Origin of the sequence: Arthrobacter sp. FW306-05-C (assembly GCF_021801725.1) — a bacterium.
Lineage (GTDB): Bacteria > Actinomycetota > Actinomycetes > Actinomycetales > Micrococcaceae > Arthrobacter.
This window is the reverse complement of record NZ_CP084556.1, coordinates 3,988,592-4,044,427: the sequence shown is the minus strand read 5'-3', so window position 1 is coordinate 4,044,427 and position 55,836 is coordinate 3,988,592. Positions and strand designations below refer to the sequence as shown.

General features: G+C 66.4%; 51 protein-coding genes, 1 tRNA gene, 1 pseudogene and 2 riboswitches (2 of these 55 only partly in view). Of the genes and pseudogenes, 26 read left to right on the top strand and 27 right to left on the bottom strand.

The features are described 5' to 3' along the window. Together LFT44_RS18810 and LFT44_RS18805 are read left to right on the top strand one after the other, a co-directional pair. Window positions 1-1,371, top strand: partial view of an amino acid permease gene (locus LFT44_RS18810; RefSeq protein ID WP_236799982.1) — the 3' portion only. Its footprint begins 93 nt before the window's first position; the window shows 1,371 of its 1,464 coding nt (coding positions 94-1,464); the start codon falls outside the window, past its left edge; its stop codon occupies window positions 1,369-1,371. Between the two features lie 286 nt (window positions 1,372-1,657). Continuing rightward, a complete protein-coding gene (locus LFT44_RS18805) occupies window positions 1,658-5,164 on the top strand; it encodes a bifunctional proline dehydrogenase/L-glutamate gamma-semialdehyde dehydrogenase (RefSeq protein WP_236799980.1) in 3,507 nt (1,168 codons plus the stop codon). A gap of 75 nt (window positions 5,165-5,239) precedes the next feature. Here the strand turns inward: LFT44_RS18805 and LFT44_RS18800 are convergent, their stop codons facing one another. Further along, window positions 5,240-5,554, bottom strand: a complete 315-nt coding sequence (locus LFT44_RS18800; RefSeq protein WP_236799977.1) for a hypothetical protein — start codon at window positions 5,552-5,554, stop codon at window positions 5,240-5,242. A gap of 164 nt (window positions 5,555-5,718) precedes the next feature. After that, the gene (locus LFT44_RS18795; RefSeq protein WP_236799974.1) at window positions 5,719-6,573 is read right to left on the bottom strand and encodes a LysR substrate-binding domain-containing protein; all 855 of its coding nucleotides are present in this window, start codon (window positions 6,571-6,573) and stop codon (window positions 5,719-5,721) included. Window positions 6,574-6,713: 140 nt separating this feature from the next. Between LFT44_RS18795 and LFT44_RS18790 the strand changes: the two genes are divergently transcribed. Beyond that, window positions 6,714-8,093: an MFS transporter gene (locus tag LFT44_RS18790; protein ID WP_236799973.1), complete on the top strand. Its 1,380-nt coding sequence runs from the start codon at window positions 6,714-6,716 to the stop codon at window positions 8,091-8,093. Window positions 8,094-8,198: 105 nt separating this feature from the next. Here LFT44_RS18790 and LFT44_RS18785 read toward each other — a convergent pair whose 3' ends face one another. Together LFT44_RS18785 and LFT44_RS18780 are read right to left on the bottom strand one after the other, a co-directional pair. Next, the gene (locus tag LFT44_RS18785) at window positions 8,199-8,339 is read right to left on the bottom strand and encodes a hypothetical protein (protein WP_236799972.1); all 141 of its coding nucleotides are present in this window, start codon (window positions 8,337-8,339) and stop codon (window positions 8,199-8,201) included. Between the two features lie 94 nt (window positions 8,340-8,433). Continuing rightward, window positions 8,434-8,504: transfer RNA gene (locus tag LFT44_RS18780), tRNA-Gly, on the bottom strand. A 264-nt stretch (window positions 8,505-8,768) separates the two neighbouring features. Here LFT44_RS18780 and LFT44_RS18775 point away from each other — a divergent pair. Then, window positions 8,769-9,230, top strand: coding sequence for an SRPBCC family protein (locus LFT44_RS18775; RefSeq protein ID WP_236799971.1), 462 nt, complete (start codon window positions 8,769-8,771; stop codon window positions 9,228-9,230). Window positions 9,231-9,290: 60 nt separating this feature from the next. On the opposite strand, the gene LFT44_RS18770 is transcribed toward LFT44_RS18775, so the two are convergent. Beyond that, window positions 9,291-11,021, bottom strand: a complete 1,731-nt coding sequence (locus LFT44_RS18770) for a CAP domain-containing protein (RefSeq protein ID WP_236799970.1) — start codon at window positions 11,019-11,021, stop codon at window positions 9,291-9,293. A gap of 142 nt (window positions 11,022-11,163) precedes the next feature. On the opposite strand from LFT44_RS18770, the gene dcd reads away from it, so the two are divergent. Next, a complete protein-coding gene (gene dcd, locus LFT44_RS18765) occupies window positions 11,164-11,739 on the top strand; it encodes a dCTP deaminase (protein ID WP_236799969.1) in 576 nt (191 codons plus the stop codon). Between the two features lie 55 nt (window positions 11,740-11,794). On the opposite strand, the gene LFT44_RS18760 is transcribed toward dcd, so the two are convergent. From LFT44_RS18760 to LFT44_RS18750, 3 genes are all read right to left on the bottom strand, one after another. Next, window positions 11,795-12,976: a cation:proton antiporter gene (locus tag LFT44_RS18760; protein ID WP_236799968.1), complete on the bottom strand. Its 1,182-nt coding sequence runs from the start codon at window positions 12,974-12,976 to the stop codon at window positions 11,795-11,797. 5 nt (window positions 12,977-12,981) lie between these two features. Beyond that, complete coding sequence (locus LFT44_RS18755) at window positions 12,982-13,464, bottom strand: cation:proton antiporter regulatory subunit (RefSeq protein WP_142132335.1); 483 nt, start codon at window positions 13,462-13,464, stop codon at window positions 12,982-12,984. Between the two features lie 65 nt (window positions 13,465-13,529). After that, on the bottom strand, window positions 13,530-14,933 hold the full coding sequence (locus tag LFT44_RS18750; RefSeq protein WP_236799967.1) for an MFS transporter: 1,404 nt from the start codon (window positions 14,931-14,933) through the stop codon (window positions 13,530-13,532). 196 nt (window positions 14,934-15,129) lie between these two features. Between LFT44_RS18750 and LFT44_RS18745 the strand changes: the two genes are divergently transcribed. From LFT44_RS18745 to mnhG, 6 genes are read left to right on the top strand one after another with little or no spacing between them, the layout of a single operon-like run. Then, a complete protein-coding gene (locus tag LFT44_RS18745) occupies window positions 15,130-18,204 on the top strand; it encodes a Na+/H+ antiporter subunit A (RefSeq protein WP_236799964.1) in 3,075 nt (1,024 codons plus the stop codon). After that, window positions 18,201-18,821: a Na(+)/H(+) antiporter subunit C gene (locus LFT44_RS18740; RefSeq protein ID WP_236799962.1), complete on the top strand. Its 621-nt coding sequence runs from the start codon at window positions 18,201-18,203 to the stop codon at window positions 18,819-18,821. The genes LFT44_RS18745 and LFT44_RS18740 overlap by 4 nt, the downstream gene beginning before the upstream one ends. After that, the gene (locus LFT44_RS18735) at window positions 18,818-20,437 is read left to right on the top strand and encodes a Na+/H+ antiporter subunit D (protein ID WP_236799959.1); all 1,620 of its coding nucleotides are present in this window, start codon (window positions 18,818-18,820) and stop codon (window positions 20,435-20,437) included. The genes LFT44_RS18740 and LFT44_RS18735 overlap by 4 nt, the downstream gene beginning before the upstream one ends. After that, window positions 20,434-20,979 carry a Na+/H+ antiporter subunit E gene (locus tag LFT44_RS18730; protein WP_236799957.1) on the top strand — a complete coding sequence of 182 codons (546 nt, stop codon included), beginning with the start codon at window positions 20,434-20,436 and terminating at the stop codon, window positions 20,977-20,979. The genes LFT44_RS18735 and LFT44_RS18730 overlap by 4 nt, the downstream gene beginning before the upstream one ends. Next, the gene (locus LFT44_RS18725; RefSeq protein WP_236799955.1) at window positions 20,976-21,254 is read left to right on the top strand and encodes a monovalent cation/H+ antiporter complex subunit F; all 279 of its coding nucleotides are present in this window, start codon (window positions 20,976-20,978) and stop codon (window positions 21,252-21,254) included. The genes LFT44_RS18730 and LFT44_RS18725 overlap by 4 nt, the downstream gene beginning before the upstream one ends. Beyond that, complete coding sequence (mnhG, locus tag LFT44_RS18720; RefSeq protein WP_236799952.1) at window positions 21,244-21,654, top strand: monovalent cation/H(+) antiporter subunit G; 411 nt, start codon at window positions 21,244-21,246, stop codon at window positions 21,652-21,654. Before LFT44_RS18725 ends, mnhG begins: the two co-directional genes overlap by 11 nt. Window positions 21,655-21,661: 7 nt before the next feature. Here mnhG and LFT44_RS18715 read toward each other — a convergent pair whose 3' ends face one another. The 4 genes from LFT44_RS18715 to LFT44_RS18700 form a co-directional block, all read right to left on the bottom strand. Then, window positions 21,662-21,925, bottom strand: coding sequence for a DUF4235 domain-containing protein (locus LFT44_RS18715; RefSeq protein WP_236799950.1), 264 nt, complete (start codon window positions 21,923-21,925; stop codon window positions 21,662-21,664). Window positions 21,926-22,042: 117 nt separating this feature from the next. Beyond that, on the bottom strand, window positions 22,043-22,321 hold the full coding sequence (locus tag LFT44_RS18710; RefSeq protein WP_236799948.1) for a CDGSH iron-sulfur domain-containing protein: 279 nt from the start codon (window positions 22,319-22,321) through the stop codon (window positions 22,043-22,045). Further along, the gene (locus LFT44_RS18705) at window positions 22,318-23,394 is read right to left on the bottom strand and encodes a glycosyltransferase (protein WP_236799947.1); all 1,077 of its coding nucleotides are present in this window, start codon (window positions 23,392-23,394) and stop codon (window positions 22,318-22,320) included. Before LFT44_RS18705 ends, LFT44_RS18710 begins: the two co-directional genes overlap by 4 nt. Window positions 23,395-23,444: 50 nt before the next feature. Next, a complete protein-coding gene (locus LFT44_RS18700) occupies window positions 23,445-24,500 on the bottom strand; it encodes an iron-containing redox enzyme family protein (protein WP_236799946.1) in 1,056 nt (351 codons plus the stop codon). A gap of 280 nt (window positions 24,501-24,780) precedes the next feature. Continuing rightward, window positions 24,781-24,921, top strand: a riboswitch (TPP riboswitch). 66 nt (window positions 24,922-24,987) lie between these two features. Here LFT44_RS18700 and LFT44_RS18695 point away from each other — a divergent pair. From LFT44_RS18695 to LFT44_RS18675, 5 genes are all read left to right on the top strand, one after another. After that, window positions 24,988-25,611, top strand: coding sequence for an ECF transporter S component (locus LFT44_RS18695; protein WP_236799945.1), 624 nt, complete (start codon window positions 24,988-24,990; stop codon window positions 25,609-25,611). After that, window positions 25,611-27,158 (top strand): ABC transporter ATP-binding protein, encoded by a 1,548-nt coding sequence (locus LFT44_RS18690; RefSeq protein WP_236799943.1) that lies wholly within the window; start codon window positions 25,611-25,613, stop codon window positions 27,156-27,158. The genes LFT44_RS18695 and LFT44_RS18690 overlap by 1 nt, the downstream gene beginning before the upstream one ends. Continuing rightward, window positions 27,155-27,955 carry an energy-coupling factor transporter transmembrane component T family protein gene (locus LFT44_RS18685; protein WP_236799941.1) on the top strand — a complete coding sequence of 267 codons (801 nt, stop codon included), beginning with the start codon at window positions 27,155-27,157 and terminating at the stop codon, window positions 27,953-27,955. The genes LFT44_RS18690 and LFT44_RS18685 overlap by 4 nt, the downstream gene beginning before the upstream one ends. A gap of 129 nt (window positions 27,956-28,084) precedes the next feature. Continuing rightward, a complete protein-coding gene (locus tag LFT44_RS18680) occupies window positions 28,085-29,608 on the top strand; it encodes a UDP-N-acetylglucosamine 1-carboxyvinyltransferase (protein ID WP_236799940.1) in 1,524 nt (507 codons plus the stop codon). A 68-nt stretch (window positions 29,609-29,676) separates the two neighbouring features. Then, window positions 29,677-30,903, top strand: coding sequence for a glutamate--cysteine ligase 2 (locus LFT44_RS18675; RefSeq protein ID WP_236799939.1), 1,227 nt, complete (start codon window positions 29,677-29,679; stop codon window positions 30,901-30,903). A 110-nt stretch (window positions 30,904-31,013) separates the two neighbouring features. Here the strand turns inward: LFT44_RS18675 and LFT44_RS18670 are convergent, their stop codons facing one another. From LFT44_RS18670 to LFT44_RS18660, 3 genes are read right to left on the bottom strand one after another with little or no spacing between them, the layout of a single operon-like run. Beyond that, window positions 31,014-32,222: an O-succinylhomoserine sulfhydrylase gene (locus LFT44_RS18670; RefSeq protein WP_236799938.1), complete on the bottom strand. Its 1,209-nt coding sequence runs from the start codon at window positions 32,220-32,222 to the stop codon at window positions 31,014-31,016. Further along, window positions 32,223-32,633: a rhodanese-like domain-containing protein gene (locus LFT44_RS18665; protein WP_236799937.1), complete on the bottom strand. Its 411-nt coding sequence runs from the start codon at window positions 32,631-32,633 to the stop codon at window positions 32,223-32,225. Beyond that, a complete protein-coding gene (locus LFT44_RS18660; protein WP_236799936.1) occupies window positions 32,630-32,905 on the bottom strand; it encodes a DUF1737 domain-containing protein in 276 nt (91 codons plus the stop codon). Before LFT44_RS18660 ends, LFT44_RS18665 begins: the two co-directional genes overlap by 4 nt. 13 nt (window positions 32,906-32,918) lie before the next feature. Then, window positions 32,919-33,034, bottom strand: a riboswitch (SAM riboswitch). A gap of 181 nt (window positions 33,035-33,215) precedes the next feature. Here LFT44_RS18660 and opgC point away from each other — a divergent pair. After that, window positions 33,216-35,674 (top strand): annotated as a pseudogene (opgC, locus tag LFT44_RS18655) (OpgC domain-containing protein). A 126-nt stretch (window positions 35,675-35,800) separates the two neighbouring features. Here the strand turns inward: opgC and LFT44_RS18650 are convergent. After that, window positions 35,801-36,055, bottom strand: coding sequence for a hypothetical protein (locus LFT44_RS18650; protein WP_236799935.1), 255 nt, complete (start codon window positions 36,053-36,055; stop codon window positions 35,801-35,803). 227 nt (window positions 36,056-36,282) lie between these two features. Here LFT44_RS18650 and LFT44_RS18645 point away from each other — a divergent pair, with 227 nt between their 5' ends. Further along, window positions 36,283-36,987 carry a TetR/AcrR family transcriptional regulator C-terminal domain-containing protein gene (locus LFT44_RS18645; protein ID WP_236799934.1) on the top strand — a complete coding sequence of 235 codons (705 nt, stop codon included), beginning with the start codon at window positions 36,283-36,285 and terminating at the stop codon, window positions 36,985-36,987. A 17-nt stretch (window positions 36,988-37,004) separates the two neighbouring features. Here the strand turns inward: LFT44_RS18645 and LFT44_RS18640 are convergent, their stop codons facing one another. After that, on the bottom strand, window positions 37,005-37,469 hold the full coding sequence (locus LFT44_RS18640; protein ID WP_236799933.1) for a pyridoxamine 5'-phosphate oxidase family protein: 465 nt from the start codon (window positions 37,467-37,469) through the stop codon (window positions 37,005-37,007). A gap of 60 nt (window positions 37,470-37,529) precedes the next feature. Then, window positions 37,530-38,459, bottom strand: coding sequence for an aminodeoxychorismate lyase (locus tag LFT44_RS18635; RefSeq protein ID WP_236799932.1), 930 nt, complete (start codon window positions 38,457-38,459; stop codon window positions 37,530-37,532). Between the two features lie 93 nt (window positions 38,460-38,552). Here LFT44_RS18635 and cls point away from each other — a divergent pair, with 93 nt between their 5' ends. Next, on the top strand, window positions 38,553-40,028 hold the full coding sequence (cls, locus tag LFT44_RS18630; protein ID WP_442863757.1) for a cardiolipin synthase: 1,476 nt from the start codon (window positions 38,553-38,555) through the stop codon (window positions 40,026-40,028). Window positions 40,029-40,046: 18 nt separating this feature from the next. Here the strand turns inward: cls and LFT44_RS18625 are convergent, their stop codons facing one another. The 7 genes from LFT44_RS18625 to LFT44_RS18595 form a co-directional block, all read right to left on the bottom strand. Continuing rightward, complete coding sequence (locus LFT44_RS18625) at window positions 40,047-41,321, bottom strand: multidrug effflux MFS transporter (protein WP_236799931.1); 1,275 nt, start codon at window positions 41,319-41,321, stop codon at window positions 40,047-40,049. A 162-nt stretch (window positions 41,322-41,483) separates the two neighbouring features. Beyond that, window positions 41,484-43,550, bottom strand: coding sequence for an aminodeoxychorismate synthase component I (gene pabB, locus LFT44_RS18620; RefSeq protein ID WP_236799930.1), 2,067 nt, complete (start codon window positions 43,548-43,550; stop codon window positions 41,484-41,486). 33 nt (window positions 43,551-43,583) lie between these two features. Beyond that, window positions 43,584-44,135, bottom strand: a complete 552-nt coding sequence (locus tag LFT44_RS18615; protein ID WP_236799929.1) for a DUF2231 domain-containing protein — start codon at window positions 44,133-44,135, stop codon at window positions 43,584-43,586. A 78-nt stretch (window positions 44,136-44,213) separates the two neighbouring features. Beyond that, window positions 44,214-44,747, bottom strand: coding sequence for a low molecular weight protein-tyrosine-phosphatase (locus LFT44_RS18610; RefSeq protein ID WP_236799928.1), 534 nt, complete (start codon window positions 44,745-44,747; stop codon window positions 44,214-44,216). A 135-nt stretch (window positions 44,748-44,882) separates the two neighbouring features. Then, on the bottom strand, window positions 44,883-45,506 hold the full coding sequence (locus LFT44_RS18605) for a LysE family transporter (RefSeq protein WP_236799927.1): 624 nt from the start codon (window positions 45,504-45,506) through the stop codon (window positions 44,883-44,885). Between the two features lie 46 nt (window positions 45,507-45,552). Continuing rightward, entirely contained in the window at window positions 45,553-46,371 is an 819-nt protein-coding gene (locus tag LFT44_RS18600) for a methyltransferase domain-containing protein (protein WP_236799926.1), read from the bottom strand. Window positions 46,372-46,400: 29 nt separating this feature from the next. Next, complete coding sequence (locus LFT44_RS18595) at window positions 46,401-46,901, bottom strand: MarR family winged helix-turn-helix transcriptional regulator (protein WP_236799925.1); 501 nt, start codon at window positions 46,899-46,901, stop codon at window positions 46,401-46,403. Between the two features lie 203 nt (window positions 46,902-47,104). Here LFT44_RS18595 and LFT44_RS18590 point away from each other — a divergent pair, with 203 nt between their 5' ends. From LFT44_RS18590 to LFT44_RS18560, 7 genes are all read left to right on the top strand, one after another. Next, on the top strand, window positions 47,105-49,306 hold the full coding sequence (locus LFT44_RS18590) for an MMPL family transporter (RefSeq protein ID WP_236799924.1): 2,202 nt from the start codon (window positions 47,105-47,107) through the stop codon (window positions 49,304-49,306). Between the two features lie 168 nt (window positions 49,307-49,474). Then, entirely contained in the window at window positions 49,475-49,915 is a 441-nt protein-coding gene (locus LFT44_RS18585) for a hypothetical protein (protein WP_236799923.1), read from the top strand. 233 nt (window positions 49,916-50,148) lie between these two features. Beyond that, window positions 50,149-52,026 (top strand): molecular chaperone DnaK, encoded by a 1,878-nt coding sequence (gene dnaK, locus LFT44_RS18580; RefSeq protein WP_236799922.1) that lies wholly within the window; start codon window positions 50,149-50,151, stop codon window positions 52,024-52,026. A 3-nt stretch (window positions 52,027-52,029) separates the two neighbouring features. Then, window positions 52,030-52,737 carry a nucleotide exchange factor GrpE gene (locus LFT44_RS18575; RefSeq protein ID WP_236799921.1) on the top strand — a complete coding sequence of 236 codons (708 nt, stop codon included), beginning with the start codon at window positions 52,030-52,032 and terminating at the stop codon, window positions 52,735-52,737. A gap of 95 nt (window positions 52,738-52,832) precedes the next feature. Further along, complete coding sequence (locus tag LFT44_RS18570; RefSeq protein WP_236799920.1) at window positions 52,833-53,804, top strand: DnaJ C-terminal domain-containing protein; 972 nt, start codon at window positions 52,833-52,835, stop codon at window positions 53,802-53,804. Between the two features lie 14 nt (window positions 53,805-53,818). Then, entirely contained in the window at window positions 53,819-54,244 is a 426-nt protein-coding gene (locus LFT44_RS18565; RefSeq protein ID WP_272910812.1) for a heat shock protein transcriptional repressor HspR, read from the top strand. A gap of 182 nt (window positions 54,245-54,426) precedes the next feature. Continuing rightward, window positions 54,427-54,813: a hypothetical protein gene (locus tag LFT44_RS18560; RefSeq protein WP_236802952.1), complete on the top strand. Its 387-nt coding sequence runs from the start codon at window positions 54,427-54,429 to the stop codon at window positions 54,811-54,813. Window positions 54,814-54,936: 123 nt separating this feature from the next. On the opposite strand, the gene LFT44_RS18555 is transcribed toward LFT44_RS18560, so the two are convergent. Together LFT44_RS18555 and hpaH are read right to left on the bottom strand one after the other, a co-directional pair. Then, complete coding sequence (locus tag LFT44_RS18555) at window positions 54,937-55,758, bottom strand: HpcH/HpaI aldolase family protein (protein ID WP_236799919.1); 822 nt, start codon at window positions 55,756-55,758, stop codon at window positions 54,937-54,939. Then, window positions 55,743-55,836: the final stretch of a 2-oxo-hept-4-ene-1,7-dioate hydratase gene (gene hpaH / locus LFT44_RS18550; RefSeq protein ID WP_236799918.1), read on the bottom strand. It continues 692 nt past the right edge of the window; only the last 94 of its 786 coding nucleotides appear in the window; the start codon falls outside the window, past its right edge; the stop codon is at window positions 55,743-55,745. The genes LFT44_RS18555 and hpaH overlap by 16 nt, the downstream gene beginning before the upstream one ends.

The window sequence follows — 55,836 nt, the reverse complement described above, 5'->3', positions numbered from 1 at the left end:
CTGGGGCTGTGGCAGCTCACTGCCATTGGCGTGGGCGGCATTATCGGCGTCGGCATCTTCTCCCTCGCGGGACTGGTCGCCGCCGGCAGTGAAGGAAACCCGGGAGTGGGGCCCGCGGTACTGATTTCCTTCCTGATTGCAGGCCTGGCCTCTGCGGCCGCGGCCCTGTCCTATGCGGAATTCGCGGGCATGATTCCCCGCGCCGGTTCCGCCTACACCTACGGCTATGTGGCGCTCGGCGAGGTGATCGGCTGGTTCATCGGCTGGGACCTGCTGCTGGAATACATCGCCATCGTTGCGGTAGTGGCCATCGGCATCTCCGGCTACCTTGACGCCTTCCTGGCCGGCATCGGCATCCACATGCCGGCATGGATGACGTCCACCGTGGACGAAGGCAAGGGCGGCATCGTCAACATTCCGGCCATCCTGGTCTGCCTCCTGGTCACCTGGATCCTGTCCCGCGGCACCAAGGCGTTCGGCCGGTTCGAACTCGTCGCAGTGGCCATCAAGGTGGTCCTGATCCTGTTCATCATCGGGCTCGGCGTGTTCTACATCGACACCAATAACTACAACCCGTTCATGCCCAGCGGCTTCGGCCCTGTGGTTGCGGGCTCGGCCACCGTCTTCTTTGCTGTGTTCGGGTACGACGCCATGAGCACCGCGGCCGAGGAAGCCAAGGATGGCAAGAAGCACATGCCCAAGGCCATTGTGCTCTCGCTCATCATCGCCATGCTGCTCTATGTGGCCGCCACCCTGGTCCTGACCGGCATGCAGAACTACAAGGACATCGACCCCAAGGCCGGCTTCGCTTCCGCCTTCACCTCCGTGGGCCTGCCGGTGATCGCCACCATCATCTCGGTGTTCGCCGTGCTCTCCATCCTCACCGTGATGCTCACCTTCCTCCTCGGTGTGACCCGCGTGTGGTTCTCCATGAGCCGCGACGGCCTGCTGCCCGGATGGTTCGCCAAGACCGACCGCCACGGCACTCCGCAGCGCGTCACCTGGATCGGCGGCATCGCCTCCGCGTTCCTCGCCGGCGTGTTCCCCATCAAGGAGGTGGCGGACCTGACCAACATCGGCATCCTGGCCGCGTTCGTCGTCGTCTGCCTGTCGGTGATCATCTTCCGCTACAAGCGCCCCGATGCCCCGCGCACGTTCCGCCTGCCGCTGATGCCCGTGATCCCGGCCTTCGGCGTCCTGGCTTCGGCCTTCCTGATGCTGCAGCTGCACTGGGAGACCTGGGTTCGGTTCGTGGTGTGGCTCATTATCGGCCTGGTCATCTACTTCAGCTACGGCCGCAAGCACTCGCTGATGAACCCCAACAGCCCCCGCCACCAGGAGCTCGCGGACCTGCACCGCCCGCTTTCCTGACTCCAGCCCCGGGCCCCGCTCGATTCTGGCGCCCGCTCACCGGCAGGCCTCCCACCCTTAGACCCCCTGTTGCTCTATCACTTACGGGTCCTAAACAGCCGTTTTAGCGACCAAAAGTGATAGAGCAACAGGGAAGGGTGGGAGGTCTGCCGTTGGCACTTAAGGGGTCTCTGAACCATTGGTTTTCCTAACCTGTATTGGTTGGAAAAGATCGCTTTATCTTATGTGACTCGAAGCTCATACTGGTGGAAAGACCCCTCCCACAGTAAGAAAGATCGGGAAAACCATGACCCACGTTGCAATGGAACCGGCAGTCGTCAAAGCGGCCACCCCGCAGACGGTCGACGTCGACGTCCCCCAGGCAAAGGCCCTCGCCGATGAGGCAGTCGCCCTGGTCCGCCACTGGCTCACCGAGGCCGCCAAGGTGCCGGTGGACCCCTCCGCCCAGCAGCTTGCCGGCGTCCTCAAGGATCCCAACGGCCTCGAATTCACCGTCGGCTTCGTGGACGGCGTGGTCCGTCCCGAGGACCTGAACGTCGCCGCCCGCAACCTCGCCGCACTCGCCCCCAAGGTTCCGGCCTTCCTGCCCTGGTACATGCGCAGCGCCGTGGCACTGGGCGGCACCATGGCCCCCGTGATGCCGCAGGTGGTCATTCCCATCGCCCGTAAAGTGCTTCGCGAGATGGTGGGACACCTGATCGTGGACGCCACCGACGCCAAGCTGGGCCCGGCAATCGCCAAGATCAAGAAGGAAGGCATCAAGCTCAACGTCAACCTCCTGGGCGAGGCTGTCCTGGGCGAGCACGAGGCCTCCCGCCGCCTCGAGGGCACGCACACGCTGCTGGCACGCCCCGACGTCGACTATGTCTCCATCAAGGTTTCCTCCACGGTGGCCCCGCACTCCGCCTGGGCCTTCGACGAAGCGGTGGAACACGTCGTCGAGAAGCTCACCCCGCTGTTCCAGCGCGCCAACTCCTTCGCGTCGGGTGGCCGCAAGGCCAAGTTCATCAACCTGGACATGGAGGAGTACAAGGACCTGGACATGACCATTGCGGTCTTCACCCGGATCCTGGACAAGCCCGAGTTCAAGAACCTCGAAGCCGGCATCGTGCTGCAGGCCTACCTCCCGGACGCGCTGTCCGCCATGATGCGCCTGCAGGACTGGGCCGCGGAGCGGCGAGCCAACGGCGGTGCCGGCATCAAGGTCCGCGTGGTGAAGGGCGCCAACCTGCCCATGGAACAGGTGGAAGCTTCCCTCCACGACTGGCCGCTGGCCACCTGGGGCAGCAAGCAGGACTCCGATACCAGCTACAAGCGGGTCATCAACTACGCGCTGCACCCGGACCGGATCAGGAACATCCGCATTGGCGTGGCGGGCCACAACCTGTTCGACATCGCCTTCGCCTGGCTGCTGGCCAAGCAGCGCGGCGTTGAGTCCGGCATTGAGTTCGAGATGCTGCTGGGCATGGCACAGGGCCAGGCCGAGGCCGTCAAGAAGGACGTCGGCTCCCTGCTCCTTTACACACCCGTGGTGCACCCGGCCGAGTTCGACGTCGCCATCGCCTACCTGATCCGCCGCCTGGAAGAGGGCGCCAGCCAGGAAAACTTCATGTCCGCGGTCTTCGAGCTCAGCGAAAACGAGGGCCTGTTCGAGCGCGAAAAGCAGCGTTTCCTCTCCTCGCTGGAGGCCCTGGACAACACGGTTCCACTGCCCAACCGCCGCCAGGACCGGAACCTTCCGCCGGGGCCGATGCCGCACGCCGGTTTCCGGAACACCCCCGACACCGATCCCGCGCTCCCTGCCAACCGCACCTGGGGCCGCGCCATCCTGGGCCGTGTCGCCTCCTCCACCCTGGGCGAGGCCTCCGTCAAGGCTGCCTTCATCAACGACGAGGAAACCCTCAACAGCGCCATCGACAATGCCCTTGAGAAGGGCAAGGCATGGGGCCGGCTCTCCGGCAACGAGCGCGCCGAGATCCTGCACCGTGCGGGCGAGATCCTGGAAGCCCGCCGCGCCGACCTGCTCGAGGTCATGGCCAGCGAAACCGGCAAGACCATCGACCAGGGCGATCCCGAGGTCAGCGAGGCCGTTGACTTTGCCCATTACTACGCCGAGTCCGCCCGCAAGCTGGACACGGTCGACGGCGCCACGTTCGTCCCAGCCAAGCTCACCGTTGTCACTCCGCCATGGAACTTCCCGGTCGCCATCCCCGCTGGGTCCACCCTTGCGGCACTCGCCGCCGGCTCCGCCGTCGTGATCAAACCTGCCAAGCAGGCCGCCCGCAGCGGCGCCGTCATGGTGGAAGCCCTGTGGGAGGCCGGCGTCCCCAAGGGCGCGCTGACCATGGTGCAGCTGGGGGAGCGGGAGCTCGGCACCCAGCTCATCAGCCACCCCGCCGTGGACCGCGTCATCCTGACCGGCGGCTACGAAACCGCAGAGCTGTTCCGCTCCTTCCGCAAGGACCTGCCCCTCCTGGCCGAGACCAGCGGCAAGAACGCCATCATCATCACCCCCAGCGCGGACCTGGACCTCGCCGCCAAGGACGTGGCCTACTCCGCGTTCGGCCACGCCGGCCAGAAGTGCTCCGCCGCCTCGCTGGTGATCCTGGTGGGCTCGGTGGCCAAGTCCAAGCGGTTCCACAACCAGCTCATCGACGCAGTCACCTCCCTCAAGGTGGGCTACCCGCAGGATCCCACCAGCCAGATGGGCCCGATCATCGAGCCGGCCAACGGCAAGCTCCTCAACGCCCTCACCACCCTGGGCGAGGGCGAAAACTGGGCCGTTGAGCCGAAGAAGCTGGACGAAACCGGACGGCTCTGGAGCCCGGGCGTGCGCTACGGCGTCAAGCGCGGTTCCTACTTCCACCTCACCGAATTCTTCGGCCCCGTCCTTGGCGTGATGACCGCTGAGACGCTGGAAGAGGCCATCGCCATCCAAAACCAGATCGAGTACGGCCTCACTGCCGGACTGCACTCGCTCAACACCGAGGAGCTTGGCATCTGGCTGGAGACCATCCAGGCAGGCAACCTGTACGTGAACCGGGGCATCACCGGCGCCATCGTGCAGCGCCAGCCCTTCGGCGGCTGGAAGAAGTCGGCCGTTGGCGCCGGCACCAAGGCGGGCGGCCCCAACTACCTGGCCGGGCTTGGCGACTGGGTGCCTGCCACCAGCGCAGCCACCGCGGATGTCAGCCACGCCGGTGTCCGCCGCATCATGAACGCGGCCGGACCCGCCCTGCAGCCTGCAGAGCTTGAGTCTGTCCAGCGGGCACTGGCCTCCGACGCCGAGGCCTGGGCCGACGAGTTCGGCACCGCCAAGGACGTCTCCGGCTTGAGCGCGGAACGCAACATCTTCCGCTACAGCAGCCTTCCGGTCACCATCCGCCTCTCCGAAGGTGAGCCGCTGGCCCACCTCGTCCGGACCGTGGCAGCCGGGGTGCTGGCGGGGTCGGCACTCACTGTGTCCACCGCCGTCGAACTTCCCGCCCAGCTGCGCTCCGTGCTCACCGCACAGGATATCGACGTGACAGTGGAGTCCGACGCCGGCTGGCTGGCTTCCGCGGGTCACCTCGCCGCAGCCGGCAAGCTGTCCGGGGCCCGCATCCGCCTCATCGGTGGCGACGCGTCCGCGCTGGCCGAAGCGACCGGCGGGCGGCCCGACCTGGCAATCTACGCCCACGCCGTTACTGAAGCTGGTCGCGTCGAACTGCTGCCGTTCCTGCACGAGCAGGCTGTCAGCATCACCGCCCACCGCTTCGGTACCCCGAACCACCTGTCCGACGCTCTGATCTAGGCCACTGCCTCCTCAGGGACACACGAAAGCCCGGCAGCCACGGAAAGTGGCTGCCGGGCTTTCGTTTTGCGGTTACTAGCCCAGGTACCAGCCGGGCGGTGCCCAGGTGGCCGGGACGCTGTGGGCCGAGAAGTCCTCGCAGCGTGTGCAGGTGTAGGCCACTTCGCCAAGGGTGGCTACACTTCCGTCACGCCGGTAGGTGGGCGGAATGTACGACTCAAGGTAAACGAATTCGTCGGTACGGCATTTGTCGCAGGTGGGTTTTCCTACGTAACCGGAGTCGAGAGAGGCGTGTCCGGTTCCGAGGGTGTTCTGGCGCGTGGACGGCCGCGGTGCAGAGTACGGGCGTGCGTGTGCAGAACCGAGATGGATGTTCCTGGCTGTCGTCATTGGCTGCCTGTCCCAAGCGTTTTCCCATGCAGGGGACGCGCTTGATTTAGTGAACTGGCCTGCTGCTTGACCTTGAAAAATCAGCATAGGCTATGCCAGTTCCCCTATCAATGGACACGAACCCCCTAACTCCCCCAAATACTGGAAATCATGCCGGAAGAGAGTTAAGTTTGCCGGTTAATGGTCCGGCCGACGATCGACTGGGTGAGGGCGTCGATCACCTCGGCGTTTGCCAGCGGATTGCGGATCAGGGTAAAGTCCACATCGCCCACGGCGGGAAGGTCGAAGCGACGGGTGATGATCTTCAGGTCTTCAGGCACCAGCGAGGTCGGCATCACGGCCACGCCGATCCCGGCCCGGACCGCTGCCAGCACGCCGCTGATCTGCCGGGTGGTGCAGGTGATCCGCCAGGTCCTGCCGTGCGCTTCGAGTGCATCGATGGCGAGTTTCCGGCTGAGGCTGGGGGCGGGGTAGGCGATCAGGGGTACGGGGGTGCCCGGCTCCATCACGGTCTGCTCCAGGCCCACCCAGGAGAAGGAATCGTGCTGGACCACGGTGCCATCCTTTGCCCCTGCCACCCATTTCACGAAGACCAGGTCCAGCTGGCCGGCGTTGAGCTTGCGGTACAGCTGGTCGCTTTGCCCCACCGTCAGCTCCAGGTTGATCTGGGGGTAAATCTGCCGGAACTCGCGCAGGATGCGCGGCAGCCCGGTGATGGCGAGATCGTCCGCGGTGCCGAACCGCAGCCGGCCCCGCATCGCCGAACCTGAAAAGTAGCGGGCTGCGGCGTCGTGGGCGGACAGAATGTTCCGGGCGAATCCGGCCATGGCGTCCCCGTTGTCCGTCAGCCGGACATCGCGGGTATCGCGCGTGATCAGGCTGCGCTTGGCCGCCGCCTCAAGCTTGCGGATGTGCTGGCTGATGGTCGGCTGGGCCAGCCCGAGGCGCTCGGCGGCTTTGGTGAAGCTGAGCGTATCGGCGACGGCCAGGAAAGAGCGCAACTGGGCTGGTTCGAACATGTGGACTCCGGTGACTCTTTAGCTGCGATCTTATTGCGTATTGCAATACGAGTTATAGGGACCATACGCCTCCATAATCTGCTCCGCCAGCCTAGCGTTAAGGGCATCCCAGACCGCCCGCAATATTTGAGGACATCCCTGTGGCACCCCCTCCGCCTTCGTCGGCCTCCATCTCCCAACCAGTCATCGACGCGGCGGGCTCAGCGCCGCCCAACAACCAGACCCAGCCGATTCCGGTCGTCGCGGAGCGGCTCCCGTGGAAGCACACCTTCATCTCGCTGAAGGTGCCCAACTTCCGGATCTTTGCGGCCGGCCACTTCATCGCGGTCATCGCCATCTGGATGCAGCGGATCGCCCAGGACTGGTTGGTGCTCCAGCTCTCCGGCTCCGTGACAGCCGTTGGCATCACCGTGGCTCTGCAGTTCCTGCCCTCCCTGCTGCTGGGGCCCTGGGGTGGCATGATCGCCGACCGGTTCGCCAAGCGAAAGATCCTCATCTTGTGCCAGAGCGTGGCCGCTGTCCTTGCCGCAACGCTTGCCACCCTTGCCCTCAGCGGCGTCATCATGGTGTGGCACGTCTACGGCATTGCCCTGGTCCTGGGCCTGGTGACAGTCCTCGACCAGCCGGCGCGCCAAGTGTTCGTCAACGAACTCGTAGGCCCCACCTATCTGCGGAACGCCATCAGCGTCAACTCCACCACCTTCCAGCTGGGCGGCCTGATCGGCCCGGCCATCGCGGGCCTGCTGCTGACGGCGGTGGGCGCCGGCTGGGCTTTTGCGGCCAACGCCCTGGCCTGCTGCTCGACGGTGGTGATGCTCCTGGTCCTGCGGAAGGACCAGCTGTTCGTCAGTGCACCCATGCCCAAGAGCAAGGGAATGCTGCGGGAGGGGCTCCGCTATGCCCTGAGCAAGCCCACTATCTACTGGCCATGGCTGATGGCCGGATTTGTTTCGGTCTTCGCCATGAGCCTGCCCGTAATTCTCGCCGCCTTCGCGGACCACGTCTTCCAGGTGGGCGCCGGTGGTTACGGTGTGCTCAATGCCCTGGTGGCACTTGGTGCCCTGTCCGGCGCCGTGGCGTCCACCCGCCGTCGTCAACTGCGCCTTCGGTCCGTGGTGTTCTGCGCCGGCATGTACGGCCTGATGCTCTGCCTTGCCGCGCTTGCGCCGTCCATGGTGTCCTTCGGGGCGGTGATGGTGCTGTCCGGATTCTGGTGCCTCATGTTCCTGACCGGCTGCAACCAGCTGGTGCAGGTCAGTTCCAACCTGGGCATCCGCGGCCGCGTGATGAGCCTGTACATCATGGTGCAGATCGGGGGTCAGGCGCTGGGCGGCCCCATGCTGGGCTCGATCGCTGAACATGCCAACCCGCATGTTGCCCTGCTGGTCTCCGGCGGCGTGCCCGCGCTGGCGGCCATCACCGTCGCCGCGATCCTGGCGCGGAAGGGTGGCCTGGCCGTCCGGATGGACATAAAGGCCCGGCGCCCTTTGAGAATCGTCAGCAGGCACGCGGGAACCTAGCAGACGGGCCCGGTAGGGCCGGTCGCCTGCCTGCAGCGAACACAAGACCCCGCCATCAGCCGCGATGACGGGGTCTTGTGCTGGCCCAGCGGGATGTTCGCTGGGTTACTTCTTCTTCGCCGCTTTGGTGGGAGTGATGTCCAAGGAGCCGGCAGGGGCAGCTGCGGCCCTCTTGTCTGCGCGCTTTTCCTTGATGGACTTGCCGGACTTTTTTGATGCCGTTTGACGCGGGGACTTATCAGCCATGATTGCTCCTGTAGCGGAGCCGAAAGGCTCCTTGCTACCGACGGTACACCCTGGCACCTAATGGAACTGTGGAGGGCCGCCGTGCGGGCACGAGAGCGGCTGACGGGAATCGAACCCGCGTATCAAGCTTGGGAAGCTAGCGCTCTACCATTGAGCTACAGCCGCAGCGCCCTCGCTCGAGCGGGGCAGAACTTAGCTTAGCGCAGATCTGCAGGCTCCCCGCCAACCCGGCCAGCAGCGCCTCCGTGTCCTTCAAGGCAAGACCTGCAACCCGCCGCAAGCCCGGGCGTCATCCAGTAACTCTTCAATAACGTCCGCGGTGCCTGCTAGGTCCGGCCGAGGGGCGCTGGCTAACCTGATCCGGGTAGCGGCCGCATTTGGGGGAGGCAGCTATTGCGGCAGCCGACGTCAACCACAGGAATTTTTTACATGGCAATCGCAGAGCACGAGGTCCTCATAGAACGCGACGCCATGCCCGTGTACCAATACCTCCTTGACGCGACCAATCTTCCCGCCTGGCGCAGTGACGTCCGGAGCGTGAAGCTCGTTCGGGGGCCCGCCGATGCCAACGGCGCGCTGTACCGCAAAATGGTGGCCGGCCGCTCCGGCCTGAGCATCCCGGCGGAACTGGAGATCACCAACCTGCGGCCAGGGGCAGAAATTGAATTCCACATCGTCTCCGGTCCCGCAACCCGCTGGGGCGGCTACTACCTCAGCAGCGAGGACGCCGGGACCCGCGTGCGGTTCGCCATGGAAGCAAAACGCGGCGGCCGCTTCGGCTTCCTCAGCAGGTTCACGTTCCTGGACGGGATGCTGCAGCGCCGCGTCAGCTCCGACGTGGCCCAGCTGGACCGGCTGAAGCACGTGCTGGAACTGCAGCCCGCACTCTGACGCTGCAATGCCGGGTGCTGGTGCCGGGGTTCGGCTACCGGTGCCGGCAGACAGCCTGGCCTACTGCGCCAACCGCTGCCCGCTCCAGGGGCCGGTTATGTTCGACGGCGACGCGAGGCTTCCAGAGCTAAGGTCCCAGTACTGCACGGTGTCATTGGCCCGCCGGAGGGCCACGCCCGTGGAGTTCAGCCCGGTGACATTCCGCAGCGCCCGGATTCCCGTGACGTCCGTCCACCCCGTTGCGACGGTGGGCCTGGCCTCCGCGCGGACCGCGGTGGTGCCCCACCCGCGGTAGAGCTGTACGGTGCCGTCGGTCTTCAGCGCGAGGACGTCCTGGAAACCGTCGGCGTCGTAGTCCACCATGGAGAGCCGGGAGGCGTAGATGCCAGTGGCAATGGTGACCCGGTCCGCGATGTCGCCGGTTCCCCTATTCGCATACATGAACAGGTTGCCGGCGCCGTCCAGCGCCAGGATCTGGGGCATGCGGTTGTTGGCGCACCAGCCACCCACGGCCAAGGTCAGGGTGTTCCAGCCACCCGTACCGAGGGTGATGGGCGCCTGGAAGCCACCGGTGGCGATGCCCCTGTACAGGGTCAGGTTGCCGCCGGTCCACTGGGTCAGGACGTCATAGGCGCCGTCCCGGTCCCAGTCGGTGACAAAGACTTCCTTGGCTCCGCCAAAGCCGGAGCCGATGACCTTGGCCGCGGCGTAGGTGCGGGGGCCGGTGGACGCCCGGTTCAGCAGTTGGCCGGCGGAGTCGACGGAAACGAGGTCCGCCGGGCCGGTGATCGCCGCTGCGGCGAGATTGAGGGTGGGCGGCATGTGCTTGACGGGTGCGTCGCACAGGCTTGGCGGCGGGGGCGGGAAAGCTCCACCCGACCCGGCGCCACCCGGGGAATCGAGGGTTCCCGCCGGCAGTGTGGTGTATCCGAAGAAGTTCACCACACCCCAAATCTGGTACGTGGAGTTCGTATAGGAGATCCCGGCGCCCATCACGTTGAAGCGCGGGTCGAGAAGCATGGCATTGTGGCCCGGTGAACCCTTCCACCACTCCACAAGCTGGGCGGCGTCCCGGTCGGTGCGGATGGCGATGACTTCACCGGCTCCGTTGTTGGGGTTCAGGGCGCGGGGATCAGTCCAGAAACTCGCGCGGTGTTCGATTACCTCACGCGTGGCGATGTTGTCCGACCATTCCTGCGACAACCCGGCCACAGTGGGGTGGTACTTGACTTTGTTAAGGCCGTTGGCCACCCGGTACTCGTTGATCTTGGTGAACACGGTGAGGATGGCGGACGCGTTGCTGTCCGGTACCAGTGCCTCGGTGGAAAGGGGGGCGGAGGAATCGGGAGCCGCGAGCTGCGTTGTGGACGGTGAGGACAGTTCCTGGTCCGGTGCCCACAGCGGAGGGATGGAAGCCGTTTGGGGTGTGGCCGGGGAAGCGGAAGTGGGTGGCGGAGACGCCGAAGTTTCCGTGGAGGGCGCAACCCCGGCATCGGACGGAGGGGCGAGGTCGGGTGCGGACGTGGCCGTTGGGGGAGCGGGTGCAGGCTCCGGTGCGGGGGCTGCCCCGGTCAGGGGCGAAGCGACGCGGATATCGGGGTCTACGGCAGGGGTGAGTTTCCCTGCCGTGTCAGCCTGCATGGAGGTTCCGCTGCCGCGGACCAGCGGAGCCTGCAGTGTGATGCTCGCTGTGCCCGAGGCCTGGCCGAATGGCAGCGGCTCGGGGGGTGCGGCAGCAGACGAAGAGACCAGCGCCAATGCACAGAGCACGCCAATAAAAGACGGTGCCACTAATTTATTCACAACATCCCCAGCTCTGTTACGCCATTCGGGAGACCATTCCGGCGGCTTTCATTCGCAACATTAGCCCCACCAGGCCACAGCAACAACGGGAAAGTGTGGCTGTGGATAACCGATACGGTAATTTGGGACGGTGCTGATCTCTGACCGCGACATTCGAGCCGAAATTGATTCCCAGCGGATCGTGCTGGAACCGTACGATCCGGCGATGGTCCAGCCGTCGTCCGTGGATGTCCGGATCGACAAGTTCTTCCGGTTGTTCGACAACCACAAGTACGCGCACATTGATCCGGCGCAGGAGCAGCCCGAGCTGACCCGGCTGGTGGAAGTGGAGCAGGACGAGGCCTTTATCCTGCACCCGGGGGAGTTCGTCCTGGGTTCCACCTATGAGACCGTGACGCTGCCCGACGACATTGCGGCCCGCCTGGAAGGCAAGTCATCGCTGGGCCGGCTTGGCCTGTTGACCCACTCCACTGCCGGCTTCATCGACCCTGGCTTTTCCGGCCACGTCACCCTTGAGCTGTCCAACATGGCAACACTGCCCATCAAGCTGTGGCCGGGGATGAAGATCGGCCAGCTCTGCTTCTTCCGGCTGACTTCGGCGGCGGAGTACCCGTACGGCCAGGGGGAGTACGGTAACCGGTACCAGGGCCAGCGTGGCCCCACCGCCAGCCGCAGCTACCTGAACTTCCACCGCACCAGCATCTAGAGCACCAGCAGGCAGCCGCGCGCCTAAGCTCCTGCGCTCCCAATGCTTTGAGGGGCTAGGTCTGCGGGGCGACCGCCCGCGGCCGGATGAACGGCTTGGCCAGCGGCTCCACGTAGCGCGCGGCCAGCGGACCCAGCACCGCCATCAGCAGCACGTAGGCGGTGGCCAGCGCCGCGAGCTCATGCGGAACCGCTCCCGAGGCAACGGCAAGGCCCGCGATCACGATGGAGAATTCGCCGCGCGCCACCAGTGCGGCGCCCGCCCGGAAGCGGCCCGGCCGGGCGATTCCGGCCTGCTTGGCGGCCCAGATTCCCGTGATCATCTTGGTGCCCGCCGTGGCCACCGCCAGGACCAGGGCCCAGCCCAGGACCGGCGGAATGGAGGCGGGGTCCGTGTTGAGCCCGAACGCCACAAAGAAGATAGCGGCAAACAGGTCCCGCAGCGGCTCAAGGATGCGGGTGGCATTGTGCGCGGTGGAGCCTGAGATGGCGATGCCCAGCATGAACGCGCCCACTGCCGCAGAGACCTGCATGGCGGATGCGGCGCCCGCCACCAGCAGGGCGGCCCCGAGGACGTTGAGCAGGAAGACCTCGGAGTTCTCGCTGTGCACGGCCTTGGACACGTGGTGCCCGTGCCGCAGCGCCACCATCAGGACCACGGTGACCACCGCCAGGGCAATCCCCACCGTGGTCAGCCCGCCCAGGAAACTCACCCCGGCCAGGGTGGCCGTGAGGATGGGCAGGTAGACGGCCATGGCCAGGTCCTCGAACACCAGGATGGACAGCACCACGGGTGTTTCGCGGTTACCAAGCCGGCCCAGGTCCGTAATGACCTTGGCGGCGATGCCCGAGGAGGAGATGTAGGTGACCCCGCCCATGACCATGGCACCCACGCCGCCCCAGCCCAGTAGCAGCGCGAGCCCGGCGCCGGGCAGGAAGTTCAGGACAAGGTCCAGGATGCCGGCCTGCCAGGAACGGCGCAGCCCGGTAAAAAGTTCGGCAGCCGTATATTCCAGCCCGAGCATAAGCAGCAGGAGGATGACGCCGATTTCGCCGGAAAGATGGGCAAATTCGTGCATGCCTTCGAGCTTGACGACGCCGCCGGCACCGAAGGCCAGACCGCCCAGCAGGTAAAAGGGGATGGGCGACATCCCGATCCGTCCGGCCAGCCTGGCCAGGAGGCCGAGGCAGAACACAACGGCCCCCAGTTCAACGAGGGTCTGGGCCAACGGGTCCATGGGAACTAGCCGTGGCGCAGGATATGGGCCGCTGAGTCGAGGCCTTCCTGGGTGCCCACTGCCACCAGCAGGTCGCCGGGGTGGAGGACGACGTCGGGCCCGGGCGATGGCAGCACCTCACCCTCGCGCATGATGGCCACGATGGAGACGCCGCTCCGGGTGCGGATGGACGCCTTGCCCATGGGCTGATTCTGGAACGGGGAGTCGGCGGCGATGGAGAACTGCCGGGTGACGATGCCCGGGACGTCCTTGTGCTCCTCCGCGAGCTTCATTGCCAGGTGCGTGCCGCCCAGGAGGTTGCCAAGGGTGGCTGCTTCATCGCTGGTGAGCGGAATCGAAGCCTGGCAGGTATCGGGGTCGTCCCAGGTGGAAACGATGAGTTCCGTCTGGCCTTCCCGCCGCTCCACCACACCGATGCGGCGTCCGGAGGCGGTCATGAAATCCTTCCGGAGGCCCAGGCCCGGAAGGTTCGTTTCGTCCACGTTCATGGGTCCAGCCTAGTCCGCCTTCCACCACTTGGCGGAGTCCCGGACCAGGCCCCCATCGCGGTGTTTCAGCCGGCGGGAACGACGGCGACGGGAGCCTTTGCCGGTGGCTTCACCGGCAGCAGCACCAGGAGTCCTGCCAGGAGGACCACCATGATGCCCAGGATGCCCCACCGTTGTGCCTGGCCGGCAGGCACCAGCGGGGTTGCCAGGGTGATGCAGAGGGTGAACAGGGCGGGTGCAAGGAAGCTGACGGCCCGGCCGGTGGTGGCATACAGCCCGAAGAGTTCGCCGGACTCCCCGTGCGGTGCGAGCCTGGCCAGGTAGGCGCGCGACGATGACTGGGCCGGCCCGACGAACAGGCAGAGGAACAGGCCGAACACCCAGAACGTGGTGCTGCCCGCCCATTGCATGCCGAAGAAGGAATAGTTGCCGATACCCAGGACCAGGATGGCAGTCCCGGCCACAAGCAGTCCCACCAGGGAGCCGGTGATGACGGCTTTGGGGCCCACCTTGTCGTCAAGGAACCCGCCGAGCATCGCGCCGATGGCCGCCACTACGTTCCCGAAGATCGCGAAGAAGATCACCTGGGAAAGGGCAAAGCCAAACGTGCCGGCCGCGATGATCCCGCCGAACGTGAAGACCGCGGCCAGGCCGTCACGGAATACGGCGCTGGCTAAGAGGAAGTAGATGGTGTGGGGGCTGGTGGCGTAGATGGCCTTGATCCGCCGGAACAACAGGCCGTAGCTGGCAAGGAAACCCAGGCGGGCGGCCTGGGGTGACCGGGGTAGTTCAGGGACGGCGAACAGGACAGGAAGGGCGAAGACGAAGAACCACAGGGCTGAGAAGACGGCCACCAGCCGGATGTTGAGGCTGTCCTGCGTGGACGCGCCGAACCAGTCAAAAGCCGGCTGGACAAAGAGTTGCAGGACGATCAGGAGGGCCACGATCCCGCCCAGGTAGCCGGCGCCCCAGCCGAATCCACTGACCTTTCCGATGTTCTGCGGCGTGGAAACCTGGGCCAGCATGGCGTTGTAGTTGACGCCGGCGAATTCGAAGAACACGTTGCCCAGGGCGATCAGGCAGGCCCCGAGGAGCAGGAACTCCGGACGCGGGAACACGAAAAAGCACAGGGCCGTGAGGATGGCGACGGCGGCCGAGTTCACTCCCAGCCACAGCTTGCGCCGGCCGCCCGCGTCGGAGCGCTGGCCCGTCACGGGTGCCAGCAGCGCGATGGCGAATCCGCCCACGGCCAGTGCGGCGCCCAGCACGGCCGATGCGCTGTCCTCGCCCCCAAAGGCGTTGGACGTCAGGTAAACGGTGAAGACGAAGGTAGTCATCACTGCGTTGAAGGCCGCCGAGCCCCAGTCCCAGGAGGCCCAGGCCAGGATGCGCCCCTTGCTGGAGGACGGGGTTCCGGCTTCGAGTTCCGAGGCCGGCTGCATTGCCCCCGGCGCGCTGGCGCTGTTCATACGATGAATCGTATCCGCCCGTGGCGAACACTCCGGGGAGCTCCGGCCCGTGCTGCCGGGGATTCTGCCCGGGTGGGGAGCCATTGAACGGGAAGGCTGGCAGGCACGCCTTGATAAACTAAACCCTCCCGGACCTAACTTTTTGCCGCCTGCTCCAACTTTTGACAATCGAATCCCTGACGTTGCGGAGAATACAGTGATCACAGTCCTTGCCGTGCACTTTTCGGTGGCTGTCCTCGCGCCCTTCCTCTTCAGGGTTTGGGGCCGGAACGCCTTTTACGCGCTGGCTGCAGTTCCCGCGGTTTCCTTCGGCTGGCTGATGCTCCAGCACGGCCCGATCTATTCCGGCGCCGGAGCCATCACCGAAACGTTCGACTGGATCCCCAGCCTCCATCTGGAACTGGCCTTCCGCATGGACGCGCTGGCCTGGGTGATGTCCCTCCTGGTGCTGGGCGTCGGCTCCCTGGTGCTGGTCTACTGTGCGCGGTACTTCAAGAGGAAGGACCAGGACCTGGGTGCGTTCGGTGCCCAGTTGTTGGCCTTCGCCGGTGCCATGTTCGGACTGGTCACAGCGGATGACCTCCTGCTGCTGTTCATCTTCTGGGAACTGACCACCATCCTGTCCTACCTGCTGATCGGCTTCGCCCGGACCCGGCTTGCCGCCCGGCGCTCCGCCCTCCAGGCATTGATGGTCACCACCGCCGGCGGCCTGGCCATGCTGGTGGGCCTCATCATGCTCGGCTACACCGCCGGGACCTACCGCATCTCCGGCATCCTGGAGCAGGCCGCGTCGCTCGCAACCGGAACGTCGGCCGCCATGGTGAGCGCCGCCGTCGTCCTCATCCTGGTGGGTGCCATCACCAAGTCCGCCCTGGTCCCGTTCCACTTCTGGCTGCCCGGCGCCATGGCCGCGCCCACTCCCGTCAGCGCCTACCTGCACGCCGCGGCGATGGTCAAGGCCGGCATCTACCTGGTGGCACGGCTCGCGCCCGGCTTCTCCGAGACCGCGTACTGGCAGCCCGTAGTCCTGGGGCTGGGCCTGGCCACCATGCTGGTGGGTGGCTACCGGGCGCTGCGGCAGACCGACATCAAACTGATCCTTGCCTACGGCACCGTCAGCCAGCTGGGCTTCCTCACCATGGTGGTGGGCTTGGGAACCCCCGATGCCGCGCTCGCGGGCCTGGCCATGCTGCTGGCCCACGGCCTGTTCAAGGCCACGCTCTTCCTGGTGGTGGGCATCATCGACCACCAGTCCGGAACCCGTGATGTTCGCAAGCTGTCCGGTGTCTTCCGCTCCTCACGCGCCCTGGGCATCGTGGCCGGAATCGGGGCCGCGTCCATGGCGGGCATTCCACTGCTGGGCGGCTTCATGGCCAAGGAATCGGTGCTGGAAGCGTTCGTACACCACGCCCTGGAGCCGCACTCCGGTCCCTGGGGCCTGGTGGTCCTGGTGGGGCTGGTGCTGGGTTCCATCCTCACCTTTGCGTACAGCGCCCGCTTCATGTGGGGTGCTTTTGCGGTCAAGCGCGGCGTGGAGCCCACCCCGTTCAAGGCGATCACGCCCTCCTTCCTTGCCGCCCCTGCCATCCTCAGCCTCCTCACCATCGCCTATGGGCTCTGGCCGGTTCCGGTGGACGACTGGATCCAGCCGTACGCTGCGCTCTTCGCTTCCACAGCGCCCGACGCCGGCACTCCGGCCCAGCAGGCAGGGCACCTGGCGCTATGGCATGGCCTCACCCCGGCGCTTGGGCTGACAGCCCTCACCTTTGTGCTGGGTGCCGCCATGTACGTTGGCCGCAACGCGGTGGCCCGCGCCCAGTCCCTGGTCCCGGCGTGGGTGGACGGCGACCGCGCCTACCAGTTGACCATCGGGGCCCTGGATGACGTGGCGGTCTGGATCACCGGCCGCACTCAGCGCGGTTCGCTGTACTTCTACCTTGCCGTGATCCTCAGCGTGGCATTCGTCCTGCCGCTCGTGGCCATCCTGCTGGGCGGCAGCGCCATGCCGCAGAACATCTACCTGGTGGATCCCAACTCCCCGCTGCAGCTCGTAGCGGGCGTAGGGATCGTGATCGGCGCGCTCGCCGCCGTCAAGGCCAACAAACGCTTCCTTGCAGTCCTGATGGTGTCGGTGACCGGGTACGGCATCGCGCTGGTGTTTGCGCTGCAGGGTGCCCCGGACCTGGCCCTGACCCAGATGCTGGTGGAGACCATCATCCTGGTGGCCTTCGTCCTGGCCATGCGCAGCCTGCCGCCCGAATTGCGGGACCGTACCGGCGGCAGGTACCGGGTGGTGCGTGTCATCATCGGCTTGGGGTTCGGCGTGACCATGGTGTTCGCCGCCATCTTCGCCATGGGTGCCCGCACGGCCATTCCCATCTCGCTGCAGTTCCCGCAGCTTGCGTACGAGGGCGGCGGCGGGCTGAACGTGGTCAACGTGACCCTGGTGGACATCCGTGCCTGGGACACGTTCGGTGAAATCAGCGTGCTGGCGCTCGCCGCCACCGGGGTGGCCAGCCTGATCTTCGTGCGGGGGCGCGGTGACCGGCTGCAGTCCTCGGCCTCCGTTGCCGAGGGCACGGTGGGACGCTACCGCGGCGTGGACCCCGGCTCCCGTGACGCGGCAGCCCTGGCCATCAGCCGGAAGTTCGCGGCCTCGGCCAGCGACGCCTGGATCGTGGCCGGCAGGACACTGGCACCGGAACGCCGTTCCATCATCTTCGAGGTAATCACCCGGCTGATCTTCCACTCCATGATCATCTTCTCGCTGTACCTGCTGCTGGCAGGCCACAACCTGCCCGGCGGCGGCTTTGCCGGCGGCCTCACGGCAGGGCTTGCCCTGACCATCCGCTACCTGGCGGGCGGGCGCTTCGAACTCCGGGAAGCGGCGCCGATCAGTGCCGGCGGCCTGCTGGGGTCCGGGCTGGCCCTGGCTGCAATCTCAGGCGTGATGCCCCTGCTGCTGGGCGGCCAGGTGTTCCAGTCCGCCATTATCGAGGTGTGGCTGCCCGTGTTCGGGGACATCAAGTTCGTCACTTCAACCATCTTCGATATCGGCGTGTACATCGTGGTGGTGGGCCTGGTGCTGGATGTGCTGCGCAGCCTCGGGGCCGAAATCGATGAGCACATGGAGGAGCGGTCCGCGGAGGGCGGCCACGAACCGGACCACGACCGGCACGGGCAGGAACCCGAACGCCTCGATGGCCCGGAGCAGCAGGAACAGGAACCGGACGGGATTCCTGCCGAGACCACCGCGAAGGGCCACGCATGAGCGTCAACCTGACCCTGCTGATCGTGATGGGCGCCCTGTACGCCTGCGGCATCTACCTGATCCTGGAACGCAGCCTCACCCGGGTGCTGCTGGGGCTGATGCTCCTGGCCAACGCCACCAACCTGCTGATCCTGGCCACCGGCGGATACGCTGGCCTGGCTCCGCTGTTTGCCAAGGACACGGCCGCCCAGGACTACAACGACCCGTTGCCGCAGGCCTTGATCCTGACCTCGATCGTGATTTCCTTCGCCGTCACGGCGTTCATGCTGGGCATCATCTACCGCACCTGGGTCCTGGCCCGCCAGGACGAGATCCAGGATGACCTGGAGGACCGCCGCGTGGCGGCAACCCCCAGCTTCGACGCCGAGGACGACGCCGAAATCCCCGCGGAAACCTCCGAGTTCCCGCTCACCATGCTCGGGTCCGACGGCCGGGACGTCTCCAACCACGGAACGCCCGGTGCCGGCTCCGAAAGGGGTGTGGGAAGCCAGGAAACGGACCAGCCCGTGGCCACGCTGGTGGCCGGGGGCCGGGAGATGCCCGCAGAACACGCTGCCGCGGAGGAAAAGCCCGGCTCGCTCAACGTTGACCCCAACCCGGAAGGAGGCGGCAAGTGAACATTGCAAGCCTGGCCCCGCTCGCCGTCGTACTTCCCATCCTGGGCGCCGCCCTCACCTTCCTGCTGATCCGGCACTCCCGGGCCCAGCGTGGGGTGAGCATCGGCCTGCTCTCGCTGACCCTGCTCCTCGAATGCCTCCTGCTGGCGTCCGCCTGGAGCGGCGGCACCACGGCGGTGACCATTGGCGGCTGGGTGCCGCCGTTCGGCATCGTCATGGTGGTGGACCAGTTCTCATCGCTGATGCTGGTGGTGTCCTCCGCCGTGAGCCTGGCCGTGCTGATCTACGCCACCGGACAGGGCATGGCCGACGGCGACGAGGACGCCCCGGTCTCGATCTTCCACCCCACCTACCTGATCCTGGTGGCCGGGGTGTCCAACGCCTTCCTGTCCGGGGACCTCTTCAACCTGTACGTCGGCTTCGAGATCCTGCTGACCGCAAGCTACGTGCTGATGACCCTGGGCGGCACCGGGCCGCGCATCAGGGCAGGCGTCACCTACGTGGTGGTCTCCGTGGTGTCCTCCGTGCTGTTCCTGATCGCGATCGCCATGGTTTACGGGGCCACCGGAACGGTCAACATGGCGGACCTGGCCATCAAGCTCGGCGAACTGGACCAGGGCACCAAGACCCTCCTGCACGTGATGCTGCTGGTGGCGTTTGGCATCAAGGCCGCCGTCTTCCCCCTGTCCTTCTGGCTCCCGGACTCCTACCCCACGGCCCCGGCACCCGTCACCGCGGTGTTCGCCGGCCTGCTCACCAAAGTGGGCGTGTACGCGATGGTCCGCACCGAGACCCTGCTGTTCCCCGGCGACACCCTGAACACGCCGCTCATGGTGGCGGCGCTGCTGACCATGGTGGTGGGCATTCTGGGTGCGCTGGCCCAGAGCGACATCAAACGTCTGCTCTCGTTCACCCTGGTCAGCCACATCGGCTACATGGTGTTCGGGCTGGCCATGTCCTCGGCCGTGGGGCTGGCGGCTGCCGTCTTCTATGTGGCGCACCACATCACCATCCAGACCAGCCTGTTCCTGGTGACCGGGCTCATCGAACGCCGGGGCGGCAGCTCCTCCGTGGACCGGCTGGGCGGCCTGGCCAAGTTGTCGCCCATGCTGGCCCTGCTGTTCTTCATCCCCGGCATGAACCTGGCCGGCATTCCGCCGTTCTCCGGGTTCCTCGGCAAGGTGGGGCTGATGCAGGCAGGCATTGAGCTGGGCACGCCGCTGGCCTACGCCCTGGTGATCGGCGGGGTGGTGACCAGCCTCCTGACGCTGCTGGCCATCGCCAGGGTCTGGAACCGTGCCTTCTGGCGCCGTCCGACCGACGCCGAACATCCGGACCCGGTGCTGCTTGCCACCCCTGGGACGAGGGCTTCCGGGCCCGGAGCCAAGGCCAACAGCACCGTGACCCTCCTGCCGCGCACCATGGTGGGCTCGACGGCGGGCCTGGTGGCGCTTGGCGTTGCCCTCTCCGTGTTCGCGGGGCCGCTGTTCGGGCTGTCGGACCGGGCGGCCCGCGACATGCTTGAGCGCACCCCGTACATCCATGCGGTCCTGGGGGAGGGCACCGCTGTACCGGGAGCCGCTGCAGGGACCTCCACCGGGGGAGGAACACGATGAGCCGCCAACGCATCTCCCTGCGCCAGGAACTGCCGCTCCTGGTCTGGCTGGTGATTGTCTGGGGCGCCCTCTGGCAGGATTTCAGCCCTGGCAACCTCCTGTTCGGTGCCCTGCTGGCCGTAGGGGTGGCCCGGCTCTTCTACCTTCCGCCGGTGGAGCTCAGCGGCCGCTTCAATATCCTTCATGCCGTGCCCTTTGCCCTGGTGTTCCTGTGGAAGGTGGTGGTGGCCAGCGCGCAGGTCCTCTACCTCGCCACGGTCCGCGGCCCCAAGGTGACCAACGCCGTCGTCGCCGTACGGCTGCGCAGCCACCAGGACCTGATCGTCACCGCCACCGGGCATGTCATTTCCCTGATCCCGGGGTCGCTGGTGGTTGAGGTGGACCGCTCGACATCCACCCTCTACCTGCACGCACTCAACATCACCTCCCCGGAAGACGTGGAGGGCCTGCGGAACGAAGTCCGGTCCATTGAGGCCGGCCTGATCCGCATCATGGGCAGCCGGGAAGAACTTGAAGCCGTCCGAATGGAGGCCGCCGCATGATGCCCGTTGTCCTGGCTGTTACAGCCGTCATCTTCTCGCTGGCCGCCGCCGGAGCGATCATCAGGATTGCCCGCGGGCCGTCGCTGCTGGACCGGGTTCTCGCCACCGACGTCCTGCTGGCCATCCTGAGCGGGGCGCTGTGCATCGACATGGCCGTGAACCGGCACCTGAACAACCTGATGCTGGTGGTGGCCATCTCCATTATTGGCTTCATCGGATCTGTGACCGTGGCACGCTTCGTAGCAGACCGGAGGGTGAAACCCGATGAATCCTGACTTCTCCGGCCCCGACGCCTGGATCGACCTGGTTTCGGCCATATTCATGGTGGTGGGGGCACTCATGTCCCTGGGCGCGGCCATCGGCCTGCTCCGCTTTCCGGACCTGCTGAGCCGCATGCACGCGGCCACCAAGCCCCAGGTGCTGGGCTTGTTCCTCCTGCTCGCCGCCATTGGGCTGCAGATACGGACATGGTGGGTGTGGCCGGTGCTGGTGGTGGCCTGGATCTTCCAACTTCTGACGGTGCCGGTGTCCGCGCACATGGTGGGCCGCGCAGGCTACCGCACCAAGCACCTGCACCGGGAACTGCTCACCGCCGATGAGCTGGAGGCCGTGGTGCAAAAAGCCGCCGCCGAGGCTGCCCGGAAGGACAGCCCCGACGACGGCCGGCAGCGGTAAGGAAGAGCTAGACGATGTCCTGGCTCTTGGCGAACCGGGTGATGGCACGCTGCGTGCCGCGGTTGGCCAGGACCTGGATGATGGCGCTCACCGATGCCGAGATCAGCGCGAAGGTCAACGCCGAACGCAGGCTGGTGGGGACGTCCTCGTGCTTGCCGGTGGGCGGCTTCTGTCCCGTGGTCTTTTCCCAGATGGTGTTGACCAGCTTGGTGCCGGCCAGGCCTGCACCCAGGCTCACCCCGGTCCCGAGCAGCTTGATGAAAAGGTTCATTCCTATTACTCCTTGCGGGCGGAAAACGGACTGTCCCCAGCCTAGCCGCACACCCGCCAACCACCCGGCAAGAGTCGGAGCAAGGGCGTGGCAGGCAGGCGGAGCTTGCTGGACTGGCTAAGCAGCCGGGGGCTCTGTGCGGAACTTGATCAGCTTGTGCGTGCCGTCGCAGTACGGCTTGATGGCGGAGGCCCCGCACCGGCACAGGGCCACCGTCTTCCGGTCCCGCGGTACGGCACCGCCGGACGGGGTGACGAGCTCAAACTCACCGCGGACAATCAGGGGCCCGTCCGGGCAGACCACGATGGAGCTCGCGGCCGGGTCCTGCTCCGCATTTGCCCGCTCCACATTCACCTGTTCCAGGTCGGCTCCTGTTCCATGCTGTTCACGATTCATGCCTGCACCGCATCCATCCTTGTTGTTCCTGGTGTGCCCGGGACGCGTTTGTCCGGGACCCCTCTGCCCGGGACGCCCTGCAGCCTGCCCCCGTGGCGCCGCCGGAGCTCCGCCTCGGAGTGCGCCGCCGTCCTGATCCTGCTGCCCGCGTAGGGAACGCCGCCCCTCGACCTGAACCCGAGGGCCAGCCACACGCAGGTGGCCCGCTCAAGTGCCCACAGCGGAGCGAACCAGGCTGCCGAGGCGGGGAAGACGGCGGTACCGTTGTGCCGCCGTCGTCCAATCTCTGCAGCGGTGGTGATCGCCACGGCGAGCCCGCACAGGGTGGTTGCCCGCCCTTTGCCCGGAAGGAACAGCGCGGCTGCGGCTGCCGGGAACAGGGCAAGCTCGGCGGCCAGCCGCCGAGGCTGGGCGAAGCCGTCGTACGCCTGGCGCACCCGCTGGCGCAGGAAATGCCGCACGGTGGGCGGCCTGCGGGCCACGAACAGGTCCGCAAGTGTCCGCTCGCTCCCGCCTGCGGCCTTGATGGTCCTAATGAGTTCGAGGTTTTCGAACAGGACGCCGGCATAGCCGCCGGTGGCCAGCAGCGCGTCGCGGCGCACCCCCAGCGTTCCCGGGTAGTCGGCCGACCAAGCGCGGTTGAGCAGGGTCCGGGCCGTGTCCCAGCGGGCGTGCCATGGGAGGGGGGTGAAGTAGTTCTGCGGGCGTACCACGTGAGCGGATTCCAGGTGATGGACGACGGCGGCGAGGGCCTCGCGCGTATAGCGGACGTCGTCGTCCGCTACGACAAGGAACGGCGCACCCGGGGTGCGCACGCCGGTCATGACGCCTGCCACCTTGCCGTTACTGGCCTGCCCGTGAAGGGCAATGCTGTCCGGCGGGGTGTCCGGCCGGATGTGGCGGACCGCTGCGGGAAACGTGGCACGGTGCCGGTCGAAGAGGTCGGGGTCTGAGCCGTCCACCACGGTGACCGGGATCCAGCCCACCAGTTGGCGGAGGTAACCGGCCAACTCTGCCAGGCCCGAGTCCTCCGTCCAGCGCAGGGGAAGGATGTACTCCGCATCGGGGACCAAACGGGGACGCCCTTCCCTTGCCCCGGGAGTGACTGTCGCGGGCGCGGCTGTCACGCTGCCGCCGGCACGGCCGCCCGGAGCGATGTCTGCCCGGCTTCCCAGGACGACATCAGGTGCGCGGTAAGGCGGGTGTCGATGGCCATGACCGCCGTCGCCCCGAACAGGACATCGGCAAGCAGTTGCGGTTCGGCTTCCACCAGGCCGCCGGCGAGGTCCCGTCCCGCAATCTGTTCGTGCACGGCGTCGGCCTCCACGTGCTCGTCAAAGTAGTGCGTGATGTCAGGGCCGAAGCCGTGCCGGCGGAATCCGTTGCCGTAGAAGCGGTTGGGCTGCGAGGAGGTCATTTCGTAGATGGCGAGGTGCCCGGTGATGGCACCGCGGAGCCGGCGGTTCAGGCCGCAGAGCGACATGAGGTTGACGGAAGCCAGGGAGATTGCCGGGACCGTGTCCACGTAGGCGCCGTAGCTGTCATCCAGGCCCAGGCCTCGCATGGTCCGGGCGAACAGCGCGCTGTGCATCCGCTCAGGCCGGCCGCCGCCGTATTCGTCCGCCTGGATTTCCACCAGGGCCGCCTTCGGCCTGCCGCTGAGCCGCGGAATGGCCCAGGTGTGCGGGTCGGCTTCCTTCAGCTGGTACATGGATTTGTGGACCAGGAACTCCTTGAGCTGGTCCAGGGTGGCTTTCCGGGCCACGTAGCGGGACAGGCTGGGGCCGGTGTCCGTGGCGGCCAGGCCGAAGAGGACGTCGGCAACGGCGTCACTGGTCATGGCAATTCCGTCGGGCAGTTCGAAGTTTCCTGCCGCCTCCTTGGCGGCAGCGCGCAGTGCCGCTTCGAAGGGTTCCTCGATCAGCCGCCGGACCCTGATCAGCGCAGGCTCCCACTCCCAGCTGTCTGAAACGCCGTCCAGTCCGGAGTAATGGAGTTCGTAAAGGCAGAATAGTGCGAGTTGGATGTCCTCGTCGGCAATGATGTCGCCGGTTCCGGCCAGCTGCCGCACCATCAGGGAGTACAGCCCATCCAGGCCTGGCCCCGCGGCGTCCGGAGCCTGCGCCAGGACTTTGAACAGTGCGCTGCTGACGGGGCCTCTGGTTTCCGGGATTCTCATGGTGCTCCTTGGTCTGCCGCGCTGCTGACGGGAACGAACGCGGGGCCGACCATGGTGAGTCCCATGTGCCCGTACTCCTCGAAACCCGGGAGACAACATAGTAAGCATGATTACTAATAAAAGCTAAGCGCGCTTATTTCCATGCCTCGCGCCACCACGCACGGCCGGTCACATCCTGTCCGGTTGGCGCCCGCAGCCCTCAATCCAGCGCCGTTCGGTGTAAACTGGACCACGCCCGGATGGGCAAATCAAAAGCCTTACCCAAACCAAAAAGCAACACTAAAAACGACAGGGGAGCGCCGCCGTCGGGCATCCTGGCTAAAGCCGGGCACCGCAGGTGGGCGCTGAGAGTGCGGACAGCCGCAGACCCTCGAACCTGATCCGGTTAGTACCGGCGCAAGGGAGTCGAGTTCTCAAAGTGTCGCGGCTGCACGGCAACGGGCCGTCAGCCGGTCCACTTTCCCCTCCTGTTTCCCAGGAGGATCACATGAGCACTGCAGCAATCAAGAAGACCACCAGCAGGTCCTGGCGCGTCGTGGACATCGTGGTGGCCGCGCTGGTGGCCATCGCCGGCGGCGTCATCTTCTGGGCATGGGACCAAGGCGCGGCAGCACTGTCCGCCCCCATGAACGCGGCCTACCCGCCGCTCACCGGTCTGCTGGCCGGCGGATGGATGATTCCGGGCGTGCTGGGCATGCTCATCATCCGCAAGCCGGGCGCGGCGCTGTTCTGCGAGACCGTGGCCGCCACCGGAGAGCTGCTTATGGGCTCGCAGTACGGCGCCTCGGTCCTGTTCTCGGGGTTAATCCAGGGCCTGGGTGCGGAGATCATCTTCATCATCTTCGCCTACCGCAAGTTCAACCTGCCCGTCTCCCTGCTGGCAGGCGCCGCGGCCGGCTTCTTCTGCGGCCTGAATGACTCGTTCGCGCCGTGGGGCTGGAACATCGCCTACTCAGGTGCGGACAAGTTCGCCTACATCGTCCTCGCCACGATATCCGGCGCCGTCCTGGCCGGAGGCCTGTCCTGGCTCGCCACCCGCGGCCTGGCCCGCACCGGCGTATTGAGCTCCTTCGCGTCCCGCAGGGCTGCCACGGAGCCAGTCTTCTCCTGATGGCACCCTCCCAGGGCGCAGCCGGCGCCGTCCGCCCCGCGGCGGTCACTGCCCGCGGCTGGGGCTGGCGGCATGCCGGCAGGGCCAGGCCCGCCGTCCATGCCCTTGACCTGGACATCAGCCCCGGCGAGCGGGTGCTGCTGCTGGGCCCCTCGGGCGCCGGAAAGTCGACGCTCCTGCATGCGCTGGCCGGCGTACTGGGAGACATTGACGACGACGGCGAGGCGGGCGACGCCGACGAGTCGGGTTCGCTGCTGGTTGACGGCGCTGTGCCCCGCTCCCAGCGCGGCCGCGCCGGCCTGATGCAGCAGGACCCGGAGACGCAGGTGGTCCTGTCGCGGGTGGGGGACGATGTCGCGTTCGGAGCCGAGAACCTTGCCGTGCCGCGTGACGCCATCTGGGCGCGCGTGCACGAGGCGCTTGCCGACGTCGGACTGTCCCACCTCCCGCTGGACCACCCGACGTCGGCCCTGTCCGGCGGGCAAAAGCAGCGCCTGGCGCTGGCGGGGATCCTGGCCATGCGCCCGGGGCTGATCCTGCTGGATGAGCCCACCGCCAACCTGGACCCGGACGGGGTGCTGGAAGTCCGCGACGCCGTGGCGCGCTGCCTGGACAAGACCGGGGCCACCCTGGTGGTGGTGGAGCACCGGGTGTCGGTGTGGAAGGACCTGGTGGACCGGATCGTGGTCCTGCAGCCGGGCTCCGCCTCCGAGCCCGCCGTGCTGTTGGACGGGCCGCCGGACCGGGTACTCAGTGAGGCGCGCACCATGCTCGCCGCGGCGGGGGTGTGGGTTCCAGGCTACGTCCCGGCCACCCGTGCCCGGGCTGCGGTGCAGGCGCCGGGAACGGGGAATCTCCTGCTGGCGGCCGAACAGCTGGGTGTTTCCCGCGAACGACCCCGTCGCAAGGGCTTCCGGAAGATCCCGCCCGTCCCCGTCCAGGAAGGCGTGGCCGCGCAGGTCCGCGCCGGGCAAGCCCTGGCCATCACCGGTCCCAACGGCGCCGGCAAGTCGACCTTCGCGCTGACCCTTGCCGGCCTCCTGGAACCGGTCTCCGGGAAAGTCTCCGCCACCCTGGACCTCAGCCGGGGTGCGGGCATCGACCCGTTCCGGTGGAAGGCCGAGCAATTGATTTCCCGCGTAGGGACGGTGTTCCAGGAGCCTGAGCACCAGTTCGTGACCGGCAAAGTGCTGGATGAGCTGCGCTTTGGCCCCCGGCACCTGGGCCATGGCGAGGACCGGGTTGACGAGCTGCTGGAGCGGCTGCGGCTCACCCAGCTGGTGGATGCGAACCCGTACACGCTCTCCGGCGGTGAAAAGCGGCGGCTGTCCGTGGCCACCGTCCTTGCCGCCAGCCCCCGGGTCCTGGTCCTTGACGAGCCCACCTTCGGGCAGGATGCCAACACCTGGGCCGAGTTGGCCTCGTTCCTGTCCGAGCTGCTTGATGCCGGAACGGCGGTGGTTTCGGTGACCCATGATGCCGAATTCACCGAGGCGCTGGGCGGCGAGGAGCTGCGGATGGTGGCTGCGGAAACGGTGGCGCCATGAGGCAGCAACTCACCCTCAGCGGCAACCGGGCCGTGCTCACCCGCGCCAACCCGCTCAGCAAATTCGCGGCGGTCCTGCTCATCACCGCCGTCCTTGCCCTGTCCATCGACTGGGTCTCGGCATCCGTGGCGTTGGTCTTCGAGCTTCTGCTCTTTCCCCTGGCCGGGCTCACCCTGTCCCTGCTGTGGCAGCGGGGCTGGCCGCTGATCCTCGCGGCCGCCATAGGCGGTTGGAGCACGTCCATCCTGGCGCCGGACAGCGGCAGGATCCTGCTCGACGCCGGCATCTGGACCATGAGCGAAGGTTCCCTTCAGCTGGGGATCGGCTTCCTCCTGCGCGGCTTTGCCATCGCCCTTCCGGCGGTGCTCCTGATGAGCTGCACCGATCCCACGGACCTCGCCGATGCGCTGGCGCAGAAAGCGCGCCTGCCGCACCGGTTTGTCCTGGGAACCCTCGCCGCAATGCGGCTGGTGGGGCTCATGGCCGAGGAATGGCAGACCATCGGCATGGCGCGGCGTGCCCGCGGCGTGGGTTCACGCGGCAGCCTGGGCCAGCGGGTGAAGGCCACGCTGGGGCAAAGCTTCGGGCTCCTGGTGCAGGCCATTCGGCGCGCGTCGAGGCTGGCCGTCACCATGGAAGCGCGGGGCTTTGGCGGTGCCACGCGGACCTGGGCGCGGGAATCAACCTTCAGCGTGCTGGATCTCGGAGTAGTGGCCGGCGGCGTCGTGGTGGCTGGGCTTGCCCTTTTTGCGGCTGTTACCGCCGGTACCTGGAACATGGTGTGGTTGGGAAGCTAAGTCCCGGGCCCGAGTGTTACCTAGGCTTCCCTATCGCACGTGATGGGTACAGCCTTTCCGTATCCCCCAAACGGGCTCTTGGGTAGGTGCTGGGCAGGCTGGATAACTCATTTATGATATATTCGGCGTATGACGCAAGAGACCGCTGAACACGTTGCCGCCATGCTCAGGGACGCCCGGAGCGAGAAGGGGTGGACCCAGGGCCAGTTGGCTGCCGAACTAGGCACCAGCCAGAGCGCCGTGGCCCGGATGGAACAGGGCAAGCAGAACCTGAGCCTGAAAATGATCCAGCGCCTGGAAAACATCTTCGACCGCAGCATCGTCAACGTGGGCAAGCCGCAGATGACCCACCTGCGGGTAGAGGGCGGCCGCACCCTTTCCGGTGCAGTGGACGTGAACAGCAGCAAGAACGCCGGCGTCGCCCTGCTCTGCGCCAGCCTGATCAACCGCGGCACCACCGTGCTCCGCCGGCTGGCCCGCATCGAGGAAGTTAACCGCATTGTCGAGGTGCTCACCAGCATCGGCGTGGAATGCACCTGGCTTAACGACACGGACCTGCGCCTCCGCCGTCCCGCCGTCCTGGACCTCGAAGCGATGGACGTGGACGCGGCACGCAGGACCCGCAGCGTCATCATGCTGCTCGGCCCCATGCTGGATGAATCGCGGGAGTACCGGCTGCCCTACGCCGGCGGCTGCGACCTTGGCACCCGCACGGTGGAGCCCCACATGCAGGCACTGCGCGAGTTCGGCCTCTCGGTGGAAGCCACGGCCGGTTTCTACACCGTCCAGGCACCTCCTGCCGACACCCGCGACCGTTCCTTCGTCCTCACCGAGCGCGGCGACACCGTCACCGAGAATGCGATCATGGCGGCGGCGCACCGGCCGGGAACAACCGTGATCCGCAATGCCAGCCCCAACTACATGGTCCAGGACCTCTGCTTCTACCTACAGATGCTGGGCGTCACCATTGAGGGCGTGGGCACCACCACCCTGAAGATCACCGGCCAGCCCGAGATCGACGCCGAGATCGAATACTTCCCCTCCGAAGACCCCATCGAAGCCATGAGCCTCATCACGGCCGGCATCGTCACCAACTCGGAGGTCACGGTGCGCCGCGTTCCCATTGAGTTCATGGAAATCGAGCTGGCCACCCTGGGCCAAATGGGCCAGAAGCTTGAGATTTCGGGCGAGTACATGGCCCGCAACGGCCGCACCCGCTTGGTGGACGTCACCACCAAACCCTCCGAGCTGCGCGCCCCCGAGGACAAGATCCACCCCATGCCCTTCCCCGGGCTGAACATCGACAACCTGCCGTTCTTCGCCGTCATCGCCGCGAACGCCCATGGCCAGACCATGATCCACGACTGGGTCTACGAAAACCGGGCGATCTACCTCACCGAGCTGAACCGGCTCGGCGCCCAGGTACAGCTCCTGGACCCGCACCGGATCTACGTCAACGGGCCCACCAAGTGGCGTGCCGCCGAGGTTGGCTGCCCGCCAGCACTCCGCCCGGCGGCCTGCCTGCTGCTGGCGATGCTGGCAGCACGCGGCGTGTCCGAACTGCGGAACATCTACGTGATCGAGCGCGGATACGAAGACCTGGCGGAGCGTTTGAACACTATCGGTGCCAAGGTGGAGTACTTCCAGGACTAGGCATTCACGGTTTGTCATGAACCGCGTGTGACAGTTCCAATATCCCTGCGTTGCCGCAAAATGTTCGTATGCGTACGTTCGGCGTAGAGGAAGAACTCCTGATCGTTGATCCGGAGTCCGGGGAACCGCTTGCGCTGGCTGACGCCCTCCTTGCCGGCCACCGCGTTGCGGCGGACGATCTTCCCGTGGAACCGGACACGCATCACGCCGGGAACCACGGGGATTACGACGACGAGATGGGCCTGAGTGCCGAGCTGAAGCTTGAGCAGATCGAGACCCAGACCCGGCCATGCGTGGATTACGGCAGCCTCCTGGAACAGATCCGCGCCGGCCGTGCCCTGGCGGACCAGGCGGCCCGGAAACACGGTGCCAGGGTGGCGGCCCTTGCCACCTCGCCGGTGGCATCCCCCAGCCATACCACCCCGGATCCGCGCTACGCCAGGATGCTGGAACGCTTCGGCCTCACTGCACAGGAGCAGCTGACCTGCGGCTTCCACGTCCACACCTACATCGCATCGCCGGAGGAAGGCGTGGCGGTCCTGGACCGCATCCGGGACAAGCTGGCGGTCCTGACGGCGCTGAGCGCCAATTCACCCTTCTGGAACGGGGTGCCCACCGGGTTCGAAAGCTACCGGACCCAGGCCTGGAACCGGTGGCCGACGGCAGGGCCGGCAGGCATCTACGGCACCTACCCCGCCTACCGGAGGGTGGTGACGCGGCTGCTGGATACCGGGGTCATGTTGGACGAGGGGATGCTGTACTTTGATGCCCGCCTGTCCCGCAACCACCCCACCGTTGAGGTGAGGGTGGCGGATGTATGCCTGCGGGCCGAGGACGCAGCCCTTATTGCCGTGCTGGTCCGGGCGCTGGTGGAATCTGCCAGCAGGGAGTGGCGGGACGACGTTGATCCCACACCCGTTCCCACAGTTCTTTTGCGAATGGCCTCCTGGCAGGCCAGCAGCGAGGGGCTTAGCGGCGAGCTCCTGGATTTTGGCAACTTCCGTCCCGCCCCCGCCGCGGATGTGGCCCGTGCCCTGGTGGATTACCTGGCCCCCGTCCTGCAGGAGCAAGGCGAGCTGGCGTTGGCCCGGCAGGGTGTGGAGGAGATCATCGCCCGCGGAACAGGGGCCGCCGAACAACGCCGCGCCCGGGACAAAGCCCTTGCCGGTCCGCCGCCTGAGGACATGGGGTTTGGCGCCGTGGTGCGCCAGGGCGTGCAGGTGACCATGCGCGGAGCGCTGGATCTCGGAGACGTGGAGGACACACCGGAACTGCTGCGGGTCCGCCAGGCCTGACCCGCCGCGGCGCGGAGTTTCCTCTTCGACGCCGTGCTTCCTTCCCGCGGCCCACATTCGGGCCGCGCCAGGGAATATGCGCCGCGGGAACACCGCAGCGCGTCGAAAACTTAGATCTGCTTGAGCGCCTGCTCCAGGTCGCGGATGAGGTCGTCCGCATCCTCCAGTCCCACGGAGAGGCGGACCACGCCGTCGCTCAGGCCAATGGCCGCTCGTCCTTCCGGGCCCATGGCGCGGTGCGTGGTGGTGGCGGGATGCGTGATCAGTGACTTGGAATCGCCCAGGTTGTTGGAGATGTCGATGATCCGCAGCCCGTCCAGCAGGGCGAAGGCGGCTTCCTTGCCGGAGCGTCCGCCCGACGGGGCAAGCTCCAGGGTCAGGACGGTGCCGCCTGCGCTCATCTGCTTCGCCGCCAGCCCGTACTGCGGGTGCGATTTCAGCAGCGGATACTTCACCCAGCTCACGGCCGGCTGCTCCTCCAGCCACTCGGCAAGCCGGAGGGCCGTGGCGGAGGAGTGGTTGACGCGCAGCCCCATGGTTTCCAGGCCCTTGGTCAGGACCCAGGCGTTGAACGGGGACAGGGCGGGGCCGGTGTGGCGCATCAGCTGCTTTACGGGGCCGTCAATGAACTCCTTGGTGCCCAGGATGGCGCCGCCCATCACCCGGCCCTGGCCATCGATGTGCTTGGTGCCGGAGTAGACGATGACGTCCGCGCCCAGGTCACCGCAGCGCTGCAGCAGGGGAGTGGCAAAGACGTTGTCCGCCACCACGGTGGCCCCGGCCGCGTGCGCCAGGTCGCTGACCGCGGCGATGTCCACGATTTCCTGCATGGGATTGGATGGGGATTCGAAGAAGACAGCCGTGGTGGGCTTGGAGAGCGCTTCGCGCCACTGGTCCAGGTCCGGGCCGTCCACGAACACGGTCTCCACGCCCCACCGGGGCAGGATCTCGTTCAGGACCACGAAGCAGGAACCGAACAGCGAGCGGGCGGCCACTACACGGTCGCCGGCTGCCAGCAGGGCGCCCAGGGCGGTGAACACCGCGGACATGCCCGACGCCGTCGCGAAGCACGCTTCGGTGCCTTCGAGCAGCCGGAGCCGTTCCTGGAACGTGGCCACGGACGGGTTGCCGTAGCGGGAGTAGACAAAGCGCTCGTCTTCGCCGGTGAAGGCGCGTTCAGCAGCGGCTGCGGATTCGTAGACGAAGCCGGAGTTGAGGAAGATGGCCTCGGACGTTTCCTGGAAGTTGCTGCGGTCCAGCCCGCCGCGGACGGCCTGGGTGTCGGGGTTCCAGCTGGGGGCGTCGTGGTTGAAGCTCACTTAGTTCTTTCCGAGGTTGGTGGGCAGGCCGCGGTTTTTCCAGCCATTGACGGTCCGCTCGCCGAAGCGGTCGGGATCGCCCTCGAAGCCCTCGAGGACGCTGTAGGCGGTGAAACCCGCCTGGGTGGCGGCGGTGGCAGCGGCGACGGAGCGCTTGCCGGAGCGGCACAGGAACACCAGTTCCGTGCCCGGGTCCTCCGGCGCCTGGTCCGTCAGATCCTTGATGAAGTCTGGGTTGGGGATGCCGCCGGGGAAGGTCCACTGGATGAAGAGTGGGTCGTTGTCCGTGGCCTTGGTGTCCGGGATGCCGATGTGGGCCCATTCGCCCTCGGTACGGACGTCCACCAGGACGGCGCCCTGCTCCAGCTTGGCCCAGGCTTCCTGCGGCGTCAGGTCTCCGGCGTAGCTCATGCGTGGCCCTCGCCATCAAACTCGCCGTCGAACTCGCCCTCAAGCTCGTCAACGGCCGTTGCAACGGCGGCGTTTGCCGAGGCGATCGCGGCCGGAAGGACGATGGCCTGCGCCACGATGACGGTGGTGCCATTGAAGGTTGCTGCGGGGCTGCCGTGCAGCACGTAACCGTCCGCGAGTGCAGCGGAGATCCGCTCGCAGAACTCACGGTTGTCCGCGCCGGTAATCAGGCGGTAGGACAGTCTTTCCTCAGAGGCGGGTGCGTCGGACACGACGGATCTCCTTCTTTCACGCTTGCAGCTCGAATCGGTCGATATGCCGAGTATTCACCTGAGGCACCCCGCCGCGAAAGGGAGGGTTGCCGACCGGCCAGTCAGGGCTTCACACCGGTACTCATTACTCCCCAAAAACGTAACACCTGCGCTCCCAGGCCGCACCGCCGCCGTCGTCATGTTCCGTAATTCACCGGACGGCCAGGCGATACGCACGGGCCGGCCGCCGGATAAAGTTCTTACCGGGGGCACCACCCCGTCGCCTAAGCAACGGGCAGCAGAGCAAAGAGTACCGGGGGTCCTTGTCAGCATGCGGGCAATCACATCGCATCACCGCGCCACCAGCCACGTAAACCGTCCGCGCTCTGTGGCTGCCTTTCTAGCGGCCATCGTCATCGCCTTCCTGGCCGTGCTGGCGCCGGCAGGTCCGGCGCAGGCTGCACCCGACAGCGGCAAGCCGTGGCTGGGTGCGGTGCTCGAGTGGGGCGAGGATACCGCTGCAGGCTTCAGTGACCGGCTGGGCGCCACCCCTGCTGTCTTCGGCCACGACATCACCCTTCCGTTCCGTGATTCCGAACGGAACGACGTCGACGGCTTCCTGCAGCAGGCCGCAGCCAAAGGTGCCCACGCCCTGCTTACGGTCAAGCCCTCGGTGCCGCTGGACCAGCTCGGCACTGCAGAAGCCGAAGCCTTTGCGCAGCAGGTGCACACTCTCACATCCGGGTTCAAGAGCCAGCTGCTGATCCGGTTCGCCCCTGACATGAACACAAGCTGGGTGGGTTGGGGCCAGCAGTCCGCCGAGTACCGCCAGGCTTTCCAGGAGGTGTCCAGGGCATTCAAGAAGTACGACGGCGGCCGGGCCACCATGGTGTGGGCGCCTTACCTGGGCAAGGACTACCCTTTGACCGGAGCCGGAATGCGCCGCAGCCAGGAAGCGAGGGGTTCGCGCTCCTGGACACCAACGGGGACGGCACCTGGAACGGAAGCGACAACGCCTACGCACCGTACTACCCGGGCGACGACGCCGTGGACTGGGTGGGCCTGGCCGCCTACCACGACGACACCGCAGGCGGGGCCGCCGTCAACACCTTGCCGCGGGCCGGCGAGCTTGAGGAGATGCTGACAGCCTCCGGAAGCGAAAACTTCTACGCCACCTACTCGGAGGGGCGCAGGAAGCCTTTCCTCCTCCAGACCGCGGCGTTCTACAGCCCTTCAACCGGCGGCGCGCCCGAAGCCGGCATCAAAACCGGCTGGTGGGACCAGGTGGCGGGAACTGCCACCTCCCTGGAGTTCGCACGCACGGCTGCCGTCGTATGGGACGAACGCACCAGCACCAGGGACACCGGCGTGGCGAGCATCAGCTGGCTGCTCACCGGAAACCCGGACATTGCCAAGGCTGCGGTGGACAGGCTGAAGGCCTCCCCGATGGTGACCGGCCCTGTCACCGATCAGGCACCCACCGGCACTTATGTCCGCGCCAACACCCTGTCCGGGCCTGCTGCCTGGACTGTTGCCGCCGCCATGGTCATCCTCCTGGTGGCCCTGTGGCAGGTTCCGCGCAGGATCAATGCAGCCACAGCCTGGAGCTACCAGGATCCTTCCACCAGGGACTCGCGCGTTGACCTGCTGCGCGGAATGGCCATCGTCTTCGTGGTGGTCAACCACCTGGGCATGGCCTCGCTTTTCCAGTTGCTCACGCAGGAAGCCGTGGGCTTCGTGTCAGGCGCAGAGCTGTTCGTCCTCTTCTCCGGACTGGTGGTGGGCATGGTGTACGGGCCCAAGGCCAAGGAGGACTTCGGCCGGGTTGTGGACCTCACGTCACGCCGCGCAGGCAAGCTCTACCTGACGGCGCTCGCCGTGCTGATCGGGGTCTTCCTGCTGTCCCTGCTCCCGTTCTTCCACGCCGAGGCGCTCACAACCTTCGTGGACCAGGGAACCGGCGGCGCCGGGCACAACGGTGCCGGCCGGACCTACGACCTCTATGCGGGCATGTCGTCCTTGTTCCAGTTCCCCGTGCCGCCCCAGGTGCTTCCGGCCATCGTGCTGCTGCAGTTTGGGCCCTGGCAATTCAACGTCATGGGCCTCTACGTGGTGCTCTTACTGGTCAGCCCGCTCATCCTGGCCGCATTGAACCGCGGAAAGGCCGTCTGGGTGCTGGCCGCGACCCTTGCAGTGTATGCAGTTGGTGCCGTGACCAGGTTCCGGGTCCTGCCGTCGCAGTTCGAGGACTCCTTCCCCCTGCTGGTGTGGCAGGTGCTGTTCGTGCTGGGCCTGGTTGCCGGCTATCACCGCCGTGCCGTCGTTGCCTGGCTGTCGAGGCATACGTGGGTGGTGGTTGCCTGCACCGCGGCGGCGTTCGCGCTGGCCTTCCTGTCCTGGGGGAATCCCTACCTGGCGAACAACTACGACGTCCGCCTGGCGCTCATGCCGGACGGCGTATACCGCGCCATGTATGACGCACTCTTCGGCCGCACGTACCTGGCTCCAGGCCGCCTGCTTAATGTCATGGTCCTGGTGGTGGCGGCCTACGCATTCCTCAGCGCTTACTGGAAGCCGGTGCAGCGGGCGCTGGGCTGGTTCCTGATTCCACTGGGCCGGGCCACGCTGTACGTGTTCATCATGCATGTGCTGCTGATCGCCGTCGTAGCCAATATTCCGGCGCTGCAGCAGCAGAGTATCTTCCTCAACACCGCGGCCTATGCCGTGGTCCTGGGACTGCTGTGGGTGATGGTGCGCACCAGGTTCCTCTTCCGGATCATCCCTACCTAGCCCAGGCGGGGACGCGCTCCTCAACCTTGGCCGCGGCTGCTTCAGGGCACGAAAAATGCCGTGGCACCGGAGTGCCACAGCATGTGTTCATGCGCCCAAGGGGTGCCCCAAGGCGGGCCGGGGAAGCTAGACAAGCCCCGGATAGCTGGTGAGGATGTAGTCGGCCGCAGCTGGACCCTTCATGCGGAGTCCGTTGTGCCCGGGGTTGATCCTGTGCTTCATGGCTGACCAAAAAGTGGATTCGCTGCCGAGCGGCTGCTGATTGATCACGCACCAGCTGGTGTACAGCCCGTAGAGGCGGTCGCGGTTCAGGCTGGAATCGGATACATGATCGGAATAGGTTGCTTCGTGGAGGAACAGATCGAACTGCGAGTTAGCCATGACGGCTCCCTTCGCTAAGTGCTCGGCGCTGCCGTGTGGCTACAACAGCAAACCGCGATCCCCTGCACGGGGGCGATCGGGGTATATAGTCCATCCCCGGCTGAGACTGAGGGGACGAACAGCGCTCTCACCGCTTGTCTACACTGTAGACTTTACCCGTAGACTACAAGTGAGGCAACCGTCTTGAATAACTCCGGGACCACCGCCGGCGGGGCGAGGACCAATCCATGACTTCCACTGCAGCTTCCGGGCCTCGTTCGCCCAAAACCCGGCTGAGCCGGGACATTGTGCTAACCAAGGCCCTGGAACTCGTTGACGCCGAAGGCCTGGAGGCCCTGACCATGCGCCGGCTGGGGCAAGAGCTCGGCAGGGACCCCATGAGCCTTTACCGGTACGCGGAAAACCGGGCAGCCCTGCTGGACGGGGTCTCGGAACTGGTGCTCAATCAGCTCAGAATCCATCCCGAGGACCCGGACTGGAAGGCCCAACTGCGGGGAATCGCCCACAACCTGCGGACGCTGGCGCTTCAGCATCCCAACGTAGTGCCCCTGTTGGTAACGCGGCCCCTGTCCACGCCGCTGGGACTACGGCCCCTGGGTACGCTGCGGCCGCTCGAGCAGATCCTGTCCCTGCTGGTGGCCGCGGGGTTCCAGCCGGCGGATGCGCTGCACGTCTACCGCGCCTACTACGGCTTTCTCTACGGACACATCCTCAACGAACTGCAGGAATACGTCGTTGACCCGGAAGAAAACGAGGTGCTGCTGCGGCTGGGGCTCCACCGCCTGCCCGCCAAGGAGTTTCCCAGGCTGCGTGCCCTTGCGCCGGCCCTTGCAGAATACGACGGCGGCGCGGAGCTTGAGCAAGGACTCACCATCCTGCTTTCCGGGCTGGAAGCACAGCTTTCCGGAAAGGGTCCAACTTCCCACGCCTGACAAGGCGCCGCCGGCCGCTACTCGAACGACGCGCGGCGCCGGTCCTGCAGCCGGGTGTTCCAGACATCCGGCCGGTTCACCTGGAACCTGCGGCCCGTTAACGCTTTGGCGTTCAGCCTGACATAGTTGGCCTTCTCTCCGGGCTGCCACGGCTCCAGGCCAAGTCCGTCCACTGCATCCCGGACGGCCTGGTCCTCGATGATTTCCGTGTCGCCCCGAACCACTACGCTCCAGGCCTGTTCCGTCGAGGGGTCGTAGCCGTCAATTTCCAGCGCCGCCGGCCGCTCCATCCTGGCGCCCCAGAGTTTTGAGCCCGGAGCGGTGCGGAAGACGATGCTGCGCAGGTGCACAACGTAGTTCACGGGGAAGATTTCCGGATGCCCGTCCACCACGATGGCCAGCCTGCCCACCGTGTCATTCTCAAGCAGTTCCCAGCAGTCGTCGAAGGACAGGTTTTCGATCGGCAGGTTTCGCGAGTCCATGGTCCACACCTTACGGGTGATGCGGGTGCGGGAAAAGGGATTAAGCGCCTGTTGCAGGGCCTAGTGGATGCCGGCGAAAAGTCCGCTCAACTCGGCGGTCAGCTCCTTCTGGACGGACGGGCTGCCGATCTGCTTGCCGTCGATCGTGTTCACAGGGGCAAGAAGGCGGACGCTCGAGATCAGCCAGACCGCATCCGCGTCCAGGAGGTCCTGCGGCTCCAGCGGGCCGTAACCCAGCTCCCAGCCTGCCGCCTTGGCGGCAGAGAAAAGCGCGCCCTGGGAGGTTCCCGGGAGGATGCCGCTGTCCAGCTGGGGTGTGATGAGGCGCTTCACCGGCGTGCCGTCGTCGGACTTTCCCACATGCGCCAGCAGCACCGTGGACGTGGGGCCTTCCAGGACGCGGCCGTCGGAGGACAGGAAGATGACGTCGTCCGCGCCCTGCTTATGCGCGTAGCGGAGCGCGGCCATATTGACGGCGTAGGAAAGCGTCTTGGCGCCCAGAAGCAGCCAGGGCGCCCGTTCGGCCACGTCACTGTCGTAGCCGCGGTCAAGGAGGATGACGTCAATACCTGTTTCACGCTGCCGGCGGCCGGCAGCCCCCGCGGGCGATGCCTGCACCCAGGCTGTAGGAGCGGGGGCACCCTCCACGCCGCGGGTCACCACAAGCTTGACCACCAGTTCATCGGCAGCAGGATCGGCGGGCGGGTACTCTGACCGGTGCCGCGCCACGGCAGCGGCAATGGCGCGGCGCCACGCATCCTGGTCCGGGATGTCCAGGTCCAGTGCCGCGGCGGAGCCTGCCATCCGGTCCAGGTGGGCCTGCATTTTCCGCACTGACCCGCCCACCGCCAGCATGGTTTCGAAGACGCCGTCGCCCCTGGTAACCCCAAGATCCGTGACCAGCAGCTGGGGTTTGGACGCATCGGCCACCCTGCCGTCAGGAAATGCGGGATCGAGGAAAAGGAGAACCACTGGGGCTGGAGAGGTCATGGCACCAGCTTAGTGCGGCACCGCGGATAAGCTGGGCAGAGTGCCCCGGCCGGAAGCCGTCCTCCGGAGCCCAATCTCCCGGGAGTTATAGACGTGTTGTGGCCTTTTTCGCTTGCCGGCACCGCGCCGACGTGGGTGGTGGTGCTTCTTGGCTTTGTAGACCTGGCCATCCGGGTCCTGGCCCTGGGCATCATTCCCGGCAACAGACGCCCCACCACGGCCATGGCCTGGCTGCTGGGGATCTTCTTCATTCCCTTCGTGGGCATCGTCCTGTTCCTGCTGTTCGGCAATTTCCAGCTGTCCAGCCGGCGCCGCGCGCAGCAGCAGCTGGTCAACGAGCGGGTGCGGGCCGGCATCACGTCGCTCTCCGACGTCGAAAGCGACTACCCCGGCCCCGAGTGGGTCAAGTCCGCTGCTGAGCTGAACCGCACGCTGGGTTCGCTGCCCATGGTGGACGGCAACACCGTGGACCTCATCCCCGGCTACCCGGACTCCATCCTGGAGATGACTAAGGCGGTGCGGAAGGCGAAGAAGTTCGTCAATGCCGAGTTCTACATCATGAGCTCGGACCACGTCACCAACGATCTCCTCACCGCCTTGGAGGAAGCCGCCGAGCGCGGCGTCGAAGTCCGTCTCCTCTTCGACCACATTGGCACGCTGCGTATCAAGGGCTACAAGAAGCTGCTGAAGCGCCTCAAAGCGGGCAAGATCCAGTGGAAGCGGATGCTGCCGCTCCTGCCCATCCACGGCCAGTGGCGCCGCCCGGACCTCCGCAACCACCGCAAGATCATGGTGGTGGACGGCGAAATCGCGTTCACTGGGTCACAGAACCTGATCGAGCCCTCCTACAACAACCCCCGCCACCGCAAGGCGGGCCGCGAATGGGTGGAGCTGATGGCGTGCCTGCGCGGACCGATCGTCACCACCCTGAACGTCGTGTTCGCCACCGACTGGCTGAGCGAAACCGACGATTCGCTGGAACACCAGCTGCAGCTTCCCTCCGACCCCCATCCCGGTGGCATCACTGCCCAGGTGGTGCCCAGCGGCCCCGGGTTCATCACCGAGAACAACCTGCGCCTGTTCAATACCCTGATCTACTCGGCGCAGCACCGGATATCCATCTGCAGCCCCTACTTCGTTCCGGACGATTCCCTGCTGTACGCCATCACCACGGCGGCCCAGCGCGGCGTTGACGTGGAGCTGTTCGTGTCCGAGAAGGGCGACCAGTTCCTGGTCCACCACGCCCAGCGGTCCTACTATGAGGCCCTCCTGGAAGCCGGCGTGCGCATCTACCTGTACAAGGCCCCGTTCGTGCTGCACGCAAAGCACTTCACCATCGACGACGAGGTGGCCGTCCTGGGCTCCAGCAACATGGACATGCGGTCCTTCTCGCTGAACCTTGAGGTGTCCGTGATGCTCCTGGGCGAGGACATCGTGAACAAGATGCGGGCGGTGGAGGACACCTACCGGGACATCTCCCACGAGCTTAAGCTTGCGGACTGGGTCAAGCGGCCGCTCGCGGCGCGGTATGTGGACAACGTGGCCCGGCTGACGGCCACCGTCCAGTAAAGGCGCTGTGCTGCAAAGCTAGTCGTCGGCACTGACGCGCTCGCCGTCGTCGAGCCCTGCGTTTTCTGCCCAGCCGCCCTTCCGGAACGCGGGAGTTCCCACGGCAAGCACCGCGACCGCCAGGGCGCAGCTGCCGATCATGACAATGACCATCGACAGCGAATTTCCGCCCAGGACCCCCACCAGGGGGCTGACCAGTCCGGCCACCCCGGACTGCAGGGCACCGATCACCGCTGCCGCCGTTCCCGCCATGTGGCCGTAATTGTGCAGGGCAAGGACGGAGGCGTTCGCCGGGACCATGCCCTGCATCGACAGCACCAGCCAGAGTCCGGCTATCACCCCGAACGCTCCGCCGGCGCCGGTGGCCACCACCAGGAGCAGCAGCAGGGCAAGGACCAGCTGGACCACGAGCGCGGTGCGCAGGAGGCGGACCGGCGGGAATTTGCGGACCAGGGCAGCGTTGAGCTGGGCCGAGAGGACGAGCGCGGCGCCGTTGAGGGCGAAGACGAGGGCGAACTGTTGGGCGGTGAGGCCGTATTCGTTCTGGAAGACGAAGGGCGATCCCACCACGTAGCTCATGATCAGGGCCAGCCCCAGCCCGGGAATGACGGCCAGCGCCATGAAATGCCTGTCCCGCAGCAGCTCCCAGTAGGCCCTGGCCACGTGCTTGGGGTGGCCGGGGCTGCGACGGTCCTCCGGCAACGTCTCCGGCATGAACTTCAGCACGATTGCCACCAGGACCACCCCGATGAGCGCCAGCGCGTAGAAGACGGCACGCCAATTCCAGATCCCGGCGATCGCCTGTCCCACGGTGGGCGCGAGCAGCGGTGCCACGCCGATGACAAGCATCAGCCGGGACAGCAGCCGGGCGGCGGCAGAGCCAACGAAGCGGTCGCGGATCACGGCGAGTGCCACCACGGCAGCGGCCGCGTTGAAGAAGCCCTGCAGCACGCGCAGCCCTGTCAGTGTTTCGATGTTCGGCGTGATGGAGCACAGCAGCGAGATGGCCACGTGCAGGGAAATGCCGATGATGAGCGGCAGCCTTCGCCCGAACCGGTCCGAGAACGGGCCGATCACCAGCTGGCCAAAGCCTGCCCCGACGAGGGTCCCGGACAATGTCAGCTGGGCCGCGGTCTGGGTGGTGTGCAGATCGGCTTCCACTGCGGGCAGCGAGGGCAGGTACATGTCCGTGGTGAGGGCCGGAAGCGCGGCCAGGGCGCCAAGCATGAGGACGTATTTGAAGCTGCGCGGTGCATGCGTCCCGGGGGTGCGGGGATGGGAGGAGTCCGTCACGCGGTAAACCTAACTCGTGGAAGCGCCTTGGAGTCCGCCGCCTGGCTTGAGCGGTTCAGCTGACGCTCTGAGGCCCTACCCCCTGCACCGTCCTCCTAAACGGGCGTCCGCAGTGTGGATGCAGCGTGGTTGCCGATGGCAGGAGCCGGGCCATGCCCGCCGTCAGTCTTCCGGAAAGACTGCGCCCAGCGTGGAGAGGACGCCATAGGCCTTGGTGCGGATCTCCTCGTACTCCTCGTCGGCAACGGAGTCCGAGGTGATGGCGCCCCCGACGCCGAGTGACAGTTCCACAGTCCCGTCCCCTGCCGTGTTGAGCACCAGCGTCCGGATGGCGACGGCGAGATCGGCCGCCCCGTTGAGCGAGAAGTAGCCGATGGCACCGGAATAGAGCCCCCGCGGCCCCGCCTCCAGCCGGTCCAGGATGGCCATGGTGCTGATCTTGGGTGCTCCGGTCATGGAGCCTGCCGGGAAACATGCCGCCACCGCCTCTGCCCGCGGCGCCCCCGGGAGGAGCTGCGCATCGATGGTGCTGACCATCTGGTGGACTGTGGCATAGCTTTCGATCGCGCAAAGCCGGCTGACCGTAACGGATCCCGGTTCTGCGAAGTGGCTGAGGTCGTTGCGCAGCAGGTCCACGATCATGATGTTTTCGGCCCGGTCCTTGAGGGACGTGGCCAGGTCCGTGCGCAGCATGCTGTCCTCCGCCGGGTCGGCAGCCCGGCGCCGGGTGCCCTTGATTGGCTCGGCGCGCATGCCGCCGTCGGAGGCTATCTTCAGGAACCGCTCGGGGGACGTGCTGGCCACGGCCACGTCTCCCAGCCGCAGGTAGCTGGCAAACGGTGCCGGATTCCTGCGGCGCAGCGCCAGGTAGGTGGCCCACGGGTCCAGCGAGCCGGCCGGGGTCCGGGCTTCGAGCGTGGTGGTCAGGCACACCTCGTAGGTGTTTCCCTCGGCGATTTCGTGCTGGGCGGCGGCGATCTTTTCCCGGTACCTGGCGCCGGTGTCCCGGCTTCGGAAGACGGGCGGTGGGGAAGGTACGACGCCGGTGCTGCCGCCGGCGTCCGCGGTTGCGCTTGCGGTGGCTTCCACGGCCGCGCGCGCCCGGGCCAGCCATTCCCCGGCGTCCGGTGCCTCCAGCGCCAGCAGCCAGGCGGCGCCTTCGGCGTGGTCCAAAACCACCGCCCGGCCGGCAAAAATCAAGGCAGCATCCGGGGTGGGCGCGGAAACGTCACTGCCCCCGGTTTCGCGCTTCAGCTCATAGCCCAGGCAGCCCAGCCAGCCCAGGGTGAACTCGCCGGGATACCCGTCCGGGGTGCGCACGGCCCGCCGGCCCCAGACGGTATCCAGCCAGCGGAAGAACGGACCCGGGACCCGTGCCGTGCAGGAGCCGGCGCTGATCCGGCTGACGCCTGAACGGTACGTGACGGACTGTCCAAACGTGCCGCCGTCGTCCGCCATGATGCTGAACCGGCTCCGCTCAGCGGCTGTCCGCCCCGCCGCGCCTGCCGCGCCGGGCGAGCTGCCCGCATTCGAGGAATCCAGCCATACAGCGTTGGCCGCTGCGCCGTACAGCGACTGGAACAGCGCCGGTGCGTCCGGCACGGCATCCAGCCGCTCGGCGCGGAGCCGCAGGCCCCGGCGGGCGGACAACTCGGGCGCGAGGACCGGTGCCAGGGCGGGCAGGTAGGGGAGGAGCTGCAGCAGGTCCGACGGGGCTGATCCGTCAGCGAGGTTCTGGACGCGAAGGTCCGCCTGGCCGGGCACGTCGTCCCGTCCCAGCCATTCTTCTTCCTGGGCAGCCCACCGGTCCCAATACGGCTCAAAGGTTGCGCCGTCCCGGTCCAGCGCCCGGGTCCGGCGGGTGTCGTCCGGTGACTCGGCCCAGATCACCGCGTCGATCATGGGGCGGGCGGCTTCCGCGGCGGCCCCTACGCCCTCCATGATGACGATCTCTGCGGGCAGCGTCACCCGGGCCTCGCCGTCGTAATGGTTCTCCCAGTCCCAGCTGGTCCAGGAGGCTGCCTCGCCGCGGCTCAGCGGCGTGAGGACGGTGGTGACATAGCGTTCGATTCCGGCGGCCAGCCCGTCCCAGCCCGGGTAGATGTCCTCCAGGTGAAACAGTGAGACCTTGTGGTGGGCGCGGAGCCGCGCCGCAAGTTCGACGGCGAGGGTGGTCTTCCCTGCGCCGGAGCGCCCGTCGACGGCGATGATGACGGGGGCTGGGCTCATGGACTAGAGCGTACCGTTTTCCATCGACCCCTTTTATCCATGAGCTTCGCCCTGCCGGGAAGCATGCCGCCCGCTGCTGAGGTGCCCGCCCAGGAACCCGCTCACCAGCAGCAGGACTGCCCCCATCCGCGCCAGCCGTACCCCCGCCCGGTGGTTGCCGCGGGACCGCGCCCGCCAGGAGGCGACGTAGACGGCCGTGGCCGCGGCATTGGCGGCAGCGTGCACAACGCCGACGCGCTTCAGTGGGCGGTCCTTGCCTGACCAGGTTGCCCAGCCGGACAGGGCTGTGGGGACGGCGGCCACAACCCCAAGGGCCACCAGTCGCTGGGAGGAGCGGCGTGAGGCCTCGTCATCGAAAAGGTCCAGGAACACCGCGGACCACCAGGCGCCGAACGGGCCGTCAGTGAGGATGGTGTGCAGGGGAATGCCGGTGGTGTCGCCGCGGACGATGGTGCGGACTTTGCGCTGCGCCATCAGCCGGGCCGCCAGTGGTTCTGCTGCCGTGACGGCAGCGTCCAAACGTTTGGCCTCCTCCAAAGCGCCAAGGAGACGGGTGTACCTGCCAGGGTTGGATGCGGCGTGCATGCAGCACAAAATACTCCTGGCGCTGCCGGATTGCACCGGCTTTCTTCCGCTGGAAGATTTTCCTGCGCTTGGAGGCTCCTAGTGCGGTTGAAGCTGGGTGTTCTGCAGGACGGCGGCCTTGATGTGCTGGACAAGGCCCGGGAGGGCGGCGTGGATCTGATGCCACACGGCGTCGAAATCCGCGTGCCCGCCGTACCAGGGATCCTCGATGCCCTGGTCCAGCAGGTCACGGTCCGCCATGGCGGGATCAAAACTGCGGAGCATCCGGATCTTGTCCAGCGATTCCTGGTCCGGTGCGGCTTCAGTCAGCCACGCGTAGTGGTCAATGTCCAGGGCCAGGATCAGGTCGCGCTCGCGGAACCAGTCCGGCTCCCACTCCCGCGCAACGTGATGCTCCGATGCCAGCTGTGTCGCGGCGAGCCGGCGGGCTGCCCGGGGATCGATGGGCCGGCCGGCCTCGTAACCCGTGGTGCCGGCCGAGTCCACCTCCACCAGTCCGTCGAGGCCCTCGCGTTCCAAGGCTGCCCCGAGCATGAGCTCGGCCATGGGGGACCGGCAGATGTTGCCCGTGCAGACGGTGATGACGCGGTATGCGCTCGACGTTGAGTTCATGGGACTAAGCATGCGCGCTGCCGAACCCTCTTGGCTACCCGGCTGTTCACATTGTTTTACAAGCTTGTAAAGATGCATTACTTGGCCCGAAATGGGTACGGGCCATCCCCGTGGCGGGAGTGGAAAAGGCCCCTGTCAGTGGATCAGTGCCAGCAGGATTCCCACGCCGACGAACAGGACGCCGAAGACCCTGCTGAGCACCAGTTGGCCCTGCTCGGTGCTGGTAAACCGCTGGAACGAACGCGCGGCTGCTGCGAAAAAGAACCACATCACCAGGATGTCGATGGCCACGATGGTGGCTGTCAGAATGGCGTACTGGGTGAACAGGGGCTGATCCGGCCGGATGAACTGCGGCGTGAACGCAAGGAAAAAGACGATCGCCTTGGGGTTCAACAGGTTGACCCAAAAGCCCCGCCGGAAGATGGACCAGGTGGGCTCGTTGCGGAGGACCGCCGCCTGCTCCTGCGCGGCCGCGGGCTTGCTGAGGAACTGGCGGATGCCCAGGTACACCAGGTAGGCGGCCCCGGCATAGCGGATCACATTGAAGGCGATGGGGGAGCTCGCCACCAGCACCCCAACGCCCAGGGCCACGATCAGGACGTGCACTATGAGGGCCGCCTGCTGGCCCAGGATTCCCCATATGGAGCGGCGGAAGCCGGCGTTGAGCGAGTTGCTCATGGTGTTGATGGCCCCGGCCCCCGGGGTGAAGCTGATCAGGACGCCGGCACCCGCCAGGGCCAGCCACAGGGAAAATTGCACTAAACAATATTACGTGGGGTGCGGGTGTCCACGGCGAGCGGCGGAACTACGCCCGGGCGATGACCTCGCCGTTGGGGATCAGGAACCAGCCGTCGTCCGTGGAGCCCCAGCGGTGCCAGCCGGCCGAGATCCGCGCCAGGTCCGCGGGCTCGGCGTACCCGTACTCCAGCGCCTGCTCGGCGAAGGCTGAATGCAGTACCCGCTCACCCCAGACGCGTGCCTGCCAGCGGCGCTGCTGTGCGGTCGCGTAAAGCCAGTTGCTGCTGGTGGGGGCGACATCGGTGAAGCCCGCGGACTGGGCCCAGCTGACCAGCCGCCGCCCGGCGTCGGGCTCTGCTCCGTTGCGGCGCGCGATCCGCTGGTACAGGTCCATCCACTCGTCCAGCTCAGGGATTTCGGGGTACCAGCTCATGCCGTGGAAGTCGGCGTCCCGTACCGCCACGATGCCGCCCGGCTTAGCCACGCGCCGCATCTCCCGCAGGGCCTCCACGGGATCGGTCAGGTGCTGGAGTACCTGGTGGGCATGGACGACGTCGAAGCTTTCGTCGGGAAAGTCGAGGTCATAGATGTTGCCCGCCACGAAGTCCACATTGGGCACTTCCCGTTCGACGGCGAGCGCCTGAGCATGGGCGACGATGTCCGGTGAACGGTCCAACCCGGTGACCTTTCCGGGGTTGACCAGGGCGGCGAAGTCGCAGGTGATGGTGCCCGGTCCGCAGCCGACGTCCAGCAGGGTCGACCCGGGCGTGAGGTAGGGGAGGACGAAGGCCGCGGAATTTTCGGCGGTCCTGGCGGCATGGGCGCGGACCACCGATTCGTGGTGGCCGTGCGTGTAAACGTCGTCTTCGGGCTGCTGCGCACTCATGATCAAACGCTACCCCTCCATCGGTCCTGCTATTCGGATTCCGTCCTTGCCGCCACGGTTGCGTCAATCATTGCCGTCATGAAGCGCGTGACAGTGTCCAGCTCCTCCTCCGAGAAGCCGGCGATGGCGCTGCCCATGTGCTGCGCCAGCGGAGCGAAGATGGCACCCCCCTCCCGGAATGCCTTCGGTGTCATCTTGAGCTGGACCTGACGCCGGTCCGTGCTGTGGCGTTCCCGGACCACATGGCCGGATTGGTCCAGCCGGTCGATCAGTGCGGTAGTGGCGGGTGAACTCAGGTTCAGTTCCTTCCGCAGCAGGCCGGGCGTCACCACGTTGCCCCTGGCGGTATGGCGCATGATCACGGCGAGGGCGTTCATGTCCGTGCGGTGCATGTCCTTGCGGTCCCCGGCGGCATCCACGTAGCGGTTCGCCTCGATGGTGAACTCCTGCAGGATCCGCAGCAGCGGGTGCCCGAACTCCGGGCCTGCCTGCTCAAAAGGGGAAGCATCCGGAGCCTTGTTCTCCGCCATCTCCACCTCCCAGCTTTCATTCCTGCGCCGAGTTTTGCCCAGGCGTCCTGACGGATATTACTCCAGGCCCCATGGAGCCACCTGCACCCGCCGGGCAATAGTTCCGGCGAAACGAAAAAAGCTTGACTGGCACTTATCTCTGTCATGGAGATAATCTATGATGGAACAAATACTACTCCTCCTGCTCACCCCCGGAAGGCATCATGAAACGCACAAAAGTTGGCAGGGAACGTGTCCCGTTCTGGCTGCGCTGGCTGGTCCCGGTTGTCCTGGTGCTGACCTGGCTGGGCCTCGCGGGCGTGGGCGGCCCAACCTTCGGCCGCCTGGAGGAGGTTTCGTCCAACGACCAGGCCTCCTTCCTGCCCGCCAGCGCCGAGGCCACGGAGGCCCAGGATTGGCAGGCGAAGTTCCGTGACTCCGACGAAGTCCCCGGCATCATCGTCATCGAGAAGAGCGAGGCATTCACGCCCCCGCAGCTGGGCGAACTTGCCACCCTGAAGGCCGACCTTGAGAACCTCAAGCTGGGCAGCACCGTCATCGGCCCAATTCCCTCCAAGGACGCCAAGGCTGTGCAGTTCGTTGTGCCCATCGGATCGTCGGCCGAGCTCAAGGACGCCGTCAAGGAACTCCGCGACACGGTCAAGGAGGCAGCGCCCGAAGGTGCCCAGACCTTCGTGACCGGTCCGGCCGGACTTGCGGCGGACCTTACCGCTGCGTTCGGCGGAATCGACGGCATCCTGCTGCTCGTGGCCCTGTCCGCCGTGTTCGTGATCCTCCTGATCGTCTATCGGTCCCTGCTGCTGCCCATCATGGTGCTGCTGACCTCGGTGTTCGCCCTGTGCGCTGCCATCCTGCTGGTGTTCGGCATGGCCAAGGCCGGCTGGATCCAGCTCAACGGCCAAAGCCAGGGCATCCTCTCCATCCTGGTGATCGGCGCGGCCACGGACTACGCCCTGCTCTTCGTAGCCCGCTTCCGCGAGGCCCTCACCCACACCACCAACCGCACCGCCGCCGTCCTGACCGCCTGGAAAGCGTCCTTCGAGCCGATCGTGGCCTCCGGCGCCACCGTGATCATCGCGCTGCTGTGCCTCCTCTTTTCCGACCTGAACTCCAACAAGGCACTGGGGCCGGTTGCCGCGGCAGGCATCCTGTGCGCCCTGTTCGCCGCGCTGACCCTGCTGCCCGCCCTGATGGCTCTGCTTGGCAGGGCCGCGTACTGGCCCTTCCGTCCCAAGCTCCTGCCGGCAGACCAGCGCGAGCCTGAGCTGGTCACCGGGCTCGAAGGCCAGAAGGGCCTGTGGCGCGCCACCGGTTCGCTGGTGTCGCGCCGCCCCAGGACAGTATGGGTGGCCTCAGTCCTCCTGCTGCTGGTCGCCGCAGGCGGCCTGTTCCAGCTGAAAGCCAACGGCGTGCCGCAGACGGATGTCATCCTCACCGCCTCCAATGCCGTCGACGGCCAGGACGCACTGGCCCGGCACTTCGACGCCGGCAGCGGCAGCCCCGCCGTCGTGGTGGCCGACCAGGACAAGGCAGCAGAGGTGCTGGCCAAGGTGAAAGCGGACGACGGCGTGGGCGAGGCGTACCTGCTCGGCCCGGGCAGTGTGCCCATCACCGGAGCCCCCGGCACTCCCAGCGCCCCGGACGTACGGGACGGAAAGGTGCTGATCAATGCCACGCTGAACAATGCCGCGGACTCGCTGGAGGCGGAGGAAACCATCAAGGCCCTCCGCACCGAGGTGAAGGCCGTTGATCCCGGCGCCCTGGTTGGCGGCGTAACCGCAACGGCGCTGGACACCAACACCACTGCCCAGCACGACCTGGTGGTCATCATCCCCGTGGTGCTGGTGGTGATCCTCTTTATCCTGATGCTGCTGCTGCGCTCCGTCGTGGCCCCGGTCCTGCTGGTGCTCTCCGTGGTGCTGTCCTACGCAGCCGCGCTGGGAGTCTCGGCCTTCGTGTTCAACAACCTCTTCGGCTTCCCCGGCGCCGACGCAACCGTTCCGTTGTTCGGTTTCGTGTTCCTGGTGGCCCTGGGCGTGGACTACAACATCTTCCTGATGAGCCGGGTCCGGGAGGAATCGCTCAAGCATGGCACCCGCCCCGGCATCCTCCGCGGCCTCGGCGTGACCGGCGGCGTGATCACCTCCGCAGGCGTGGTGCTGGCCGCCACCTTTGCGGCATTGGGTGTCATTCCGATCATGTTCCTGGTGCAGCTGGCCTTCATCGTGGCCTTCGGCGTCCTGCTGGACACCGTGCTGGTGCGCTCGCTGCTGGTCCCGGCCCTGGCCTACGACATCGGCCCTCGAATCTGGTGGCCCAGCAAGCTGGGGCGGACCGACGGCGGAAACGCCGTGCAGCCGCGGGAGCCCGGCGTCGAGCCCCTGGAAGAGGTTCCCACCCGCTAGTCCCTGCCTTTCCCGCCCTAACCCTGTTGCCGCCACCATTCCACGGTGGCGGCAACAGCCGTTTCCAGTGGGCGATGCGGGCCGCCGGAACCCTGTTGGTGCGCCCGCCCCGTCGGTAGACTGCCAATGCGCCCGCACGGACGCGGAGCCTCGAAGGAGAGATGCACCATGACTGAGAACCCGGAATTTGCAGCCGAGGAACCCCGCAGCGGCAGCAGCGCACCTGGACTGGAAGGGGAAGGTGGGCAGTACGTGGATGGCGATTACGGCGACGCCGGAGCCGTGGACAGGCCGGCGGAGGGCGCGGGTGAGGGCCAGTACCTGGAGGGCGATTACGGGGACGCCGGGCCTGCCGGCACCCGCGCGGAAAATGCGGGGGAAGACGGGCAATACGAAGACGGCGACTATGGCGACGCGGGTGCCCTCAATGAGCCGGAGCGGGGTACGCCGGAGGGCGAGTATGAGGAAGGCAATTACGGTGATGCCGGGACGGCCGGTGATGCCCGCACCGAGAAAGTCATCCGAGAAGGGCTGACCGGCGGCGGCCAGATGCAGGCGACAACGGAGGAACGCGGACCCCTCCACGGAGACCGCGGCACGGAGCGCTAAGCAGCCCGGCGGCGCCGTTCTCGCAGAGCGAACTGCCCTGCCGCCGTCGTACATCTTTCTTTGGATGCCGGAAACACAAGGAATTTTGCCGCCTTAAGCCTGGACACATTTCAAAGTTGAGCGGGGTCCGCTCAACTTTGGATTGACATCGGTGGCGCCCTGAGTAGAGTTGAGTGCAGAACGCTCAACGCTTAGGGCGCCAACCAGTTTCCAAGGAAAGAAGGAAGCAACACATGTCACGTGCAGTAGGTATCGACCTCGGAACCACCAACTCCGTCGTCTCCGTTCTCGAAGGTGGCGAGCCCACCGTTATTGCCAACGCCGAGGGTGGCCGCACCACGCCGTCGGTCGTTGCATTCTCCAAGTCCGGCGAGGTCCTGGTTGGCGAGATCGCCAAGCGCCAGGCCGTCAACAACATCGAGCGCACCATCGCTTCGGTCAAGCGCCACATGGGCACCGACTGGACCGTGGCCATCGACGACAAGAAGTACACCCCGCAGGAAATCTCCGCGCGTATCCTCATGAAGCTGAAGAACGACGCCGAGTCCTACCTGGGTGAAAAGGTCACCGACGCCGTCATCACCGTTCCGGCCTACTTCAACGACGCCGAGCGCCAGGCCACCAAGGAAGCCGGCGAAATCGCCGGCCTGAACGTCCTGCGCATCGTCAACGAGCCCACCGCCGCAGCACTCGCCTACGGCCTGGACAAAGGCAAGGAAGACGAACTCATCCTGGTCTTCGACCTCGGTGGCGGTACCTTCGACGTCTCCCTGCTGGAAGTCGGCAAGGACGAAGACAACTTCTCCACCATCCAGGTTCGTGCCACCGCCGGTGACAACCGACTGGGCGGCGACGACTGGGACCAGCGCGTCGTTGATTACCTGCTGAACCAGCTCAAGGTCAAGGGCATCGACCTCTCCAAGGACAAGATCGCCCTGCAGCGCCTCCGCGAAGCCGCCGAGCAGGCCAAGAAGGAACTGTCCTCATCGTCCAGCACCAACGTCTCGCTCCAGTACCTCTCCGTCACCCCCGACGGCCCGGTCCACCTGGATGAGCAGCTGACCCGCGCCAAGTTCCAGGACCTCACCAAGGACCTGCTCGAGCGCACCAAGAAGCCGTTCCACGACGTCATCAAGGAAGCCGGCATCAAGCTCTCCGACATCAACCACATCGTGCTGGTCGGTGGCTCAACCCGTATGCCCGCCGTCTCCGAGCTGGTGAAGGAACTGGCCGGCGGCAAGGAGCCCAACAAGGGCGTCAACCCGGACGAGGTCGTGGCAGTCGGTGCAGCCCTGCAGGCAGGTGTGCTGAAGGGTGAGCGCAAGGACGTCCTCCTGATCGACGTCACCCCGCTGTCCCTCGGCATCGAAACCAAGGGCGGCGTGATGACGCACCTGATCGAGCGCAACACCGCCATCCCCACCAAGCGGTCGGAGACCTTCACCACCGCCGACGATAACCAGCCGTCCGTGGCCATCCAGGTCTTCCAGGGCGAGCGTGAATTCACCCGCGACAACAAGCCGCTGGGCACCTTCGAGCTGACCGGCATCGCCCCGGCACCGCGTGGTGTTCCGCAGGTTGAGGTCACCTTCGACATCGACGCCAACGGCATCGTCCACGTCTCCGCGAAGGACAAGGGCACCGGCAAGGAACAGTCCATGACCATCACCGGTGGCTCCAGCCTTTCCAAGGAAGACATCGAGCGCATGGTCCGTGACGCCGAGGAGCACGCAGCCGAGGACAAGGCCCGCCGCGAGGCAACCGACACCCGCAACACCGCCGAGCAGCTGGCCTACTCCGTGGACAAGCTGATCGCCGACAACGCGGACAAGCTGCCCGAAGAGGTCAAGACCGAGGTCCAGGGCGACGTTGACAGCCTCAAGAAGGCCCTCGAAGGCACCGACGACGCCGCTGTGAAGTCTGCGTTCGAGAAGCTTCAGGCTTCCCAGACCAAGCTCGGCGAAGCGATCTACGCCCAGGCCGGTTCCCCGGACGGCGCAGGGGCTGCAGGCGCTGCAGGTGCCGAAGGTGCCGCCGGAGCTTCGGCAGGTTCCTCCGACGAGGACATCGTCGACGCCGAGATCATCGACGAAGACGAAGCGAAGAAGTAACCCATGCCGCACCACGGTAACGAGGAAGAGCACAACGCATCCGCCGGCCAGGAGCGCGGTCAGAACGGCGAACCGATCATCCGGGACAACCGCAAGGTTGACCCGGTGACCGGGCAGGCCCGGCACCCCGAGGGCAGTCACGCTGAAGGCGGAAACACTGCCCCCGGGGCCGGTTCCCAGGCCGGAGCAGATTCCGACGGCGACGCACTGGCCCAGGCCGAGGAGATTCTCAACGGCGTGGACGTGCCGGCCGAGGAATCCGTGGCCCAGGGGGCACCGGCAGGATCAACCGGCAACGCCGAGGCAGCCGAACTGCGCAACGACCTGCTCCGCCTCCAGGCTGAGTACGTCAACTACCGCAAGCGCGTTGAACGCGACCGCGCCGTGGCAGGGGAAATGGCCGTCATCGGCGTCCTGAACTCCCTGCTCCCGGTCCTGGACGACGTCGACGCCGCCCGTCAGCACGGCGACCTCACCGACGGACCCTTCGCCGCGATCGCCAACAAACTGGAGAACGCGCTGAAGACGTACGGCCTGGTCCGCATCAACGAGACCGGCGTGGAGTTCGATCCCACGATCCACGAGGCCCTGATCCAGCAGCCCGGCGAGGACATCGAGGTTGACACCGTCAGCCAGGTGCTCCGCTCAGGCTACAAATCAGGAGACCGCGTCCTCCGCGCAGCCCAGGTCATCGTCGCTGTACCTGCGTAGCATTACTCCAACGAGATGGCAGTTCGCAGCAATGATTCGTAAGAACACTGATGTGAACTGCCATCTCGGCACGTACTTTTTGAAAGGAAACGCCATTGGCTAGCCAGGATTGGGTGGACAAGGACTTTTACAAGATCCTTGGTGTTGCCAAGGACGCTTCCGACGCCGACATCAAGAAGGCCTACCGGAAGCTTGCGCGCCAGCACCACCCTGATACGAATGCGGGGAACGCTGCTTCCGAGAAGAAGTTCAAGGACATCTCCGAGGCTTATTCGGTGCTTTCGGATCCCGATGAGCGCCAGCAGTATGACGCCATCCGGGCCATGGGCAGCGGGGCGCGGTTTGCTCCCGGCGGTGCCGCCGGTGGCAACGGCGGGTTCGAGGACATGTTCGGCGGCCTGTTCACCGGCAACACCGGACGCCATGCGGGCGGGTTCAATCCTTCCGCCGGTGGCATCCCTCCCGAGTTCGCGGATCTTTTTGGCGGCTTCGGCGGTGCCCCCGGGTTCCAGCGCACGCCGCAGAAGGGCGCTGACCGGACCGCTTCCACCAGCATTTCCTTTGCCGGTTCCATCCGCGGCACCACTATCGGCCTGCGCGAGCCCAGCGGCGAAGTCATCGATGTCCGCGTTCCTGCCGGCATCAAGGACGGCCAGAAGGTCCGCGTGCGCGGCAAGGGCCAGCCGGGTGCTGCCGGCAACGGCGACCTGGTGGTGTCCGTCTCCGTCCAGCCCCACGCTTTTTACACGCGCGACGGCGACAACCTCCGCATCCACGTCCCGGTCACCTTCCCGGAGGCTGCCCTGGGCGCCGACATCGAAGTGCCTACCATCGACGGCGACAAGGTGAAGGTCCGCGTCCCGGCGGGCACGCCGTCGGGACGCACCCTGCGGGTGAAGGGCAAAGGCGTGAAGACCTCCAAGGGCACCGGCGACCTTCTGGTGACCATCGACGTCGCAGTTCCCAAGAATCTCAACAAGGACGCCGAAGCTGCGGTCAAGGCGTTCGCCGAGGCAACGTCGTCGGCGGACGTCCGCGAGGGCCTGGCAGCCAAGGCCCGGCTTTAGGGCGGAGGTGAGCCGTGGACATCAGTGCTGACCAGCCGATCTTCGTGATCTCCGTGGCGGCCGAGCTGGCGGACATGCATCCGCAGACCCTGCGGCAGTACGACCGGCTGGGCATCGTCAAGCCCAGCCGCGCCCCCGGGAAATCGCGGCGCTATTCGCAGCGTGACGTGAACATGCTGCGGGAAGTGCAGCGGCTGTCCCAGGAAGGCGTATCGCTCGAGGGCATCAAGCGCATCCTGGAACTCGAAAACCAGGTCGCGGCCCTCCAGAGCCGCATCACCGAGCTCACCGAGGAACTGGGCCGCCGGCCCCGTGCGGTGGACTCGCGGATCTTTGCTGCCGGCGCAGCCGGTGACGTGGTGAGCCTGGCACGCGGACAGCGGCCCCGGCCCAGGTCGCAGGCTGTCATGCTGTGGCGGCCCCGGGCCATTGGGCAGTAAGTACTGCATCCCGCTGCCTGCCGAAAATAGAGTACCTACTACTCGTGACCGGACAGCCCCCTGAAACTTGAATGGAACCATCGCCGGATCAGCGGCGGTGGTTCCACAAGTTCTGGGGGTTTTTCCGTGTTTAGAGTTCTCAGCAAAGGTCTCATCCGCAAGGCCCGGCCATGAGTCCGGGAATGGAATCGGTGGCCGCGTTCAGCCACTCCCTGCCTGGGCAGATCCTGCTGGCCATCGGGCAGACTGTCGTGGTGGTCTGCGTCTGCTTCGACATGGTCCGCGAGCTTTCCGTCCCGAGGTCGCACCGGCGCTACGTGGCCAGCACGGTGTTCCGGACCCTGGCCATCCCGTCCATCATGGCCAATGCCATGACCGTCTTCATCGCCTTGGTGGTTTCCTCCTGGATAAATGTGGTGATGGGCATGTTCGTGCTGGTGGCTATCGTCTTCCGGTTCCACCACAACCAGGACGAGGACAACTGGTGGAAGGGCAAGGGCAAGAAACTGGCACGCTGGGCCCGCCGCCAGTTCGCCGGCCGGACGTCAGCCGCCCCGGCCATGGGCTAGCAACGAAGGCCCCTGTGCCACACTGGCCCACTTTTCGGAGATAACCCACGACGGGAGCCCGGGTTTCCGGGTTTCCCGCGTCGAAAACTGGGCCAGTCCGGCAGCGGGCTCAACCACGGGGGCTTAGTAGCTGGGCCGGGTTTCGCCGTCGGTTGGCTTTACGAACTTCGCCGCGAGGGCCTCGGAGCCGCGGGCCAGGAGGGCGACGTCGGCGCCCACCAGGATGAAATCGGCGCCGTGGTCGAGATAATGCTGCGCGGTGTCCGGGTTGAAGGCGTTAACGCCGGCAGGTTTCCCGGCCGTTTTGGCGGCGGCGAGGCAGTGTTCGACGGCGGCGCGCACGTCGGGGTGTTCCTGCTGTCCCAGCAGTCCCATGGAGGCCGCGAGGTCTGACGGGCCGACGAAGACGGCGTCCACGCCGTCGACCTTGAGGATGTCCTCCACTGACTCGACGGCGGCCGTGGATTCGATCTGGACGGTGACGCTGATGGTCTCGTTGGCCTTGGCCAGGTAGTCCGGAACCCGGTTCCACCGTGCGGCGCGGGCAAGAGCGGAGCCCACGCCCCGGACGCCCTGCGGCGGGTATCGGGTGGCGGCCACGGCGGCCTCGGCCTCGGCGACCGAGTTGACCATGGGGATCAGCAGGTTCTGCACGCCCAGGTCCAGGTACTGCTTGATCACCACGGTGTCGTTGACCGGCGGCCGGACCAGGGTATGCACAGGGTAGCCGTGGATGGCCTGGAGCTGGGCGAGGATGGATTCGAGTCCGTTGGGGCTGTGTTCGGCATCGATCAGCAGCCAGTCCAGTCCGGATCCGGCGCAGAGTTCGGCGATGAGCGGGCTGCCGGAGCAGACCCACATGCCGGCCAGCGGCCGGCCTGCCTTACCCTTGTGCTTTTCCGCAGCCAGCGCGGACCGGAAGGTGTCCTCTATTCGAAACGGCATGTCACGCTCCCCAGCGGTCCGTAGTCGGCATGCACGGTATCACCCTTGTACACCCACAGGGGACGGGTGAAGGAACCG

Bases quoted from the DNA above. Each gene is read 5' to 3' on its own strand.
- LFT44_RS18805 (WP_236799980.1), top strand. From the start codon at position 1,658: ATGACCCACGTTGCAATGGAACCGGCAGTCGTCAAAGCGGCCACCCCG.
- LFT44_RS18800 (WP_236799977.1), bottom strand. From the start codon at position 5,554: ATGACGACAGCCAGGAACATCCATCTCGGTTCTGCACACGCACGCCCG.
- LFT44_RS18795 (WP_236799974.1), bottom strand. From the start codon at position 6,573: ATGTTCGAACCAGCCCAGTTGCGCTCTTTCCTGGCCGTCGCCGATACG.
- LFT44_RS18785 (WP_236799972.1), bottom strand. From the start codon at position 8,339: ATGGCTGATAAGTCCCCGCGTCAAACGGCATCAAAAAAGTCCGGCAAG.
- LFT44_RS18775 (WP_236799971.1), top strand. From the start codon at position 8,769: ATGGCAATCGCAGAGCACGAGGTCCTCATAGAACGCGACGCCATGCCC.
- LFT44_RS18760 (WP_236799968.1), bottom strand. From the start codon at position 12,976: ATGGACCCGTTGGCCCAGACCCTCGTTGAACTGGGGGCCGTTGTGTTC.
- LFT44_RS18755 (WP_142132335.1), bottom strand. From the start codon at position 13,464: ATGAACGTGGACGAAACGAACCTTCCGGGCCTGGGCCTCCGGAAGGAT.
- LFT44_RS18750 (WP_236799967.1), bottom strand. From the start codon at position 14,933: ATGAACAGCGCCAGCGCGCCGGGGGCAATGCAGCCGGCCTCGGAACTC.
- LFT44_RS18740 (WP_236799962.1), top strand. From the start codon at position 18,201: ATGAGCGTCAACCTGACCCTGCTGATCGTGATGGGCGCCCTGTACGCC.
- LFT44_RS18730 (WP_236799957.1), top strand. From the start codon at position 20,434: ATGAGCCGCCAACGCATCTCCCTGCGCCAGGAACTGCCGCTCCTGGTC.
- LFT44_RS18725 (WP_236799955.1), top strand. From the start codon at position 20,976: ATGATGCCCGTTGTCCTGGCTGTTACAGCCGTCATCTTCTCGCTGGCC.
- mnhG (WP_236799952.1), top strand. From the start codon at position 21,244: ATGAATCCTGACTTCTCCGGCCCCGACGCCTGGATCGACCTGGTTTCG.
- LFT44_RS18715 (WP_236799950.1), bottom strand. From the start codon at position 21,925: ATGAACCTTTTCATCAAGCTGCTCGGGACCGGGGTGAGCCTGGGTGCA.
- LFT44_RS18710 (WP_236799948.1), bottom strand. From the start codon at position 22,321: ATGAATCGTGAACAGCATGGAACAGGAGCCGACCTGGAACAGGTGAAT.
- LFT44_RS18700 (WP_236799946.1), bottom strand. From the start codon at position 24,500: ATGAGAATCCCGGAAACCAGAGGCCCCGTCAGCAGCGCACTGTTCAAA.
- LFT44_RS18695 (WP_236799945.1), top strand. From the start codon at position 24,988: ATGAGCACTGCAGCAATCAAGAAGACCACCAGCAGGTCCTGGCGCGTC.
- LFT44_RS18690 (WP_236799943.1), top strand. From the start codon at position 25,611: ATGGCACCCTCCCAGGGCGCAGCCGGCGCCGTCCGCCCCGCGGCGGTC.
- LFT44_RS18685 (WP_236799941.1), top strand. From the start codon at position 27,155: ATGAGGCAGCAACTCACCCTCAGCGGCAACCGGGCCGTGCTCACCCGC.
- LFT44_RS18680 (WP_236799940.1), top strand. From the start codon at position 28,085: ATGACGCAAGAGACCGCTGAACACGTTGCCGCCATGCTCAGGGACGCC.
- LFT44_RS18675 (WP_236799939.1), top strand. From the start codon at position 29,677: ATGCGTACGTTCGGCGTAGAGGAAGAACTCCTGATCGTTGATCCGGAG.
- LFT44_RS18665 (WP_236799937.1), bottom strand. From the start codon at position 32,633: ATGAGCTACGCCGGAGACCTGACGCCGCAGGAAGCCTGGGCCAAGCTG.
- LFT44_RS18650 (WP_236799935.1), bottom strand. From the start codon at position 36,055: ATGGCTAACTCGCAGTTCGATCTGTTCCTCCACGAAGCAACCTATTCC.
- LFT44_RS18645 (WP_236799934.1), top strand. From the start codon at position 36,283: ATGACTTCCACTGCAGCTTCCGGGCCTCGTTCGCCCAAAACCCGGCTG.
- LFT44_RS18640 (WP_236799933.1), bottom strand. From the start codon at position 37,469: ATGGACTCGCGAAACCTGCCGATCGAAAACCTGTCCTTCGACGACTGC.
- LFT44_RS18635 (WP_236799932.1), bottom strand. From the start codon at position 38,459: ATGACCTCTCCAGCCCCAGTGGTTCTCCTTTTCCTCGATCCCGCATTT.
- pabB (WP_236799930.1), bottom strand. From the start codon at position 43,550: ATGAGCCCAGCCCCCGTCATCATCGCCGTCGACGGGCGCTCCGGCGCA.
- LFT44_RS18615 (WP_236799929.1), bottom strand. From the start codon at position 44,135: ATGCACGCCGCATCCAACCCTGGCAGGTACACCCGTCTCCTTGGCGCT.
- LFT44_RS18610 (WP_236799928.1), bottom strand. From the start codon at position 44,747: ATGAACTCAACGTCGAGCGCATACCGCGTCATCACCGTCTGCACGGGC.
- LFT44_RS18600 (WP_236799926.1), bottom strand. From the start codon at position 46,371: ATGAGTGCGCAGCAGCCCGAAGACGACGTTTACACGCACGGCCACCAC.
- LFT44_RS18595 (WP_236799925.1), bottom strand. From the start codon at position 46,901: ATGGCGGAGAACAAGGCTCCGGATGCTTCCCCTTTTGAGCAGGCAGGC.
- LFT44_RS18590 (WP_236799924.1), top strand. From the start codon at position 47,105: ATGAAACGCACAAAAGTTGGCAGGGAACGTGTCCCGTTCTGGCTGCGC.
- LFT44_RS18585 (WP_236799923.1), top strand. From the start codon at position 49,475: ATGACTGAGAACCCGGAATTTGCAGCCGAGGAACCCCGCAGCGGCAGC.
- dnaK (WP_236799922.1), top strand. From the start codon at position 50,149: ATGTCACGTGCAGTAGGTATCGACCTCGGAACCACCAACTCCGTCGTC.
- LFT44_RS18575 (WP_236799921.1), top strand. From the start codon at position 52,030: ATGCCGCACCACGGTAACGAGGAAGAGCACAACGCATCCGCCGGCCAG.
- LFT44_RS18560 (WP_236802952.1), top strand. From the start codon at position 54,427: ATGGAATCGGTGGCCGCGTTCAGCCACTCCCTGCCTGGGCAGATCCTG.
- LFT44_RS18555 (WP_236799919.1), bottom strand. From the start codon at position 55,758: ATGCCGTTTCGAATAGAGGACACCTTCCGGTCCGCGCTGGCTGCGGAA.